This is a genomic window from Pseudomonas abieticivorans, assembly GCF_023509015.1.
In the GTDB taxonomy this organism is placed as follows: domain Bacteria; phylum Pseudomonadota; class Gammaproteobacteria; order Pseudomonadales; family Pseudomonadaceae; genus Aquipseudomonas; species Aquipseudomonas abieticivorans.
In genome coordinates this window covers 6,264,156-6,320,747 of the sequence record NZ_CP094975.1, presented here as the reverse complement: position 1 = coordinate 6,320,747, position 56,592 = coordinate 6,264,156, and the positions used below count along the sequence as shown (strand labels likewise).

General features: G+C 62.7%; 52 protein-coding genes (2 of these 52 running past the window's edge). 19 read left to right on the top strand and 33 right to left on the bottom strand.

From position 1 onward, the window contains the following. Positions 1-730, bottom strand: the 5' portion of a protein-coding gene (gene arnT / locus L9B60_RS28665; protein ID WP_283780543.1) for a lipid IV(A) 4-amino-4-deoxy-L-arabinosyltransferase. The gene continues 977 nt to the left of window position 1, outside the view; the window shows 730 of its 1,707 coding nt (coding positions 1-730); the start codon lies at positions 728-730; the stop codon falls past the left edge of the window. A 194-nt stretch (positions 731-924) separates the two neighbouring features. Next, positions 925-1,650 (bottom strand): lipopolysaccharide core heptose(II)-phosphate phosphatase PmrG, encoded by a 726-nt coding sequence (gene pmrG, locus L9B60_RS28660; protein ID WP_249674469.1) that lies wholly within the window; start codon positions 1,648-1,650, stop codon positions 925-927. 311 nt (positions 1,651-1,961) lie between these two features. Between pmrG and L9B60_RS28655 the strand changes: the two genes are divergently transcribed. Next, positions 1,962-2,183, top strand: coding sequence for a co-regulatory protein PtrA N-terminal domain-containing protein (locus L9B60_RS28655; protein WP_249674468.1), 222 nt, complete (start codon positions 1,962-1,964; stop codon positions 2,181-2,183). A 129-nt stretch (positions 2,184-2,312) separates the two neighbouring features. Then, on the top strand, positions 2,313-2,621 hold the full coding sequence (locus L9B60_RS28650) for a hypothetical protein (protein ID WP_249674466.1): 309 nt from the start codon (positions 2,313-2,315) through the stop codon (positions 2,619-2,621). Between the two features lie 15 nt (positions 2,622-2,636). On the opposite strand, the gene L9B60_RS28645 is transcribed toward L9B60_RS28650, so the two are convergent. Then, positions 2,637-3,794, bottom strand: a complete 1,158-nt coding sequence (locus L9B60_RS28645; RefSeq protein WP_249674464.1) for an alpha/beta hydrolase family protein — start codon at positions 3,792-3,794, stop codon at positions 2,637-2,639. Between the two features lie 225 nt (positions 3,795-4,019). On the opposite strand from L9B60_RS28645, the gene L9B60_RS28640 reads away from it, so the two are divergent. Then, positions 4,020-5,450 carry an NAD-dependent succinate-semialdehyde dehydrogenase gene (locus L9B60_RS28640; protein WP_249674462.1) on the top strand — a complete coding sequence of 477 codons (1,431 nt, stop codon included), beginning with the start codon at positions 4,020-4,022 and terminating at the stop codon, positions 5,448-5,450. A gap of 219 nt (positions 5,451-5,669) precedes the next feature. On the opposite strand, the gene L9B60_RS28635 is transcribed toward L9B60_RS28640, so the two are convergent. The 9 genes from L9B60_RS28635 to L9B60_RS28595 all read right to left on the bottom strand — a co-directional run bounded on the left by L9B60_RS28635 (position 5,670) and on the right by L9B60_RS28595 (position 15,778). Beyond that, a complete protein-coding gene (locus tag L9B60_RS28635; protein ID WP_249674460.1) occupies positions 5,670-7,187 on the bottom strand; it encodes an EAL domain-containing protein in 1,518 nt (505 codons plus the stop codon). Between the two features lie 261 nt (positions 7,188-7,448). Continuing rightward, a complete protein-coding gene (locus L9B60_RS28630) occupies positions 7,449-8,216 on the bottom strand; it encodes an SDR family oxidoreductase (RefSeq protein WP_249674459.1) in 768 nt (255 codons plus the stop codon). Positions 8,217-8,240: 24 nt separating this feature from the next. Then, positions 8,241-9,308 (bottom strand): phosphotransferase family protein, encoded by a 1,068-nt coding sequence (locus L9B60_RS28625; protein WP_249674457.1) that lies wholly within the window; start codon positions 9,306-9,308, stop codon positions 8,241-8,243. Positions 9,309-9,548: 240 nt separating this feature from the next. Then, positions 9,549-10,379: an iron uptake system protein EfeO gene (gene efeO, locus L9B60_RS28620; protein WP_249674455.1), complete on the bottom strand. Its 831-nt coding sequence runs from the start codon at positions 10,377-10,379 to the stop codon at positions 9,549-9,551. Between the two features lie 24 nt (positions 10,380-10,403). Further along, the gene (efeB, locus tag L9B60_RS28615) at positions 10,404-11,714 is read right to left on the bottom strand and encodes an iron uptake transporter deferrochelatase/peroxidase subunit (protein WP_249674453.1); all 1,311 of its coding nucleotides are present in this window, start codon (positions 11,712-11,714) and stop codon (positions 10,404-10,406) included. Between the two features lie 16 nt (positions 11,715-11,730). After that, positions 11,731-12,921 carry an iron uptake system protein EfeO gene (efeO, locus tag L9B60_RS28610; protein WP_249674451.1) on the bottom strand — a complete coding sequence of 397 codons (1,191 nt, stop codon included), beginning with the start codon at positions 12,919-12,921 and terminating at the stop codon, positions 11,731-11,733. Between the two features lie 15 nt (positions 12,922-12,936). Beyond that, entirely contained in the window at positions 12,937-13,779 is an 843-nt protein-coding gene (gene efeU, locus L9B60_RS28605) for an iron uptake transporter permease EfeU (RefSeq protein ID WP_249674450.1), read from the bottom strand. Positions 13,780-14,694: 915 nt separating this feature from the next. Next, positions 14,695-15,009, bottom strand: a complete 315-nt coding sequence (locus L9B60_RS28600) for an SCP2 sterol-binding domain-containing protein (RefSeq protein ID WP_003182883.1) — start codon at positions 15,007-15,009, stop codon at positions 14,695-14,697. A 55-nt stretch (positions 15,010-15,064) separates the two neighbouring features. Next, positions 15,065-15,778 carry a histidine phosphatase family protein gene (locus L9B60_RS28595; RefSeq protein ID WP_249674448.1) on the bottom strand — a complete coding sequence of 238 codons (714 nt, stop codon included), beginning with the start codon at positions 15,776-15,778 and terminating at the stop codon, positions 15,065-15,067. Between the two features lie 202 nt (positions 15,779-15,980). Here L9B60_RS28595 and sohB point away from each other — a divergent pair, with 202 nt between their 5' ends. Then, positions 15,981-17,003: a protease SohB gene (gene sohB, locus L9B60_RS28590; RefSeq protein ID WP_249674446.1), complete on the top strand. Its 1,023-nt coding sequence runs from the start codon at positions 15,981-15,983 to the stop codon at positions 17,001-17,003. A 28-nt stretch (positions 17,004-17,031) separates the two neighbouring features. Here sohB and L9B60_RS28585 read toward each other — a convergent pair whose 3' ends face one another. The 4 genes from L9B60_RS28585 to L9B60_RS28570 form a co-directional block, all read right to left on the bottom strand. Next, complete coding sequence (locus L9B60_RS28585) at positions 17,032-18,006, bottom strand: DMT family transporter (RefSeq protein ID WP_249674444.1); 975 nt, start codon at positions 18,004-18,006, stop codon at positions 17,032-17,034. A gap of 79 nt (positions 18,007-18,085) precedes the next feature. Continuing rightward, entirely contained in the window at positions 18,086-18,817 is a 732-nt protein-coding gene (locus L9B60_RS28580; protein WP_249674442.1) for a helix-turn-helix transcriptional regulator, read from the bottom strand. Next, positions 18,817-20,628 (bottom strand): ABC transporter ATP-binding protein, encoded by a 1,812-nt coding sequence (locus L9B60_RS28575; protein ID WP_249674441.1) that lies wholly within the window; start codon positions 20,626-20,628, stop codon positions 18,817-18,819. The genes L9B60_RS28580 and L9B60_RS28575 overlap by 1 nt, the downstream gene beginning before the upstream one ends. Positions 20,629-22,425: 1,797 nt before the next feature. Continuing rightward, positions 22,426-22,812 (bottom strand): phage infection protein, encoded by a 387-nt coding sequence (locus tag L9B60_RS28570; protein WP_249674439.1) that lies wholly within the window; start codon positions 22,810-22,812, stop codon positions 22,426-22,428. Between the two features lie 96 nt (positions 22,813-22,908). On the opposite strand from L9B60_RS28570, the gene L9B60_RS28565 reads away from it, so the two are divergent. Next, positions 22,909-23,142: a type 2 periplasmic-binding domain-containing protein gene (locus tag L9B60_RS28565; protein ID WP_249674437.1), complete on the top strand. Its 234-nt coding sequence runs from the start codon at positions 22,909-22,911 to the stop codon at positions 23,140-23,142. 227 nt (positions 23,143-23,369) lie between these two features. On the opposite strand, the gene antC is transcribed toward L9B60_RS28565, so the two are convergent. The 3 genes from antC to antA are packed head-to-tail and all read right to left on the bottom strand — an operon-like array spanning position 23,370 to position 26,320. Further along, complete coding sequence (gene antC, locus L9B60_RS28560) at positions 23,370-24,401, bottom strand: anthranilate 1,2-dioxygenase electron transfer component AntC (RefSeq protein ID WP_249674436.1); 1,032 nt, start codon at positions 24,399-24,401, stop codon at positions 23,370-23,372. Positions 24,402-24,419: 18 nt separating this feature from the next. After that, positions 24,420-24,911 (bottom strand): anthranilate 1,2-dioxygenase small subunit, encoded by a 492-nt coding sequence (gene antB, locus L9B60_RS28555; protein WP_249674434.1) that lies wholly within the window; start codon positions 24,909-24,911, stop codon positions 24,420-24,422. Then, entirely contained in the window at positions 24,908-26,320 is a 1,413-nt protein-coding gene (gene antA / locus L9B60_RS28550) for an anthranilate 1,2-dioxygenase large subunit (protein WP_249674432.1), read from the bottom strand. Before antA ends, antB begins: the two co-directional genes overlap by 4 nt. A gap of 173 nt (positions 26,321-26,493) precedes the next feature. On the opposite strand from antA, the gene L9B60_RS28545 reads away from it, so the two are divergent. After that, a complete protein-coding gene (locus tag L9B60_RS28545) occupies positions 26,494-27,486 on the top strand; it encodes an AraC family transcriptional regulator (RefSeq protein ID WP_249674430.1) in 993 nt (330 codons plus the stop codon). A gap of 82 nt (positions 27,487-27,568) precedes the next feature. Here the strand turns inward: L9B60_RS28545 and L9B60_RS28540 are convergent, their stop codons facing one another. Continuing rightward, positions 27,569-28,423: a serine hydrolase domain-containing protein gene (locus L9B60_RS28540; protein ID WP_249674429.1), complete on the bottom strand. Its 855-nt coding sequence runs from the start codon at positions 28,421-28,423 to the stop codon at positions 27,569-27,571. A gap of 220 nt (positions 28,424-28,643) precedes the next feature. Continuing rightward, the gene (locus tag L9B60_RS28535) at positions 28,644-29,876 is read right to left on the bottom strand and encodes an acyl-CoA dehydrogenase family protein (RefSeq protein WP_249674427.1); all 1,233 of its coding nucleotides are present in this window, start codon (positions 29,874-29,876) and stop codon (positions 28,644-28,646) included. A gap of 268 nt (positions 29,877-30,144) precedes the next feature. Between L9B60_RS28535 and sfnG the strand changes: the two genes are divergently transcribed. Genes sfnG through L9B60_RS28500 form a run of 7 tightly spaced genes read left to right on the top strand, consistent with a single transcriptional unit; the run spans position 30,145 to position 37,168 of the window. After that, a complete protein-coding gene (gene sfnG / locus L9B60_RS28530) occupies positions 30,145-31,242 on the top strand; it encodes a dimethylsulfone monooxygenase SfnG (RefSeq protein ID WP_249674425.1) in 1,098 nt (365 codons plus the stop codon). After that, positions 31,242-32,294, top strand: coding sequence for an acyl-CoA synthetase (locus L9B60_RS28525; RefSeq protein WP_249674424.1), 1,053 nt, complete (start codon positions 31,242-31,244; stop codon positions 32,292-32,294). The genes sfnG and L9B60_RS28525 overlap by 1 nt, the downstream gene beginning before the upstream one ends. Before the next feature lie 13 nt (positions 32,295-32,307). Further along, positions 32,308-33,090, top strand: a complete 783-nt coding sequence (locus L9B60_RS28520) for an ABC transporter ATP-binding protein (protein WP_249674423.1) — start codon at positions 32,308-32,310, stop codon at positions 33,088-33,090. Positions 33,091-33,093: 3 nt separating this feature from the next. Continuing rightward, positions 33,094-33,975 (top strand): branched-chain amino acid ABC transporter permease, encoded by an 882-nt coding sequence (locus L9B60_RS28515; RefSeq protein ID WP_249674421.1) that lies wholly within the window; start codon positions 33,094-33,096, stop codon positions 33,973-33,975. Between the two features lie 18 nt (positions 33,976-33,993). Next, on the top strand, positions 33,994-35,061 hold the full coding sequence (locus L9B60_RS28510; protein WP_249674419.1) for a branched-chain amino acid ABC transporter permease: 1,068 nt from the start codon (positions 33,994-33,996) through the stop codon (positions 35,059-35,061). Between the two features lie 28 nt (positions 35,062-35,089). Further along, entirely contained in the window at positions 35,090-36,421 is a 1,332-nt protein-coding gene (locus L9B60_RS28505) for an ABC transporter substrate-binding protein (protein WP_249674418.1), read from the top strand. Between the two features lie 3 nt (positions 36,422-36,424). Beyond that, positions 36,425-37,168 carry an ABC transporter ATP-binding protein gene (locus L9B60_RS28500; RefSeq protein WP_249674416.1) on the top strand — a complete coding sequence of 248 codons (744 nt, stop codon included), beginning with the start codon at positions 36,425-36,427 and terminating at the stop codon, positions 37,166-37,168. 108 nt (positions 37,169-37,276) lie between these two features. Here the strand turns inward: L9B60_RS28500 and L9B60_RS28495 are convergent, their stop codons facing one another. Continuing rightward, on the bottom strand, positions 37,277-38,641 hold the full coding sequence (locus L9B60_RS28495; RefSeq protein ID WP_249674414.1) for an MFS transporter: 1,365 nt from the start codon (positions 38,639-38,641) through the stop codon (positions 37,277-37,279). A gap of 215 nt (positions 38,642-38,856) precedes the next feature. On the opposite strand from L9B60_RS28495, the gene L9B60_RS28490 reads away from it, so the two are divergent. From L9B60_RS28490 to L9B60_RS28475, 4 genes are all read left to right on the top strand, one after another. After that, entirely contained in the window at positions 38,857-39,558 is a 702-nt protein-coding gene (locus tag L9B60_RS28490; protein ID WP_249674413.1) for a helix-turn-helix domain-containing protein, read from the top strand. A 104-nt stretch (positions 39,559-39,662) separates the two neighbouring features. Further along, positions 39,663-41,180 carry an indoleacetamide hydrolase gene (gene iaaH, locus L9B60_RS28485; protein ID WP_249674411.1) on the top strand — a complete coding sequence of 506 codons (1,518 nt, stop codon included), beginning with the start codon at positions 39,663-39,665 and terminating at the stop codon, positions 41,178-41,180. Between the two features lie 11 nt (positions 41,181-41,191). After that, positions 41,192-42,091 carry a transporter gene (locus tag L9B60_RS28480; protein WP_249674410.1) on the top strand — a complete coding sequence of 300 codons (900 nt, stop codon included), beginning with the start codon at positions 41,192-41,194 and terminating at the stop codon, positions 42,089-42,091. A gap of 13 nt (positions 42,092-42,104) precedes the next feature. Continuing rightward, positions 42,105-43,106, top strand: a complete 1,002-nt coding sequence (locus L9B60_RS28475) for a carbon-nitrogen hydrolase family protein (protein WP_249674409.1) — start codon at positions 42,105-42,107, stop codon at positions 43,104-43,106. A 63-nt stretch (positions 43,107-43,169) separates the two neighbouring features. On the opposite strand, the gene mdlD is transcribed toward L9B60_RS28475, so the two are convergent. From mdlD to L9B60_RS28450, 5 genes are all read right to left on the bottom strand, one after another. Next, positions 43,170-44,480 (bottom strand): NAD(P)-dependent benzaldehyde dehydrogenase MdlD, encoded by a 1,311-nt coding sequence (mdlD, locus tag L9B60_RS28470; RefSeq protein ID WP_249674407.1) that lies wholly within the window; start codon positions 44,478-44,480, stop codon positions 43,170-43,172. Between the two features lie 18 nt (positions 44,481-44,498). Further along, a complete protein-coding gene (locus L9B60_RS28465) occupies positions 44,499-45,578 on the bottom strand; it encodes an enolase C-terminal domain-like protein (RefSeq protein ID WP_249674406.1) in 1,080 nt (359 codons plus the stop codon). A gap of 3 nt (positions 45,579-45,581) precedes the next feature. After that, positions 45,582-46,775 (bottom strand): alpha-hydroxy-acid oxidizing protein, encoded by a 1,194-nt coding sequence (locus L9B60_RS28460; RefSeq protein WP_249674404.1) that lies wholly within the window; start codon positions 46,773-46,775, stop codon positions 45,582-45,584. Positions 46,776-46,786: 11 nt separating this feature from the next. Beyond that, positions 46,787-48,373, bottom strand: coding sequence for a benzoylformate decarboxylase (gene mdlC, locus L9B60_RS28455; RefSeq protein WP_249674403.1), 1,587 nt, complete (start codon positions 48,371-48,373; stop codon positions 46,787-46,789). Positions 48,374-48,478: 105 nt separating this feature from the next. Next, positions 48,479-49,369, bottom strand: coding sequence for a LysR family transcriptional regulator (locus L9B60_RS28450; protein ID WP_249674401.1), 891 nt, complete (start codon positions 49,367-49,369; stop codon positions 48,479-48,481). Between the two features lie 178 nt (positions 49,370-49,547). Between L9B60_RS28450 and L9B60_RS28445 the strand changes: the two genes are divergently transcribed. After that, positions 49,548-50,882: an MFS transporter gene (locus tag L9B60_RS28445; protein WP_249674400.1), complete on the top strand. Its 1,335-nt coding sequence runs from the start codon at positions 49,548-49,550 to the stop codon at positions 50,880-50,882. Between the two features lie 117 nt (positions 50,883-50,999). Then, on the top strand, positions 51,000-52,211 hold the full coding sequence (locus L9B60_RS28440; protein WP_249680199.1) for an OprD family porin: 1,212 nt from the start codon (positions 51,000-51,002) through the stop codon (positions 52,209-52,211). 364 nt (positions 52,212-52,575) lie between these two features. Here L9B60_RS28440 and L9B60_RS28435 read toward each other — a convergent pair whose 3' ends face one another. The 6 genes from L9B60_RS28435 to L9B60_RS28410 form a co-directional block, all read right to left on the bottom strand. Further along, positions 52,576-53,352: an amino acid ABC transporter ATP-binding protein gene (locus L9B60_RS28435; protein WP_249674398.1), complete on the bottom strand. Its 777-nt coding sequence runs from the start codon at positions 53,350-53,352 to the stop codon at positions 52,576-52,578. Further along, positions 53,345-53,995, bottom strand: coding sequence for an ectoine/hydroxyectoine ABC transporter permease subunit EhuD (gene ehuD, locus L9B60_RS28430; RefSeq protein WP_249674397.1), 651 nt, complete (start codon positions 53,993-53,995; stop codon positions 53,345-53,347). Before ehuD ends, L9B60_RS28435 begins: the two co-directional genes overlap by 8 nt. 3 nt (positions 53,996-53,998) lie before the next feature. After that, positions 53,999-54,655: an ectoine/hydroxyectoine ABC transporter permease subunit EhuC gene (gene ehuC, locus L9B60_RS28425; protein WP_249674396.1), complete on the bottom strand. Its 657-nt coding sequence runs from the start codon at positions 54,653-54,655 to the stop codon at positions 53,999-54,001. A 2-nt stretch (positions 54,656-54,657) separates the two neighbouring features. Then, the gene (ehuB, locus tag L9B60_RS28420; RefSeq protein ID WP_249674394.1) at positions 54,658-55,533 is read right to left on the bottom strand and encodes an ectoine/hydroxyectoine ABC transporter substrate-binding protein EhuB; all 876 of its coding nucleotides are present in this window, start codon (positions 55,531-55,533) and stop codon (positions 54,658-54,660) included. Between the two features lie 107 nt (positions 55,534-55,640). Then, positions 55,641-56,417 (bottom strand): phosphate/phosphite/phosphonate ABC transporter substrate-binding protein, encoded by a 777-nt coding sequence (locus L9B60_RS28415; protein WP_249674393.1) that lies wholly within the window; start codon positions 56,415-56,417, stop codon positions 55,641-55,643. 9 nt (positions 56,418-56,426) lie between these two features. Next, a protein-coding gene (locus L9B60_RS28410) for a fatty acid desaturase (RefSeq protein ID WP_249674392.1) crosses the window boundary here: on the bottom strand, positions 56,427-56,592 show its end. Its footprint extends 773 nt past the window's final position; only the last 166 of its 939 coding nucleotides appear in the window; the start codon falls outside the window, past its right edge; the stop codon is at positions 56,427-56,429.

The window sequence follows — 56,592 nt, the reverse complement described above, 5'->3', positions numbered from 1 at the left end:
AGGCCCAGGGCAGCGCCACCAGCACCGCCATGACGATGGCCAGCGGCCCGTAGCGAAGCAGTTCGCCAACGCGCCGCTGCCAGATCATCCAGGGCAAGGCAATCAGCACCGGCAGCAGGAACGCCAGGAAGCCCTTGGTCAGGAACCCCATGCCACAAGCAACCCCCAGCAGCGCCCAGGACAACAGGCGGGCGCGACGGGTGGCGCTGCCCAGGGCAAACCACAAGGCGATCAGGCTGAGGTTGACCCACAGGGTGAACTGCGGGTCCAGGTTGGCATACACCGCTTGCCCGGCGATCAGGCCAAAGCTCATGTACAGCGCGGCACAGGTGAAACTCTTGCGCTGATCGCGCCATAGGCGCTGCGCCATCAGGTAGGCCAGAGCCACGCTCAGGCCCAGGCTGAGCGCCGAGGCGATGCGCACGCCGAACAGGTTCTGGCCGAAAATGGCCTGGCCGATGGCGATCAGCCAATAGCCACCGGCTGGTTTTTCGAAATAGCGCAGGCCCATGAAATGTGGCGCAGCCCAGTTGCCGGTCAACAGCATTTCCTGGCTGACCTGGGCATAGCGGGTTTCATCGGGTATCCACAAGCCGTGGAAAAACGTGGGCAATAGGTAAAACATGAAGAAAGCCAGTAACAACGTCGGTAACGCCCAACTTGCAACGCTGCGTTGTATGCCTGCAGTCACGCCACGTGGGCGACGCAAAGTCTCAGATAGTGGGCTCATGGCAGTCCTTGACGCGGAGTATCGAAGGTTGAAGTTGGTAAAAAATGCGCGCAACAGTACTTCACACTTTGGAAGGCAAAGTGAAGTTTTAATACCAGATGTAACTTTGGCAGTGGCCGCTGGGGCAGCACACAAAGTCAATGATGAATAATTTCAGTGTGACAGAAGTTTCATGAATACTTGCTGAACGTCCCTCACATCTTCAGCGTGGCCTTGTCGGCGTGGGTGACCTTGAGGGTCGCCGCGCGCTTGGCCAAAACCCCTGCCCATTCTTCGGCGTTCAGCGTGCCCAGCACCTTGGCCTTGCCACCTGCGCCCACAACGATAAACAGCGCGCTGGTGTAGTCGGCGGCACGGGCGTGGGGGAAGTCCAGCTGGCTTTCCAGGTTGGAAATGCACCCGCTGTGGGTGACCAGCAGCAGGTTGCGCTGGGCCACCTTGTGTTGCTGTATATCGGCTAGCAGGCGGGTGTCGCAGTTGTACACCCAGTCTTGCACGGTGATCGGTTTGCCAAACATGTATTGGGCGGTTTGCACGGTGCGCACCAGGGGGCTGGTGATCAGGTCGGTATTACCAAGGCCCAGTGTGGCGAATGCTTGGCCCACCTGCTGGGAAACCTGCCGGCCAACCTCGGTGATGCCGTTCTTGTCGTCCAGGCACGGGTTGCTGGAACGGTCGCAGCGCTCGGCATGGCGCACCAGGACCGCCACCTCGCCAGCGGCCCAGGCGGCATACAGGCCAGAGCTTTGCATGTTGTCGGCTTTGCCCAGATCCACGGGGGAGCGTGGCCAGGCGACAAAGCCGGTGACCAGTACCGGTACCAGGATGGCCATGGAAAACAGTGCGACTTTTCTGAACATGCCGTAGGCGGGCGAGGGTCGCGCAGTGGCTGCGCCTGGTTCGTCTCGAGGGGTGCCCATGTTGAAATCCTTGTAATAGCGAGTGTGTCTCAAAGACTGCAAGGCAAGTGTCGAGACGTATGAACTTCATGGCGGGCAATGTAGGGCAGGGCTGGTGGGTGAGCGGTGAAAACGATGTGAAAAATTTGCAGGTTCATTGCGAGTGGCATCGTGCATTTTAGAACATGAATGGCAAAGCAAATGTGTGTGTCAAAAAGTTCATCAGTTGACGAAGTGCGGGTCAGATGGGCTGTAGCAAACTGAGCCCAGAGCACAACGCTCTGCCCGTTATACCAGCGGGAACTTATTTGAATGCGATGGAGTACTTATATATGAAAGCGCTTAATGCACTGTTGATGGCAACACTGATGACCGGCTCCGTGGCAGCGATGGCCAGTGATGGCGGCGACCGCGTGGTGTCGAACATGAACGCGGCGCGCACCCTGGCCATGACCGATTACAATCAGGAGCACGCCGATACCCAGGTCGCCAGCCACAAGGCTGCGGTCGAGGCGGCCCGTGAGGGGCTGGCGGTACAGAACGTGCATCAATAAATGCGCGAACATCGGGCTTTTGACGTGATGCTGCGCCATAAGCCCTTGTTTATGCTTTGAATACCACGCAAATAGAGTAATACTTGAGGTTACAGGGATACGGCCCAGTCAGAAACCAGGGAGGTTGAAATGCACGGGAATGGGTTGTTTGGCGATCTGCTGCACCTTGGCCTGTACATGGTGATGATCGTTGCCTGGACCTACCTGTGGCTTTTGTGCGTGTTCAGCCCGGTGGGCGCTTATTTCAAGCTGTTGCGCTTTCACCCGCTGATGATCCCTGGCGTGGGCATACCGGCCTTTGCCGTGTTGCTGACGGGCGACTTGATGGGCGTCTACGATTCCACGTTGCTATTCTGGGCCCAGATACTGCTGGGCGTGATCGTGCCGTGCGCGGCCATCGCGCAGTTGCACCGGCGCGTGTACCGCCGCCGGCGCTGATCGCGGTGTCGCGGGTTATTTATGCACCAAGCGATTATCCGTCCCCAACCACTGCGGTGCCTGTTGCGTCAGCCACTGCTGCGCTGGTGCCGAGTGCTTGACCGTGGCGTCGAGGAAGGCGGTGCTCACGGCCGCGACGCTGGCGGCCTGGCGGCGGTCGAACATTGGTTCGGTGGGTGCCTTGTCAGTTTTGTCGCGGTGGCGCTCGCCCCCCTCGCCACCGGGGCCACCGGGGCCGCCCCCTTGCGGGCCATCGCCCTTGGGTCGCTCAGGCTTGCTGCCCTTGCCGCCTTCAGCCTTGGCAATCGTGCCTGACAGGCCTTTGTGGTTCGCCTCATCCAGGGTCAACTGATAGCTGCCAGGCACGCTGAGGTTCTGGTACAGCGCCAGGCGTTGGCGCGCCGTGGCCACCCAGCTGAAGGTGTCTTCATCCTGTGGCCCGGTCACGCTCAGCAGCGGTGTGTCGATCTGCGCAAAGCGCGCAGGGTCGGCCCCGCCCGGTACATAGGGGCTCAGCAAAATTGCCGCTTGGGGCTTCCAGGTGACGGCGCGGGCTTTGTCCGGTGCGTGCTCGCCGGCCAGGGCTGCGGCGGTCTGGGCGCCCAGGTCGTAGCCGGCCACCACCAGGCGGTCCAGGTCCAGGGCGTTGTAACCGGCTTCCCCGGCCTTGCCGCGACGGCGTACTTCGGTCAACACCCGATCCACCTCGACCACGCGTTCGTTCAGCGCCGCCGGGTCAAACGCCTTGGCGGCGATCATGCGAAACGCCCCGGCCTGGGCGTCGGCCGAATCATAGATGGAATGATCGTCACGCAGGGCCTGTACCGTCAGCACCGCGTAGCCGGCGTCGGCCCAGCTTTGGCGCCACAGCACGCCGTCGTCCACGCCTTCACCCAGGCCTGGCAGGTAGAGGATCACGGGCAGGTTCTTCTGGCCGCTGGGTACCAGCAACGACACGTCGACCTGGTGCGTGCCCCAGGCCCAGCGGGTGCTGGAGCCGTCGAAGGTAAAGTGTTGGGTGGGCTGGTAGGCGGTCTTGAGGTAGTCCTGCACCGAGACGAAGGTCGGCGCGTCTTTGTCGGGGTCGCTGGAACAGGCGGCCAGGCTCGCCAAGGCAACCCCCAACAGCAGTGGGCGAAGCAAACGGGAAGGGAAAACAGGCATTAATGACATGGCAACGACAACCCTGCAGGCAAATGTTGAAGTATGCCCAAAGCCCCGGCGCCGTGGGGTACGGGGAGGTAAGGGTTGGGTAAATTTATGCTACAAACCCACGGTCGCCGGAAAAAAACGCCCAGGTTTATCGGCCAGCCCTTGTTTTCTGGCTCAAGGGCTCAATATCCAAAGGCATGACGTCAAACCGCGCCGACACGCGTTCGGCCGCAACAGGAGAAGCTTATGTACCCTGAAGTTCAGCTGTATATCGACGGTCAATGGCGCCCTAGCCAGGACGGCCGCAGTTTGCCGGTGATCGACCCGGCCACTGGCCAGACCCTGGGTAGCGTTGCCCACGCCGGTATTGCCGACCTGGACCAGGCGCTCGCCGCTGCTGACAAAGGCTTCAAGACCTGGCGCGCCGTCAGTGCCTTCGACCGCTACAAGGTCATGCGCAAGGCCGCCCAGTTGATGCGTGATCGCGTTGAAAACATCGCCACCCTGATGACTCAAGAACAAGGCAAGCCACTGGCCGAGTCGCGCGCAGAAACCCTGGCGGCGGCCGATATCATCGACTGGCTGGCCGAAGAAGGCCGGCGCAGCTACGGGCGCATCGTGCCATCGCGTGGCCAAGGCATCGAACAGCGCGTGATCGCCGAACCGGTGGGCCCGGTGGCGGCGTTCACACCGTGGAACTTCCCGATCAACCAGGTGGTGCGCAAGCTGTCCTCGGCACTGGCGGCCGGCTGCTCGATCATCATCAAGGCCCCGGAAGAAACCCCGGCATCGCCAGCCGAACTGGTGCGCGCATTCGCCGACGCCGGCGTGCCTGCCGGTGTGATTGGCCTGGTGTACGGCGACCCCGCGCAGGTGTCCAGCTACCTGATCCCGCATCCGTCGATCCGCAAGATCACCTTTACCGGCAGCACGCCGGTGGGCAAGCAACTGGCGGCCCTGGCCGGCCAGCACATGAAGCGTGCCACCATGGAGTTGGGCGGGCATGCCCCGGCCCTGGTGTTCGACGACGCGGACCTGGACAAGGCCGTGCAACTGCTGGTGGCTTCCAAGTTCCGCAATGCCGGGCAGGTGTGCGTGTCACCGACGCGTTTGCTGGTACAGCGCAGCGTGTTCGAACCGTTCCTGGAGCGTTTCGTCGCCCAGGCCAAGAAGATCAAGGTGGGCAATGGCCTGGAGGAGGGCACCACCATGGGCCCGCTGGCCAATGACCGCCGCGTGCCGGCGCTCGAGTCCCTGGTCAACGATGCACGCACCCACGGCGCCACGGTGCACATCGGAGGCAAGGGCCTTGCTGGCCCCGGCTACTTCTTCGAGCCCACGGTGATCAGCGGCTTGACCCGCGAGATGCGCCTGATGAACGAGGAACCGTTCGGCCCGGTGGCGTTGATCGTGCCGTTCGACACCCTGGACGAAGCCATCGAGGAGGCCAACCGACTGCCGTTCGGCTTGGCATCGTATGCCTTTACCGCCTCGTCGAAAACCGCCCAGGCACTGAGCGATCGGGTGGAAGCTGGGATGTTGTCGATCAACCACATGGGCATTGGTTTGCCAGAGATTCCGTTTGGCGGGATCAAGGATTCGGGCTACGGCTCCGAAGGCGGCACCGAGGCGATCGAGGCTTACCTGAACACCAAATTGGTGACCCACCTGGGCTAACCCCGTACGCGCGGGTTTCTATCCGCGAAAAGAGCGCTGCGTTTCTTTAGGAGTCACGCGGTGTTTCTTTCGCGGATAAACCGGGGCGCCGGATCGCCGCTCCTACACACGCACCCCACCCTGTAGGAGCGGATTTATCCGCGAAAAGAACGCCGCGTCTCTTCAGGAGTCATGCGGCGTTTTTTTTCGCGGATAAACCGGGGCGCCGGATCGCCGCTGCTACAGGCAATTAGCCAATTCTGCCAGGGGCATGGGCCGCGCAAACAGGTACCCCTGCAAAAAGTCGACCTGGTGCTGCGCCAGGTAGGTGCGCTGCTCTTCGTTTTCCACGCCCTCGGCCACCACTTGCAAGTCAAGCTTGGCCGACAGCTCGATGATGCTGTCCAGGATATGCAGTGACAGGGCGTCCTTACCGATCATAGCCACGAAGCTTTGATCGATCTTCAGAAAATCCACCTGGAACTGGCGCAGGTAACTCAGGCTGGAGTGCCCGGTGCCGAAGTCGTCGATGGCGATCATCACCCCCAACGCCCGCAGTTGTGCGAACAGCGCCAAGATGGCTGGGGTCGGTTCGACCAGGGTGCGCTCGGTCAGCTCCAGCACCAATTTGACTTGGCCGGGGGCAAACGCTGCCAAAAAGGCCTGGCAGTCGTTTAACAGGGTTGGCTGGCGGCAGTGCTCGGCGGTCAGGTTGAAACCCACGTGAAAGCCCTGGCCCATGCGGCTGGCCAGTGGCGCAAGTTCCAGGGCGGCCCGGCGCAGCAGCAACTGGGTCATGGGCACGATCAACCCGCTGTCTTCGGCAATGGGGATGAACAGGTCCGGGCGAACCAGGCCTGCTTGTGGGTGTTGCCAGCGCATCAATACCTCGACGCCGGCGTAAAGCCCGCTGTCGGCATGCACCAGCGGCTGGTAATAAGGCACGAACTCTTCGGCCGCCAGCGCCCGCTGCAGCTCGGCCAGAGGCGAACGTACGCGCGACATCAGCCAACGGCACACGGCGCCTGCCAGGATGCCCAAGAACACCAGCAGGCCAAACAATACCGGGTATTGTGCGGTCATCCAGCGCCAGGTAGCGCCGCTGTCGAAGCCGCTGACCAGGCTGATGGGGTAGCGGCTGGATTCAATGCGGGTAGGCACCACTGGGTAGGTCGGTGCGTCGCCGCCGTGCACCTTGCCGTCATCGGACAGCCACGCTGGGCCTACTTGCAGGCGCAGGTGGCTGTCGGGGCCGAGCATGCGCAGCGCGTTGCCCAGGTGGAAGCCGTCCAGGGCGGCCAGGGCGCCCTGGTTGCCGTCAGCCTGGCGATAGACCAGCAACGCTTGCCCCGGCGTCACCGGGTTGCCATCCATCAACCAGAGGCGGCCGTCGACATAGTCGGCAGGGTTGAGGGTTTCGCTGACGTGGCCGAACAGTGAACTGCAATAGATGTTGCGCGCGAACGCCAGGTTGGTGGAACGCACGAACGGCCGGCGGGTGACCTGGTCGCGCAGGGTCAGTTCCACCAGCGAGCACGGCTGGCCGGCCAGCGGCAGCAGTTCATCGGCGGCCTGGGCGACGTTGTCGAGCATCAGTTCGAACTGGGCCAGGGCGCGTTCGGCGGTTTGCCGGGCCTGGTGTTGCAGTGCCAGTTCGGCCTGCCAGTAGAGCAACAGCAGGCCCAGCACGATGGGCAATGCGCCTACCAGCCAAGGCAGCAGGTGACGGGAGCGAGCAGGGCGGGGAGTGAGCGGCATGGTGATTGGGCGTCCTTGGCGTACAGAGCCTAGGCTCTGTACGAAATGTATCCCAACTCGGCCATGCTGCGTTGAAAACAGGCTCGTGCGCGAGTCCGATCGGAATGCTCATTGACAACCAGTCAAGTCGAGCGCGATCCCGGTCCTTTCCTCGCCTGTTTTCGCCTTGCCTAGCCTTCGCTGGAACACATTTCGTACAGAGCCTAGCGAACATAGTAGCTGGCCTTGGCCCTCTGCCCAACCCTCATGCCGCTCATGCCATCAGGACAGGAACCCCCCATCCACATTCAAGGCCACGCCCGTGGTGTAGCTGGAAGCATCGCTGGCCAGGTACAGCACGGTACCCGCCATCTCGCTGGGCGCTGCCACGCGCTTGAGCGGGATTTGCGCCAGGGCGGTCTTGAGGATCGTGTCGTTCTTGACCAGCGCCGAGGCAAACTTGGTGTCGGTCAGGCCCGGTAGCAGCGCGTTGCAGCGGATGCCGAATTGCGCGCACTCCTTGGCAAACACCTTAGTCATGTTGATCACCGCCGCCTTGGTCACCGAGTAGATGCCCTGGAAGTGGCCCGGCGACACGCCATTGATCGATGCCACGTTGATGATGCTGCCGCCGCCGTGCTCGCGCATCAGCTTGCCGGCTTCCACCGACATGAAGAAGTAGCCGCGGATGTTCACGTCCACGGTCTTCTGGAAGGCGCCCAGGTCGGTGTCCAATACGTTGCAGAACTGCGGGTTGGTGGCGGCGTTGTTGACCAGGATGTCCAGGCGGCCGAACTGCTCGCGGATGCCGGCGAACACCTGGCTGATCTGCTCCATTTCACCGATGTGGCACGCAATGGCCGTGGCCTTGCCGCCGTCTGCGATGATCGCGTCGGCGACGTGCTGGCAGCCGTCGAGCTTGCGGCTGGACACAATCACGTGGGCGCCCTGTTGGGCCAACAACTTGGCGATGGCTTCACCGATACCGCGGCTGGCGCCGGAAACGAAGGCGATCTTGCCGTCGAGGTCGAACAACTGTGTCTTGGCCATGGTTTTTCCTTGTTGTGGTCGCGGTCAGAGAGGGGAGTGTTGGATCACGTTCAGGCTCATTTGCTCCAGCAGTTTGTTCATGTGGATGAACTGTGCGAAGCGTTTGTCCTGGGTTTGCCCGTGGTAGAAACGGTAGTAGATCTGCTGCACGATGCCCGCCAGGCGGAACAGGCCGTAGGTGTAGTAGAAATCGAAATTGTCGAGGGTGATGCCGGAGCGTTCGGCATAGTAGTCCACGAACTGCTGGCGCGTGAGCATGCCGGGCGCGTGGCTGGGCTGGCGGCGCATCAGTTGCATGGGGGCCGGGTCGTCGGCTTGCACCCAGTAGGCCAGGGTGTTGCCCAGGTCCATCAGCGGGTCGCCAATGGTGGTCAGTTCCCAGTCCAGCACGCCAATGATCTGCATCGGGTTGGCCGGGTCCAGGATCACGTTGTCGAAGCGATAGTCGTTGTGCACGATGCTGGAGGTGGGGTGGTCGGCTGGCATCTTGGCGTTGAGCCAGGCGATCACCTCGGTCCAGGCCGGCGCATCGGGGGTGCGGGCCTTTTCGTAGCGGTCGCTCCAGCCGCTGATCTGTCGTTGCACATAGCCTTCGGGGCGGCCCAGGTCCGCCAGGCCGCAGGCGCTGTAGTCGACCTGGTGCAAGTCGACGAACTTGTCGATGAAGCCTTTGCACAGCTGCTCGGTGCGCGCGGCATCCAGGCCCAGTTCAGGCGGCAGTTCGGAGCGCAGGATGATCCCGTTGACCCGCTCCATCACATAGAACTCGGCGCCGATCACAGAGGTGTCGGTGCAGTGCACGTAGGCTTTGGGGCAATACGGGAAGCCTTCCTTGAGCTGGTTCAGGATGCGGAACTCGCGGCCCATGTCGTGGGCAGACTTGGCCTTGTGGCCAAACGGCGGGCGACGCAACACCAATTCCTGGCCGGGGTATTCAAGCAGGTAGGTCAGGTTGGACGCGCCACCGGGAAACTGGCTGATTTTGGCGGTGCCGGTAAGCCCCGGAATATGGGCCTTGAGGTAGGGGTCGATCAGGCTGGCATCAAGCTCTTCGCCGCTGCGAATGCCGGTGGACTGGTCAGTAAGCGCCATGTTTATCCCTTTTGCTTATTCTGAAGGCGTCGGATCATTGAACAATCTAATGCGCAACAGGGGCGGGGACAAGCACGGGAGGGGGTTATTGGCGGGGGTGTTGAGGGTGGATCAGCAAGGCTGATTCCAGCGGGATCATTTTGTAGGCGCGGATTTATCCGCGAAGCGCTCACCGTGGTATGCCAGGCACACCGCGGTGATTTTTTCGCCGATCAATCCGCTCCCACAGGGTAGCAAGACTTAGTTCAAGCCCAGCTTGCCACGCAGGGTAGACAGGTCTTCTGCCAGGGTGTTGACCGGGCCGATCAGGGCTTTGCGGTCCGCCTCTTTCACTTTGTCGTAGGTTTCAAAGCCGCCATCCTTGGTTTTGTACTTGGCCAGGATCTTGTCCACGGCGGCAAAGTTCTTGTCGACCTTCTGGGCGAAGGCTTTGTCCTGAGCTTCGATTTGCGGGCGGAACAGGTCGACGATTTTCTTCGCGCCGTTGATGTTGCCCTGGAAGTCATACAGGTCGGTGTGGCTGTAACGGTCTTCTTCACCGGTCACTTTGGTGGCGGCGACTTCTTCGAGCAGGGCTGCGGCGCCGCCCACGACTTTTTCTGGCGGGAAGGTCAGGCCGGCCACGCGGGTTTGCAGGTCTTTGACGTCCTTGTTCAGGCCGTCTGCCAGGGCTTCGAGGCCCTTGGTGGTGTTTTCCGAATACAGGGTGTATTCGATGCGGTGGAAGCCGGTAAAGTCTTCAGCCTTCACGCCTTTCTCGTGGTCGTCGACGCGCGAGTCGATCGAGGCGTCCAGGTCGCTGAACAGCTCGGCGATCGGTTCGATCGATTCATAGTGCACGCGGGTCGGTGCGTAGAGCTTCTTGGCACCGGCCAGGTCGCCTTTCTTGATGGCATCGGTGAACGCCTGGGTTTGCTTACCCAGCGAGTCCAGTTGCTCGGTCACGTAGATCTTGTAGTCCGAAACCGGGCCGACCAGGTCAAGGGGGGCCGGTTGTGCAGCGGCGAACGCCGACAGCGGGGTGTTAAGCAGACCCAGGGTCAGCAGCAAAGCGAGTGGCGACTTTTTCATGAAACATTCCCCGACGATGTGTTGTTAGACGTTGGTTTTGGTGTGCGCAGCTTGCAACAGAGAGCGACCGATGAAGTCCTGGTCGCTCGTCACGCCTGGCAGAGTGAAGAAGTAGCCACCGCCCATGGGCTTGAGGTACTCCTCCAGCGGCTCGCCATTGAGGCGGGTCTGCACGGCAATGAATCCTTGTTCCAGGTTGGCCTGGTAGCAGATGAACAGCAGGCCCATGTCCAGTTGGCCGTTCTTGTTGACCCCATTGGAGTAATTGAACGGGCGGCGCAGGATCAGGTTGTTTTGCGCCTCGGCGGTACGTGGGTTGGCCAGGCGGATGTGCGAATCCAGGCGCGTTACCTTGCCTTGCGGGTCTTTGCCGTAGTCGGGCACGTCGGTTTCGGTCTTGCCGTCCAGCGGCGCGCCGCTGACTTTCTGGCGGCCGAAGATGCTGACCTGCTCTTGCAGTGGGGTGCGGTCCCAGCGCTCGACGAAGTTGCGGATGATGCGCACCGCCTGGTAGCTGCCGGTGGCGGTCCAGGCCGGCTCGCCGCTGCCCGGCTGTACCCAGACGATGCGGTCCATGGCGCTGGTATCGTTGGAGTCCGGGTTGGCCGAACCGTCACGAAAGCCCAGGAAGTTACGCGCGCTTTCGGCCGGTTGGTCCGCGCGTTTCGGCGCTTGTGCCGGTACGCTGCCTTCCTGTTTCCAGCGCACCAGCAACAGGTCAGGCATGTTCTTGACGATGTCGCGCAGGGCGTGGATGTTGGTGTCCGGGGTGTTGGAGCAGAACTGCAGGTTCAAGTCGCCGTGGCACAGCGCCGGCTCCAGCGCGTCGTTGGGGAAACCGACCATCTGGCTCAGGTGCTTGGGCTTGACGTGCGCCAGGCCAAAGCGCTCGTCGAACAGCGAGTTGCCGACCGACACGGTGATGGTCAGGTTGTCCGGGGTCACGATGGGGCCCAGGATGCCGGAATCGGTGGGCGGCAGTTTCGGGTCGACCTGCTGCACGGTACCGCCGGTCATCAAGAACTTGATGCGCTCGTCCAGGGTGCGGAACAAACGCTCCAGGTCCGCGTGGTCGGCCGCCAGCACGTCGAACGACACCAGCATGCCGGCAGCCGGACGCGGCGTAAGGATGCCGGCCTGGTGCTTGCCATGGTAGTCGTGGCGGTCCTGGGTCTTTTCGCTTTTCGGCGCTTCGGTCACTTGTGCAGCGCCGGTGGCCGAGGCCATGGCCGGGCAGCTCAGGGCGCCGCCAGCGATGGCGGCACCGGCGGCGCCCAGGCCCATCAGCACGCGGCGGCGTTGGGCGTCGACGGGGGTGTTGTTGGATTCGCTCATTTCACATTCATCTGCATTACAGGCCGGACAGGCCGAGGGCGGGATCGATTCCATCGAGTGCATCGGCCAGTGCCTTGGCCTTGTCGGCGATCTGCTTGCGCTGATCGGGGCCGACCTTGTCGTACGCGGTGTAGCGGTCGCCGCTGCGCAGCGCGTTCAACGTGCTGTCCAGGTCGCTGACCGCAGTATCCAGGCGGGTCAGCACGTCACTGGCGGTTTTGGCCAGCAAGGGGCGCAGCAACTCGATCACCTTGCGGGTGCCGTCCAGGTTGGCCGCGAAGCCGTTCAGGTCGGTGTGGCTGTAGCGCTCTTCTTCACCGTTGTGGCGGATCTCGGCCAGCGAACGGATGTTGCGCGCGACGATGCCCACCAGTTGCTCGGGCGGCAGGGTTTGGGCCAGCAGTTGTTGCTTGAGGCTGGCCACGTCGCTTTGCAGTTTTTGCGCGACGGGCGCCAGGCCTTCGACGCTGTTTTGTTTGAACAGGCCGAACTCAATGCGGTGGAAGCCGCCGAAGTCTGGATCCTGTTCGCGTTTTTCGAAGTAGTCGGCACGCGCCTCGACGGCGTTGTCCAGTTCCGAGAAACGCTGGGCGGCGCCAGCAATGTGCTGGAACGCGGCGCGGGCAGGGGCATACAGGGCGCGGGCCTGGTCCAGGTCGCCGGCGTCGATGGCCTTGGTCAGGTCATCCACGGCATTGATCAGGGCGCTGCCTTGCAGGCTCAGGTACACGCGGTACTCGGACAGCGGGCCGATGAAGTTGACCATCGAGGGGCGGGCCTTGGCCTTGGCGTCGGACTCGGCGGTCGGGGTCACCTTCAGCGTGCCGCGCGGGTTGCTCAACAGGCCGCAGGTGATGGCATAGTCGCCGGGGGCCAGGTCCGCGTTGATCACCTGGCTCAGGCCCGGAGCGATGTTCTCGCGCTCCTCGACCACCAGCACGCCGTCGAGGATTTCCCATTCCACGGCCCGCTCGGACTTGTTGACGATGCGAAAGCTGGCCTTGCCGGCCGGGATCGTCAGCGCGTTGGGCTCGCAGCTGTGCGGGTGGATATTGACGATGATCTCGTCGTTGTTGGCGTGGCGTTTGGACGATGCCACTTGCGAGGCATAGTAGAACAGCGCGCCGGCGGCGATCATCACCACCACCGAGCCTGCCACCGCAAAGCGCAAGGCTTTTGGGGGCAAGCCGTTAGCTTGATTGGACATAGGCGGAAGAGGGCCTTACGAATGGGTGACGGATGAGGATTTGGCCGGCGCGGGGGCCGCGCTCGGCAGGAAGAACAGCACCAGGGTTACCACCAGGTACAGCAGGTAGGCGCCCAGTACACTGACGGTCGGGGCATCCTGATAGCCAAACATGCCGGCCAGCACCGAGCCCAGCGGGCCGTCCATCGGCAGGATCGAGCTGATATCGAACACCACGCCTTGCAGCGAATTCCACAGGCCGGCCTCGTGCAGGGCCTGCACCGAATTGGCCAGGATGCCGGCGGCGACCACCAGGATGAACAGGCCGGTCCAGCGGAAAAACCGGCCCAGGTTCAGGCGCATGCTGCCGCTGTAGATGGCAAAGCCCACGCCAATGGCCAGGATCAGGCCCAGCAGGGCGCCCAGCGGTGCACCCGGACCTTCGCTCTGCTGGAACACGGCCAGCAGGAAGAACACCGTTTCCAGGCCTTCGCGGGCCACGGCGAAAAACACCATGGCGATCAGCGCGAACACCTGGTGGTTGGTGTTGGCCAGGGCATGATCAAGGGAGGCTTGCAGCGAATGCTTGATGGAGCGGGCCACCTTGCGCATCCAGAACACCATGGAGCTCAGGATGCCCACGGCCACCAGGCCGACGATGCCTTCGAACAGTTCCTGTTGTTTTTGCGGGAACTCGGCGCTCATCAGTTCCAGGCCGCCGCCTACCAGCAGGGCCAGGGCCGCGGCGAGGAAAACCCCGATCCACACGGCCGGCATCCACTGGCCACGGCCGGTCTGTTTGAGGTAGCTGGCAATGATGCCAACGATGAGCGCGGCTTCAATCCCTTCGCGCAGCATGATCAAGAATGGAACAAGCACTTCGCACCACGGACAAGTCAATAGAGATGCAAACTTGTAACATAATGAGACTCATTATTGAATACTTGGCCACTATGTAACGCAAAATTTCATGATTGGCGTGCCGCCGACACCTTGCCCCGGCCTATGCCACGGTGTCTGATCTGGCTTGGCTCTTGATCTTGATTGGCTCTTGATCTTGATCTTGATCTTGATTGGCTCTTGATCTTGATTGTATGCCCCATTAAGCGCCCGGGCCGACTGGAGGCGTCGATCAAGCGGCCGGAGGCGTAGCCGCCGGAGACGGAGCCGGAGGAGCTTCTATTCCGGGCCGTCGTCCGCTTGAGCGACGCCGGAGGGAGGGGACCCGTAGCGCAGCGTAGGGCCCAAGCAGGGGCAAGCCTTTTTTGCTTACTTTTTGTGGCGTTTGACAAAAAGTGAGCCGGCGTAAGGCCGGAAAGGTGAAGTGGCCGCGCCCTTGGTAATGGATATGTACATGATTTTTTAAGCATGCTCCGAGGACGGTGGGCATATCCATTGGTTAGGGTGATGCCGAATCACCTTTCCGCCCTTACGGCGTCTTACTTTTTGTCAAACGCCACAAAAAGTAAGCAAAAAAGGCTTGCCCCTGCTTGGGCCCTCCGCTGCGCTGCGGGTCCCCTCCTTCCGGCGTCGCTCAAGGGGCAGACGGCACCGGCTATAGAAGCTTGCCGGCTGCCGTCTCCCTCGGCTGCGCCTCGGGCCCTTCGGGCCGCCCCTTGATCGACGCCTCCAGTCGGCCCGGGCGCTTTACGGGGCATACAATCAAGATCAAAAGCAGATCAAGATCAAGATCAAGATCAAGATCAAAAGCAGATCACAGAACGGGATTTGGGTTTGCAACGCTCAAAAAAATACCCCGCCAAGGCAGGGTATTTTTTCAAACCTTAATACCCATCAGCTTGGGAACAGTTCGCTCAGCTTCATGGCCAGCATCATGTCGCCTTCGGCGCGCAGTTTGCCGCCCATGAAGGCTTGCATGCCGTCGGTTTCGCCGCTGACGATGCCTTCCAGGGTTTCGCCGTCCATCACCAGGGTCACTTGGGCGTCCGGGTTTTCGCCTTCCTGCAGTTCGCAGGTGCTGTCCTTGACGATCAGCGAGAAGTTCTTGGTGTCGTCGATGCGGAAACCAAACACCAGGTCCAGGCCTGCGGCTGCCGCTGGGTTGAACTTGGCTTTCATTGCTTGTACGGCATCAGCTACGGAGGTCATGGTTAGGTCCTTTCTTCGGGTTGTTCTGGCGACAGGGGGTCGCGTTAGGCCGGGCTCAACGGTAGGTGATGAGCGCCGGCGCCTTCATCAGTTGCAGGTGAGTGTGACTGTTGAAGGAAGCCAGGGCCACCTCGCGACCGCGAAATTTCAGCTGGTTGAGCGAGGTGTTGACGATCTGCCAGTTCAGCTCGAAAGCCTGGGCTGGGGTGACGCCGGTAATCAGGTGGAGCAGGGCGGCAATCGTGCCACCGGAGGTAAACACGGCGATGTTGTGCCGGCCGTCGGCCTGCGCCAGGATGCGTGAAAGGCCTGCCTGCACACGTTCAACGAAGCCCAGCCAACTTTCGACCAACTCCGGCGTGTCGTAGCCGCCGTGGTGCCAGCGGCCGATCAGCAGGGCGAACAGGCGCTGGAACTCTGCGCGGTTGTGCGCGGCGTTGCGCAGCACGGCCAGGGCCTCTGGCTCGTCGGGCAACAGGGCGGGCAGCAGGGCGCGGATCACCGCTTCAGCGTCGAACTCGTTGAACGCCGCATCCGTTTCGATGGCGGGCACGTCGATGCCTGCGGCATTCATTTGTGCCAAGGCATGTCGGGCAGTGTCCTGCTGGCGGCTGAGGTCGCCGGCCACGCAGCGGTCCAGTTGCAGGCCCAACTCGGCCAGGTGCCGGCCAAGGATCTGCGCCTGCTCGATACCCAGGGGCGACAGCACGTCGTAGTCATCGGCGCCAAAGCTGGCTTGGCCATGTCGAATCAGGTAGATACTGCCCACGTCCGCGTCATCCCGGTACGTTGAAGTTGCAGCGAGATTATGGCGCTGGCGGGGGCCTGTCAATGAAAAAACATACGCTTGTTTGAAAAGCCGCCCAGGCCTTCAAGTCTACGCGGCTGGCGGGTGCTGGGCCCGGTGGGTATGCTGTAGCTTGAACTGACCCCTGCGCTCGCCGGGGCGAAATTGAGTTAAGGAGTCATCGTTGGAGTTTCTCGCCGAGTACGCAAGTTTCCTGGCCAAGACCGTCACCCTGGTCCTCGCGATCATGATAGTGCTGACCGCCATCGCCTCCCTGCGCAGCAAAGGCCGGCGCAAGGGCTCGGGCCAGTTGCAGGTCAACAAATTGAATGATTTCTACAAGGCCCTGCGCGAGCGCCTGGAATCCTCGTTGCTGGATAAAGACCAGCTCAAGGCCCAGCGCAAGCAGGAAGCCAAGGCCGAGAAAAAGCAGAAGAAAAAGCCTGAGAGCAAGCAGCGCGTGTTCGTGCTGGATTTCGACGGCGATATCAAAGCATCGGCCACCGAAAGCCTGCGCCACGAGATCACCGCGCTGCTGACCCTGGCCACGGCCAAGGACGAGGTGGTGCTGCGCCTGGAAAGCGGCGGCGGCATGGTGCACAGCTATGGCTTGGCCAGCTCGCAACTGGCGCGTATCCGCCAGGCCGGCGTGCGCTTGACCATCTGCATCGACAAAGTGGCGGCCAGCGGCGGCTACATGATGGCCTGCATCGGCGAAAAGATTATCAGCGCGCCGTTCGCCATCCTGGGCTCCATCGGCGTGGTGGCGCAATTGCCCAACGTCAACCGCTTGCTTAAAAAACACGACATCGACTTTGAAGTGCTGACCGCCGGTGAGTACAAGCGCACCCTGACCGTGTTTGGCGAAAACACCGAGAAGGGCCGCGAGAAGTTCCAGGAAGACCTGGACATCACTCACCAGTTGTTCAAAAACTTCGTGGCCCGTTATCGCCCGCAACTGGCCATCGACCAGGTCGCCACCGGTGAAGTCTGGCTGGGCGTCGCCGCGCTGGAAAAACAACTGGTGGACGAACTCAAGACCAGCGACGAATACCTGGCCGAGCGCGCCCAGCACGCCGAGGTGTTCCACCTGCACTACGCCGAACGCAAAAGCCTGCAGGAGCGCGTTGGCATGGCCGCTAGCGGCTCTGTCGAGCACCTGGTGAGCAAGGCCTGGGGCAAATTGAGCCAGCAGCGGTTCTGGTAACGTTCGATCGGGAAGGCCGGGGTATCGGTCATGACGCTGGCGGTGGCGGCGCGGGTTGGGTGGCGCCTTCGCTGACCTTGGTGCGATGGCAACTCAGGCACCAAGCCACCCCTGTTACCAGCAGCACGATCGCCGCCCACTCCCAGGCGCTGGGCAGGCGCTGTTCCCAGGCAAAGCCGAACACCAGCGCCGCCAGGGTCTCGACCACCAGCACCTGGCCGCTCAGGGCCAAGGGCAAGAGGCGGCTGGCCTGGTTCCAACAGGCTCCGCCTACCACCGACGATAACAGCGCAACGCCTGCGGCCACCAACCCGTAGTGCGCCCATTCTGGCGTGCTATGGGCGGCCAGGTCGGTGCCCAGCAGCGGTATCGCCAGCACCAACGCCTGGGCACCGGTCACAAGGCCGGTCAGCAGCGACCAGTCGTGGGAAGAAACCTTGGCCATGAGGCTCAATTGGCGAGCATTGCGCACGGCATACCAGCTCCAACTCAACAGCGCGCCAACCGCACACAGCAGGCCTAGCCCAGGGCTGGCGGCGCCACCCAAATGCTCGCCGCCACGCAGGGCCTGTGCGCTGATCAAGGCCACGCCTGTGATGGCACAGCCTAACGAGGGCAGCAGCTTGGAAAAGGCGACGGCGTTGGCGTCATGGCGGCCCGCCAAGGTCACCAACACGGGGATCAGGCCGACGATCAAGGACGTGGTGGCAATGCCTACCTGTTGCACGGCGGTGCCCACCAGCGAGTAGTACACCACGTTGCCGATCAAACTCAGCCAGAACAGTGCAACCCAGTCGGCGCGAGTCAATGTGCCGCACACCTGGCGCCAGCGCGGTGCCAGCAGCGCCGCCGACAGTGCGCCGTAACACAGGAAGCGCAGCAGCGCGAACTGCACCCCGGACAGGCCCTGCGTCAGTGCCGGCCCCAGGAAAATCACCCCCCAGCACACGCCGGCAGCGCCGCCATAGCCCAAGCCTTTTAACAACGATCGATCGGCCAACATGCTTTTAATACCTGACTGCGCAAAGCCCCCAGTGTGGCGGTCGACGCCTTGAAGGTATTGGCTGCAAGCGTTGGATTTTTTACCCAGGCTGTTTTCGCGATTTGCGGAAGGCCGACGGTGTGGTGCCGCACACCCGGCCCATGGCGCGGGTGAGGGCGGCCTGGTCGCTGTAGCCAGCACGTTGGGCAATGTCGGCGATGGGCAGCGTGCTGTCGGCCAGCCAGCGTTGTGCCTGGCGGATGCGCAGGTCGGCGAGCCAGGCTTGGGGCGTGGTCTGGTAGAGCGTGCGAAAGCGTTGGTGCAGTTGGCTGGCACTGACGCCCGCCACCTGGGCCATGGCATCGTTGCTCCAGTTGCCCGCTGGCTGGGCGTGCAGCCGTGCAATCAGTCGCTCGATGCCGCATGGCACGGGCAGGGGGGTCGAGGCCAGGGCCGAGAGTAACAGCGGCACCAGGTGCGCGGCATTTTCGGCCAGTTGACGGTTGCCCGCCAACTCGGCGAACTCGATCAACCGCCGCGCAGCCGGGCTGATGGGCACATAGATTTGTTGCGCCAAGCGCTCCAGGGCGATGCTTTGGAACAGGCTGTGCGGGCAGTCCAGCACCAGGAAACGGCTGCCGCTCTGCGCCGCCTGGGCGTGGGGCGCGCCGGGGGCAACGATGGCGCAGGCGGCGCTGTCGATACGCCCACCCCGGCCCTGCACGTCAATGTCCATGTGCCCGCTGATGGGCAAGACCACCTGGCTGAAGTCGTGTTCATGCTGATCACTGTGGGTGCGATAGCTGCGAATTTCCAGGTTAAACACCGCCATCAACGGTACCCCCGCGCCTGAATGTCAAACAAGGTGGCGTAGCGACCGCCTGCGCGGATCAGCGCGCCATGGTCGCCTTCTTCCAGAATACGCCCCTGGTCGAGCACCACAATATGATCGGCGCTGCGCACGCTGGAAAATCGATGGGAGATCAATAGGGTCATGCGGCCCTTGGCGTACTCCCGGAAATGCTCGAACACCGCAGCCTCTGCCGCCGCGTCGAGGGCGGCGGTGGGTTCATCCAGAATCAGAATGTCGGCATCGCGACGCATGTAGGCCCGCGACAGCGCGACTTTCTGCCATTGCCCGCCAGACAGCTCCTGGCCGCCGGCAAACCAGCGGCCCAGTTGCGTGGCATAGCCGTTGGTCAAGCCCTCGATGAACTCGGCGGCGATGCCTTGCGCCGCGGCCTCCTGCCAGCGGGCCTGGTCTTTGAAGGCGCTGACGTCGCCCACCCCCAGGTTTTCGCCGACGGTCATCTGGTAGCGAATGTAGTCCTGGAAAATAACCCCGATGCGCTGGTGCAAGGCCTGCTCGTCCCACTCGCGAAGGTCGCTGCCGTCGAGCAGGATGCGGCCTTCGTCGGGTTGATAGAGGCGCGTCAGTAGTTTGATCAGGGTGGTTTTGCCCGAGCCGTTCTCGCCCACCAGCGCCAGGCTTTTGCCAGGGGGCAGGTGCAGGTTGATGTCGCTCAGGGTGGGTTTTGCCGAGCCAGGGTAGCGAAACCCCAGGTGTTCCACGCGCAGGCCGTCGCCTGGGTGGATGCCGTGCAGCAAGGTGCCGCTGGGGCGTACCACTTCCACCGCCAGGTACTCATACAGGTTGGTCAGGTACAGGCCATCCTCGTACAGCCCGGCGATGGCACTGAGGCTGGCACTGATTGCGCTTTGGCCCTGTTTGAACAGCACCAAATACATGGTCATCTGGCCCAGGGTGATCAGACCCTCGATGGTGTCCAGCACTACCCAGGCGTAGGCGGCGTAAAACGCCGCAGTGCCCAGCAGGCCCAGCACGAAGCCCCAGCCGTCGCGGCGCAGGGTCAGCTTGCGGTCTTCGGCATACAGACGGGTGAAGGTGTCGCGGTAGCGCTGCAGCAACAGCGGCGCCAGGCCGAACAGTTTGACTTCCTTGATGTGTGCTTCCTGGGACAACAGGGCCTCGACGTAACCTTGTTGGCGGGTTTCGGGGGCGCGGCGGCGGAACAGGCGGAAGGCATTGCCCGAAAAATGCGCCTCGGCAAAAAACACCGGCAGTGCGCCCAGCACCAGAATGGCCAGCGCCCAGGGCGAAAAGTGCACCAGCAGCACGGCAAAGCTGATCAGCGAGATCAGGTTCTGCGTCAGCCCCAGGCCTTTGGTCACCAGGCTTAGGGGCCGTGTCGACGCATCGCGGCGCACACGCACCAGTTTGTCGTAAAAGTCCGAATCTTCGAACTGCAGCAGCGACAGGGTCTGGGCTTTTTCCAAAATCAGCAGGTTGACCTTCTGCCCCAACTGCACCCGCAGCAGCGATTGCTGCACCGACAGCCCCCGCTGGGCTGCAGCCAACAGGGCCAATACACCGGCTTCGGCCAACACAAAACGCAGCACCGGCCACAACGGCGCCTGGCCGGTGTTGGCATGCAGTTGCATGGCTTGCACCACCGAATCGACGATGCGCTGGCCCAACCAGGCGGCAAGGGCGGGCAATACCCCGGCGGCCAGCGTGGCGACCACCAGCCCCAGGAATAAGGGGCGCGAGGTGCCCCACACCAGGCTGATCGCGCGGCGTGACTGGTCGAAAAAAAGGCTGAAGCGGTTGATTACAACCATTGAAGGGTCTGGCTCCGGGTTGGGGCGGGTGGCGGGGAGTTTCGTCGGGTTGGTGGGCGCGGTCAATCGGGGTCGTGTTCAATCACAGGAACCGATGCAAACACAAAAGGCTGGCAACGCCGATCCCACAGGCCATGGTACGTTGCAACCGATGTGGGAGCCGAGCTTGCTCGCGAAGCGCCGCGCGGGCGGCGCTCGATCTCAAGCGCGCTGTAACAACATCGGCTAGCGCCTGGCAGCCCCACACCGATTTCCAGCCGGGAGCTTTGAAGACAAACCTCCAGAGCCTGTTTTTAGACCGCATGGGGGCTCAGAGGTGCATGCCTTGGTTTCTTCGGCGCTCTTGAGACCGCGCGCCGCCCGCGCGGCGCTTCGCGAGCAAGCTCGCTCCCACATCGGTTGTAGCGCGCCATGGCTTGTGGGGGTGGTGTTGTCTGCCTTGTGTGGCTGGCTCAGGATTCTTGTTGGCCGGTTATGGCTTGGCCGCAAATCCGGGCACAAAAAAAAGGTTCTTCGCGGAATTCTGGGAAATAGGCACATCATATCCTGCCCGTGCCCGTGCCCGTGCTCTCTGGCCGCTGGCTCTGCTCTTGATCTGCTCTTGATCTGCTCTTGATCTGCTCTTGATCTGCTCTTGATCTGCTTGGCTTTTGATCTTGATTGTATGCCCCATTAAGCGCCCGGGCCGACTGGAGGAATTGATCAAGCGGCCGGAGGCGTAGCCGCCGGAGACGGAGCCGGAGGAGCTTCTATTCCGGGCCGTCGTCCGCTTGAGCGATGCCGGAGGGAGGGGACCCGTAGCGCAGCGTAGGGCCCAAGCAGGGGCAAGCCTTTTTTGCTTATTTTTTGGCTGGGCCGGCACACCGGGCGTTTGACAAAAAGTGAGCCGGCGTAAGGCCGGAAAGGTGAAGTGGCCGCGCCCTTGGTAATGGATATGTACATGATTTTTGAAGCATGCTCCGAGGACGGTGGGCATATCCATTGGTTAGGGTGATGCCGAATCACCTTTCCGCCCTTACGGCGTCTTACTTTTTGTCAAACGCCACAAAAAGTAAGCAAAAAAGGCTTGCCCCTGCTTGGGCCCTCCGCTGCGCTGCGGGTCCCCTCCTTCCGGCGTCGCTCAAGGGGCAGACGGCACCGGCTATAGAAGCTTGCCGGCTGCCGTCTCCCTCGGCTACGCCTCGGGCCCTTCGGGCCGCCCCTTGATCGACGCCTCCAGTCGGCCCGGGCGCTTAATGGGGCATACAATCAAGATCAAGAGCAGATCAAGTTCAAGATCAAGATCAAGATCAGGATCACGGCTGCTCTTGATCTGCTTGGCTTTTGATCTTGATTGTATGCCCCATTAAGCGCCCGGGCCGACTGGAGGTATTGATCAAGCGGCCGGAGGCGTAGCCGCCGGAGACGGAGCCGGAGACGCTTCTATTCCGGGCCGTCGTCCGCTTGAGCGATGCCGGAGGGAGGGGACCCGTAGCGCAGCGTAGGGCCCAAGCAGGGGCAAGCCTTTTTTGCTTATTTTTTGGCTGGGCCGGCACACCGGGCGTTTGACAAAAAGTAAGACGCCGTAAGGGCGGAACGGTGAAGTGATCGCGCCATTGATAATGGATATGTTCACGCATCTTTGAAGCTTGCTCTTAAAACGGTGAACATATCCATTGGTTAGGATGATGCCGAATCACCTTTCCGGCCTTACGCCGACTCACTTTTTGTCAAAACCGAACGCCACAAAAAGTAAGCAAAAAAAAGCCCGGCTGTGTGAGCCGGGCTTTTCCAGGTGATGTACCGCTAACGCTAACCTCATACGCGACCTTTGAGCACGTGGTCGGCGCCGTCTTGAGCTACACGAAACAGTGTGCGGTCAGAACCGTCTTGAGCGACGCGGTTCAGTGTGCGGTCCGAGCCGTCTTGAGCGACGCGGTTCAGGGTGCTGTCCGAGCCGTCTTGAGCGACGCGGTTCAGTGTGCGGTCCGAGCCATCTTGAGCGACGCGGTTCAGTGTGCGGTCCGAACCGTCTTGGGCGACGCGGTTCAGGGTGCGGTCAGAACCATCCTGTGCAACGCGGTTCAGGGTGTGTTCGGAGCCGTCTTGAGCGACGCGGTTCAGGGTGCGATCCGAACCGTCTTGGGCAAAAGCGTGAGCGGCAAGTACCGAGAAGGCGATGCTGAGGATGATTTGACGTTTCATGATTGTGCGCTCCGGGAATCGTTGTTTGGGGGTGTGTGGCTATTCTTACCCCCAGGGCGGTTTCGGAGAACTTCATTGACGTGATGGTGGTTATCGATGGGGATGATGGTCTCGCCAGCCCGCTGCTACGCCCGCATTCCTGGCTTGGTGGCGGCGGGGATCGGTATCAGCATCGTCCCCGAAACCCTCGGTCGGTTGAGCATGCCGGGTGTGCATTTCATCCCGTTGCCCCACGCGGAAATGGTCAGCGAGCTGTCGTTGATATCGCGCATTGACGAGTGCTCCAGCGCGGTCACGCATTTTGCCGAACAAGCGCGGGGCAGGGGGTGAGCCTGGCTGAAGTTGTCCACCAAATGCGTGAGTATCTCTGTGGATAACATTCCAGAGGCCAGTCTGGCGGGGCGTTTGAGGGCAGTGAGCAAGAAATGATCAGTCACACCATGGGCGATCTTTTAGGGTGCAGATCGCCCAGTGATTCAACCACGACCCTAGCGCAACAGTGCGCTCTGGCCATGTTCAGCACTGCCCGTGGTGTCCATGTGACTTGCCGGGATGACTCAGCGCCCCGCGTGGCTGTCGACGAATTTCTCGTAATACAGGTGCGCGCCCTGAATGCCTTGGTCACCGATCCAGCCCTTGATCGCCTCTACCATCGGCGGTGGGCCGCACACGTAGAGGTCGAACGGCTGGGCGGCTAGGGCAGGGCTATCGAAGTGTTCGGGGATATAGCCGCGCTTGCCCGGCCATGTCTCGCAGGGCTGGCTGACCACCGTGTGCAGTTCAAAGCCGGCGATCTGTTGGCGGTAGCCCTCCAGGCGCGTCAGTTCGCACAGGTCGGCTTCCTGAGTCACGCCGTAATACAGGCTGACTGGGTAACCGCAGCCGCCCGTCACGGCCATTTCATCCAGCATGCCCAGAAACGCCGACAGCCCGGTGCCACCGGCCGCCAGCACCAGTGGGCGGCTGACCTGGCGCAGGTAAAAACTGCCCAGCGGGGCCTCGAACTCCAGGGTTTGCCCCGGTGCGCAGCGCTCACGCATGAACTCACTCATGACCCCCTCCGGCAACAGCCGCACCAAAAACTGCAACTGGTTGGCTGCCGTCGAGCGGTTGGCAAATGAATAGGAACGCCAGGCCTCGGTACCCGGTACCCGCAGCCGAGCGTATTGCCCAGGCAAGTAGTCGAGCTGGCGAGGGTACTGGCTGGCGTCCACGTGCAACACCGCTGTGGTGTCGGACACCTGCTCCACGCCGCGGATCACGCTGGCGATGCGCTCGGGCCCGGCGGCGTGGCACAGGCTTGAGTCAAAGTCGAAGTAAAATGCTGCATCCGACTGCACGCGGGTCTGGCAGGTCAGCACTTTGCGCTGGGCCAGGTCCTGGGCCGACAAGGCTTCGTCATCGACGTAGTCCTGGGTGTATTGCCCGGACTCACAGCGGCCCTGGCACGTGGCGCACACGCCTTCGCGGCAGTCCAGGGGGATTTTGATACCGGCGCGCAAGGCGGCATCCAAGAGGATTTCATTGCCCTGCACGGGACAGAACAGCGTCTTGCCGTCGGCAAAACTGAAGGCGACCTTATACGTCATGGCCTGTTACCCACGGGGTCAGAGGTGATAGAAATCCAGCACCGAGTTGATGGTGTCGTTCAGCAGTACCACGTGCTTGCGGGCGATCTTCCAACTGTCCCCCTGGGGCCTGAGCGTGTAGGTGGCGTAGCCGAAAAACTGCTCGCTGACCTGCAGGCGGTGGTACAGCGTGTGCCAGTTGACCTTGGCTTGCAGGTCACCGTTGGGCAGCGACTGCAAGCGCAGGTTGCTGATCAGGTGCACGGTGCGCGGCATCGGGATGGTCGAGGCGGCCTTGCCGGTGCGCAGGCGGAACACGCGGTCTTCCAGGCCACCGCGGTTGGCGTAGTAGATCAGCGACATGCCTTTTTTCGGGTCGGTGGTGTAGACGTGTTCAGAGTCCCATTGCGGCAGGTGGAATTCGCTGTCTTCGCTGAACAGGTCCAGGTACGCATCCCAATCCTGGGCATCACACAACTCGGCCATGCGGTACATGAACTGTTCGACTTGATGGTGCAGTTGCGCCGTCATGGTTGTACCTCGTGCAGTTTCAGGGACTGTTGTTCGGCGGCCTTGCGGGCCAGGCCTTCCAGCAAAAAGCGCTGCCAGTTGCCATGCTGGTTCACGTACAGGCCCTCATGGGTGAACTCGGTGCCGGTCAGCACCGGCGAGATGCCGATTGCCTCGCTATTGGGCGTGGGCCCCTCGATCCATTTGCCCTGGCCACGGGAAATGTCGCTCCAGCGCTCCAGGCGTGCCTGGAAGCCGCGCTGGGCTTCACGAAATTCCACCAGGTCGTCTGGCGTGCCCAGGCCCGAGACGTTGAAAAAGTCTTCGAACTGGCGGATGCGGTTCTCGCGGTCGGTATCCGTTTCACCTTTCACGCCCAGGCAAAAGCTGTTGATCTCGGTCTTGTTCCAGGCCAGGGGGCGGATAATGCGCAATTGCGAGCTGATCTGGTCGAGGAAGAACATGCTGGGGTAGATGTTCAGGTTACGCAGGCGGTGCATCATCCACTCGGCCTTGCCCTGGCCGTGTTCGTTGACCAGGCGCGGCATGATGCTGGCGTAGCCAGGGCGCACCGCAGGGTTGGGCATGTCGCTGAACAACAGGCTGTGGCCGTTGTGAAACGAGAACCAGCCATCGTCGGTTTCAGCGTCGCCAGCCCCCAGCTTGCTGTAGTCGAGGGTGTCGCTGCTGGCCACGCCTTTTTCGGCGTTGACGTGCTGGCGGTGCTGCACGGTGGCCACGTAGTTGTAGTGCACGGTGCTGACGTGATAGCCGTCCAGGCCGTTCTCGTTCTGTAGTTTCCAGTTGCCGTCGTAGGTGTAGGCCGACTTGCCGGGCAGCACCTCCAGCTCGCCGGTGGGCGACTGCGCTACCATCATGTCGAAGAACACCTTGGCGTCGCCCAGGTAGTCTTGCAGGGTGTCGCTGCCGTGCACGTCCAGGCTGATAAACACAAAGCCCTTGTAGCTTTCGATGCGGGCCTTCTTCAAGCCACGGGTGGCCTTGTCGAAGCCTTCGGGGTACTCACCGGGGGCCTTGACCTTTACCAGGCGGCCATCGCTCTTGTAGCACCAGGCATGGAACGGGCAGGTGAAGGTCGACTGGTTGCCCTTGCCCACCCGGGTCAGGGTGGTGCCGCGGTGCTGGCAGGCGTTGATCAGGGCGTTCAAGCGGCCTTCGCCGTCGCGGGTGATGATCATCGGCTGGCGGCCGGCGCGCATCGTCATGAAGTCATGGTTGTGGGCGATTTCGCTCTCGTGGCAGGCGTAGATCCAGTTCTTTTCGAAGATCAACTCCATCTCAAGGTCAAACAAATCAGGTTCGGTGAACATGTCCCGGGCGATGCGATACACGCCTTCCACCGGGCGGAAGTCCAGGCAGCCTTCGACGAAGTGCTGCCATTGGGCGAGTGTTCTGGTTGTGCTCATCAAGGATTACCTTCTGGAGTGGTCGGACTCCACTCGATTAAATCCCTGGCCGCTTAGGGCATCTATCCGCTTTGCCGGGGATAAATAGCCGTTTTGCGATTTTTTGCAGTAATCGGATAGCGCCGGCGGCCATGGCTCGATTACCTTTGGCCTCTCGACACGCCTCGGAGGTTGCCATGACCCTGATCCGCAGCAACGCCCCGGGGCTTCAAGCGACCCATCGGGATATCGCCAGCGCGCGCGCCTGGATGGCCGACATCTGCGGCCCGCACAGCCTGCAGGCCAGTGCCACGCGCCAACTGGCGTTCGAGCACTCGGCCAATCGCCTGGGGTCGTTGGCCACGGTGGTGGGGCGCATCCAGTACGGCACGGACGTGGTGATCGGCGTGGATGCCAGTTGCGGCCTGAAGAGCTACAGCATCAGCCTGCCGCTGGACGGCGAGCAGCAGATCCAGAGCGGCAAGCAGTTGGCGCGCTCCGATGCCCGGGTGGGCCTGATCGTCTCGCCCTTCGAACACCAGCAACTGAGCATCGCCGCCAATTGCCGCAAGCTGCAGGTGGTGATCACCTGTGCCTCGATGAACCGCGTGCTGGAGCAACTGCTGCAGCGCCCGGTCGACGCCCCGATTGCCTTCAAGACGTGCATCGACGCCCAGCAGGGCGCCAGTGCCGGGTGGTGGCGGATGGTGCGCTACCTGGTCGAGGAAATGGACCAGGCCCAACCCTTGTTCAGCCAAGTGCCCTTGGCCCGCGACCTGGAGCGCACGCTGATCAAGGGCCTGATCCTGTCCCAGCCCAACAACTACTCCGAGGCGCTCAAGGCACTGGGAGAAACCCGTTGCCCGGCCTTCGTGCTCAAGGCGCGGCGGTTCATCGAGGCACAGGCTGAAAACGACCTGGTGCTGGCGGATATCCAGCAGGCCGCCGGGGTGACGCCGCAGCGCCTGCACGAGGGCTTCAAACAACACTTCGGCCTGTCGCCCATCGCCTACCTCAAGCGCTTTCGCCTGGAAGCGGTGCGCTGCAGCCTGCTGGAGGATCGCGGCAACTACAACATCGCAGCGACTGCATCGCGCTGGGGGTTTGCCCATCTGGGCCGATTTGCCGCGCAGTACCAGCGCGCCTTTGGCGAGCGCCCGTCGCAGACGCTGGCGCGTGCGCGGGGGTAGCTCCACCGATTCCACACGCCATGGCGCCTTGCTAGCGCGGTGTCAGCGGAGCTGACTCGCGATACGCCGCGCGATCCGATCGCTAGAGCGCCTGGAGCAAATGCGTAAGCACCTGGGCTTCGACGCCGCCCTCGCTGCCGTTCGGCAAAAACACCGCGCAACTGGCGCTGCCAGACCCCACCACACAGCGATAAACCGCGACCACACTGCCAGGCCCGACCCCGGTGTGCCCGCTCAGGGTCAGGCCACCCGCGACCGTCCCCTGCATCAGGCCCAGGCCATAGCCTGCCGTTTGCCACGGGCGGCCGGGCAGCGGGCCACCCAGTGGCCGTACGGTTTGCATGGCCTGTACCAAGGCCATGGGAATCAACTGCCCGCCCAGCAGCCGGTCCAACAACAGGGCCGCTTGCGCCGGTGGTCCCATCAGCAAGCCGTGATACACCCAACGTGGGTCGTAGACGCCGTCGATATCGGCGGCAGCCGTGGCGAGGTACACCTGCGAAATGCCCAAGGGTTCAAATACCCGTTCAACCAGCGCCTGCTCAAGCGTCAACCCGCAGAGCCTCTCGATCAGCCGAGCGAGGTACAGGTACCCGACGTTGGAGTAGCGCCAGCCGTCCCCCGGGCTGTAGCGCAGGCGCGTGGCCTCCAGGCGCTGCAGCATTTCTATGGCCGGCCAGGCCTGCTGATGGCTGGCCACCGCCGTGTGGTAGTCGGCCAGCTCGCCATAATCGGCCAGGCCCGCTTCGTGGCGTAGCAACTGGCGCAGGGTGAATGGGCCTTCCGGCAACGTATCGTCAAGCCCCAGCAGGCCATCGCGCACCAGGGTCAATGCCCCGGCGGCGAGCACGGTCTTGGTGAAACTCCACCAGGGTACAGGGTCGCCCGGGGCCTGCGATGGCATCAACTGGCCGTTGGATACAACTGAATAAATCATCGAGTAATGCGTCCTTGTAGGTGCCGCAGTACCAACGCCTGCGCTGGCGCAGCGATGCGGCCGACGTCGCGCAGGATACCTGTGTGCGCCTGTTTCGCCCAGGCGCAGCGCCACTGGCACCCGACCTGCGTCAGCCCATGGCGCCGGGCGGGGGGGGCGCGCGGCCCCCTGTAGGCGCGGATTTATCCGCGAAGCAAACGCCGCAGTGTTTCAGGCTAACCTAACCCTTCACCCCATTCCCGATCTGCCACACATACGGCGGTTCGGTACCATTGATGCTCCAGTCCCCCACAATGCGCGCCTTGTAGATCAGCGGGTTGTGCGAGGCCACGGTGCGGGCGTTGCGCCAGTGGCGGTCCAGGGCCTTGTGCACGCTGATACCGCTGGCGCCCAGGGCGTTGAACAGGTCGGTGGCGGCGCGCAGCACCAGTTCGCTGACGATGACCTGGGCCTTGGCGGTTTCGATTTCGGCGTCGATGTTGGCCTGTCGATCGGCCTGTTCGTCACCGCCAAAACGGGCCTCGTAGGCGCGCTGCAAAGGCAGGGCGCAGCGCAAGGTGGCAGCTTGGGCGGCGTAAACTTGAGCACTGATTTGCCCCACCACCTGCTGGATCTGCGCATCGGCGCTGACGCTGTCGGCATTGCCATGGCTATAGATGCGCGTGCGTTCGCGCACCTGCTGGCTGATGTCGCGCTCGATGGCCCGGCCAATGCCCGACAACGCAGCCAGCAGCACCAATTGATAAAACGCGGTCTGGTACTTGAAGCGGGTCTGGAACGCGATGATGTGCTCGGCCGGTACCGGCACGTTGTCGAACAGCGAGGTGCCACTGCCGGTGGTGCGCTGGCCAAAGCCGTCCCAGTCGTCGCTCTGCTGCACGCCGGGGTGTTTGGCGTCGACCAGGGCGATGATGTCGGCGCCAGTGTCGGACCGTTGCGCGTACACGTCGATCCAATCGGCGTAAATACTGCCGGTGCTGTAGTACTTGGCGCCGCTCAAACGAAAATCCGCACCGTGCGGGGTGGCCTTGGTGATCACCTCGCCGATCTTCACCGTGCCGATTTCAGTCCAGCCGTTGCCCACCCAGTCGCCCGCCACGAAGCGCGCGAACCAGCGGTCGCGCTCGGCGCTGGCGGGGGCGTTGAGGCGGTCTTCGACGAAGGCGAAATGCCCGCGCAGCGCCTGGGGAATATTGGAGTCGGCTTCGGCCAGTTCAATCAGCAGTTCAAACAACTGCGGCACCGACGCGCCAGCACCGCCGAATTCCACCGGCACGCGCACAGCGCCAAAGCCTGCGGCCTTAAGCCATTGGATCTGTTCAAAGGGGAGGGCGCGAGCCTTTTCGCGCTCCACGGTGCCGGCGGCGATCTCGCGGAATATCGGCCGGAAGCGGTTGGCCAGGGTGTCGTAGTCGGTGCCGAGCGACAGCGGGTTGGGCGTGGCTTGGGTCATGGTGTGGCTCCTTGGGCAGTGGGAAACAGCTGCCAGGGCTATTGCACGGCGCGTGCCGAAAACCATCTGATTGATTTATAAGGGATTGTTGTTTTTAACCGCAAACTAACTGTTCGCCAGGCAACAGTGAATGTGCAGACTGCTGTTCCAGCGCAAGCAGCTGAATTTAAAATAAATCATAACCATATGAAAAATAAAGATATTTAACCTTGGCACAGTTGCTGCTCTAGCACTTGCACACCCCATCCTGAGTTTGAGGAGCAAGCACATGAGCCAACACCCCGTGAAATTCGCCTACTGGGTACCCAATGTCAGCGGCGGCCTGGTGGTCAGCAAGGTTGAGCAGCGCACCAGCTGGGACATCGACTACAACCGCAAGTTGGCGCAGATCGCCGAGCAGTCGGGCTTTGAATACGCCCTCACGCAAATCCGTTTCACCGCCGGTTACGGCGCCGAGTACCAGCACGAGTCGGTCGCCTTCAGCCACGCACTGCTGGCCGCTACCGACAAACTCAAGGTCATTGCCGCCATTTTGCCTGGGCCATGGGGCCCGGCGGTGGCGGCCAAACAACTGGCAACCATCGACCAACTGACTGCAGGGCGCATCGCCGTCAACATCGTCAGCGGCTGGTTCAAGGGCGAGTTCACCGCCATCGGCGAGCCGTGGCTGGAGCACGACGAGCGCTATCGCCGTTCCGAAGAGTTCATCCGTGTGCTCAAGGGCGTGTGGACCACCGATAACTTCACCTTCAAGGGCGACTTCTACCGTTTCCACGACTACACCTTGCGGCCCAAGCCGATCCAGCAACCGCACCCGGAAATCTTCCAAGGTGGCAGCTCCCGCGCGGCCCGCGACATGGCGGCGAATGTCTCGGACTGGTATTTCACCAACGGCAATACCGTGGAAGGGATCAAGGCCCAAGTCGATGACATCCGCGCCAAGGCTGCCGCCAATGGCCGGACGGTCAAGATTGGCGTCAACGCTTTCATCATTGCCCGTGACACCGAGCAGGAGGCCCGCGCAGTGCTGGCCGAGATTGTCGACAAGGCCGACCCCGAAGCGGTAAACGCCTTCGGTGATGCGGCCAAGCAAGCCGGCAAGGCCAGCCCCGAAGGCGAAGGCAACTGGGCCAAGTCCACCTTCCAGGACCTGGTGCAATACAACGATGGCTTCAAGACCAACCTGATCGGCACGCCACGGCAGATCGCCGAGCGCATCATCGCGCTTAAAGCGGTGGGCGTGGACCTGGTGTTGTCGGCGTTCCTGCACTTTCAGGAAGAAGTGGCGTACTTCGGTGAGCACGTGCTGCCCTTGGTGCGCGAACTGGAAGCGGCAGCCAGCACCCGCACTGCAGAGCCTGCGTGATGAGCACCTTGCCCGAGGCACTGTTTCGCCAAGCCCAGCTGCGTGGCGACGCCGTGGCCCTGCGCGCCAAGCGCCTGGGGTTGTGGCGCGAGCAGCGCTGGGGCGAGGTGGCGCGCGAGGTCGGCCACTTGGCGGCGGGGTTGCAGGCCCAAGGCTTTGTCGCGGCACAAGGCTTGGTGATCATCAGCCAAGCCCGCAGCGAAGCCTTGTTGCTGACCTTGGCGGTGCTGTGGCTGGGGGGCCGGGTGACGCTGCTGGAGCCCGGCGCCAGTGTGCCCCAGCTGCCACGGCAAGTGTTTGTCGACAGCCTGGAGCAGCTCCCGGCGCTGCGCCGCGACGGTCTCGTGCCGACGCTTTTGGTGTATGCCGACGGCCGTGGCGCCGCCAAAGGGCAAGGGTGTGTGCCAATTGCCTATCAGGCATTGTTGGCAGACGGGCCTGCGCCTGCAATCAACGGCACCGCGCACGCCCAGGCCTTCGACTTCATCGACCAGCACCTGAGCCAGCAGGTGGTGCTCGACAGCGCCGCGCACTGGATTGCCAGCGAACAACTCGACCACCATCACCAAGCGCTGTGTGCACGGGTATTGGCTGCCAGCGGGCAAGTGCGTTACCTGCTGGGTGCTTGGCTGCTGGCAGGTTTTACCTTGAATTTTCCCGAAACCCTGGCCACCCGTGACCAGGATCGGCGCGAACTTGGGCCCACGCTGGTGGCCGGCACGCGTGAGTCCTGGGGCCGCCTGGCCGCCATGGCCCAGGAGCGTCTGCCGCTGCCGGGCAGTGTTGCCCATGGTCTGTACCGCTGGGCCGTGACCCCGACCCAGCAACCACTGCGTCGCTGGCTGGGGCACTGGCTGATCCGCCGCCCACTGTTGGATGTATTGGGCCTGGGCCGTTTGCAAGTACCGCTACTGGTGGGCGAGCCGTTGGCGGCAGACACCGCGCAATTTTTCACAGGGCTGGGTATTCACCCGCGCAGCGCGGAGCCTGCCAAGGCCGGCGTGGGGCAAGTGCCCACGCCGGCCGCCTATTCCATCCCCTCCATTGCTTGATGAGTACGCGCCCATGACTGTACCTGCCTTGCTGCAACTGGATGACATTTCGCTGTCGTTCAAAGGCGTGAACGCCATCACCGCGATCAGTTTCGCGGTAGCCCCGGGCGAAATCTGCGCGCTGATCGGCCCCAACGGCGCCGGTAAAAGCTCGTTGCTCAACGTGATCAATGGCGTGTACCAGCCGCAACACGGCTCGATCCGTTTCGACGGCCAGGTGCGCCGACGCATGCGCACCCATGAGGCAGCGGCGCGCGGCATTGCCCGCACCTTCCAGAACATCGCCTTGTTCAAGGGCATGAGCGTGCTCGACAACGTGCTCACCGGGCGCAACCTCAAGCGTCGCAGTAGTTGGCTGGAACAAGTGCTGCAACTGGGGCGCGGCCCGCGCGAAGACGATGCGCAAAGGGCCCACGCCGAGCGGGTGATCGACTTTTTGCGCATCAGCCCCTGGCGTCACGCACCGGTCAGCGGCTTGCCCTATGGCCTGCAAAAGCGTGTGGAACTGGCCCGGGCCTTGGCCGCCGAGCCTCGGCTGTTGTTGCTGGACGAACCCATGGCCGGGATGAACGCCTTGGAGAAGCAGGAAATGAGCGGTTTTATCCGCGACATCAACCGCGAGTTGGGCACCACCGTAGTGTTGATCGAACACGACATCGGCGTGGTGATGGGGCTGTCCGATCACGTGGTGGTGCTCGACTACGGGCGCAAGATCGGCGACGGCAGCCCCGAGCAGGTGCGCAACAACCCCGAGGTGATCGCGGCCTACCTGGGCACGCGGCGGGGGGAAGGCTGAGCCATGGAGTTCTTTTTCGAGGTGTTGATCGGTGGGTTGCTGGCAGGGGTGATGTACTCGCTGGTGGCGATCGGCTTCGTGCTGATCTACAAGGCCAGCGGTGTGTTCAATTTCGCCCAGGGCTCGATGGTGCTATTCGCCGCGCTGACGTTCGTCAGTTTGCAAGAGCGCGGGCTGCCGTTTTGGCTGGCGTTCGGGGTGACCCTGGCCAGCCTGATCGTGCTGGCGTTGCTGATCGAGAAAGCCGTGCTGCGGCCCTTGGTCAACCGCCCGCCGATCATCCTGTTCATGGCCACCCTGGGGCTGTCGTACATGATCGAAGGCCTGGCGCAGCTGCTGTGGGGCGCCCAGGTGCACGGGCTGGACTTGGGCATCACCGACCAGCCGCTGGAAATCCAAGGCATGTTGCTGTCGCCCTTCGATCTGTTCGCCGCCGGCACGGCCGCCGCACTGGTGCTGGCGCTGTCGCTGCTGTTCAGCAAGACCCGCATCGGCTTGTCGTTGCGCGCGGTGGCCGATGACCCGCTGGCCGCCCTGGCGGTGGGCATTCGCTTGCCGCGCATCTGGGTGGTGGTGTGGTCGGTGGCAGGCTTTGTCGGCTTGGTGGCCGGGCTGTTGTGGGGCGCGCGCCTGGGGGTGCAATTCTCGCTGTCGCTGATCGTGCTCAAGGCGTTGCCGGTGTTGATCATCGGCGGCTTCTCATCGATTGGCGGGGCCATCGTTGGCGGCTTGATCATCGGCGCCAGCGAGAAGCTCGCCGAGATTTACCTGGGGCCGATCATCGGCAGCGGCATCGAAAACTGGGTGCCGTATGTCATGGCGTTGCTGTTTCTGTTGGTTCGCCCGGCCGGCCTGTTTGGCGAGCGGGCGATCGAGCGGGTTTGATCATTACCGGGGTTCAAGATGCTTTATCGCGAAGCGGGACAATTCACCACCACCTACGCCGCCGAGCGCCGGGTGTTTCGCCTGCGCCAGGACCGCATCGGGTTGGCGGCGCTGTTGTTGCTGGCCTTTGTCGGCGTGCCGCTGCTGGGTAATGACTATTGGTTCAGCGCAATCCTGGTGCCGTTCCTGGTGTTGTCGTTGGCCGGCCTGGGCCTGAATCTGTTGACCGGTTACGCCGGGCAGTTGTCGCTGGGCTCGGCGGCGTTCATGGCGGTGGGCGCGTTCGGCGCCTACAACCTGCAACTGCGCGTGCCGGGGCTGCCATTGCTGGCAGGCTTTGGCTTGGCCGGGTTGGTCGCGGCAGCGGTGGCGGTGCTGTTCGGTTTGCCCAGCCTTCGTATCAAGGGCTTCTACCTGCTGGTGTCGACCCTGGCCGCCCAGTTCGTGGTGGAGTGGGTGCTCACCCGCTTCAGCTGGTTCACCAACGACAACGCCTCGGGGGTGATCAGCTCGCCGCCCCTGCGCATCGCCGGGGTGGATTTCAGCTCGCCGGCCGGCCGCTACCTGTTGACCCTGGGCGTGGTGGTGGCGCTGTTCTGGCTGGGCCTGCGCCTGGTGCGCAGCGAGTTGGGGCGCCAATGGATGGCGGTGCGTGACATGGACACCGCCGCCGCCGTGATCGGTATCCAACCGTTCAAGGCCAAGCTGCTGGCCTTTGCCGTGAGTGGTTTCTACCTGGGTGTTGCCGGGGCGCTGTGGGCCTTCGCTTACCTGGGTACGGTGGAACCTCACGGTTTTGACCTGAGCCGTTCGTTCCAGGTGCTGTTCATCATCATTATCGGCGGCCTGGGCAGCGTGCTCGGCAACTTCCTGGGGGCGGCCTTCATCGTGCTGTTCCCGGTGCTGCTGGCCAACCTGGTCGGCCTGCTGCCGGCGGGCCTGGTGGATTCCGGCCAGTTGGAGAACTTGCAGAAAATCATCTTTGGCGGCTTGATCATCGGGTTTCTGATCAAGGAGCCCGAAGGCCTTGCCAGGCTCTGGCGACGCTTGCGCGAGCGAGCCCGCGTCTGGCCCTTGCGGTACTGACCCCCTCTAACACATCAGGAATCACTCCATGCATTTGCGCACTTCCTTACGCCGCCTCGCGCTGGGCGTTGCACTGTTGTCAGCCGGCCTGAGTGCCGGCGCCCAGGCGGCCAACGAACAGTACTTCCCGCTGCAAAGCTACCGGGTAGGTCCTTACGCGGCAGGCGGCACGGGCTTTTTCGGCGGCTTTATCGACTACATGCAGTACGTCAACGCCAACGGCGGGGTCAATGGCGTCAAGCTGACCTGGAGCGAGTGCGAGACCGAGTACGTGGTCGAGAAGGGCGTAGAATGCTACGAGCGCCTCAAGGGTGGCCTCAACGGCGCCCCGGCGGCGGCCACCAACCCGTTGTCGGTGGGCATTGCCTACGCAACGCTTGAGCGCTCCACCGCCGACAAGCTGCCGCTGATCACCATCAACCACGGCCGCACCGATTCCACCGACGGCAGCGTGTTCCCCTACGTGTTCCCGCTGCAACTGAACCCCTATTCGGAAGTGTCGGCCATCGTCAATTACATCGGCCAGCGCGAGGGCGGCATCGACAAGCTCAAGGGCAAGAAGATCGCGGTGCTCTACCACGGGTCGCCCTATGGCAAGGAAACCAATGGGGTACTGGACACCCTGGCGAAAAAATATGACTTCGAACTGACCCTGCTGGAAGTGCCGCACCCCGGCAACGAACAGGGTTCGCAGTGGCTTAATATTCGCCGCTTGAAACCGGACTGGGTGATTTTGCGTGGCTGGGGCGTGATGAACCCGGTGGCGATCAAGTCTGCGCAAAAAGTCGGCTACCCGGTGGACCACATCATCGGCAATATCTGGAGCAACTCCGAAGAGGACGTGATCCCGGCAGGCGCCGCGGCCAAGGGCTACATCTCGATCACCACGCACCCCTCGGGCACCGATTTCCCGGTGTTGCAGGGCATCAAGAAAAGTGTGGTGGACGCCGGCAAGGGCAACCTGGCCGACCCCAAGCGCTTTGGCACGGTGTACTACAACCTGGGCGTGGTGAACGGCATCCTCAACGTCGAGGCCTTGCGCCTGGCCCAGGCCCATTACGGTAACAAGCCGCTCACCGGCGAGCAGGTGCGCTGGGGTTTCGAACACCTGAACCTGGACGATGCCCGCTTGCAAGCCTTGGGCGCCAAGGGCCTGGTGCAGCCGTTGAAGCTGTCCTGCGCTGATCACGAAGGCGGCGGTGCGGTGCGCTTCCAGCAATGGGACGGGCAGAAGTGGAACCTGATCAGCGACTGGGTGCAGGCTGATCGCGCCTTGTTGCGGCCGATCATCGAAGCCTCTGCCGCGCAGTACGCCAAGGAAAAAGGCATCACCCCGCGCGACTGCAGCAAGGAGCTATAAACCATGGGCGAACCCCTGCTGCAGGTCGAACAGGTCGAGGTGTTTTACGAACAGGCGATCCTGGCGTTGCGCGGGGTGTCGCTTAACGTCCAGCAAGGCCAGGTCGTGGCCTTGCTGGGCGCCAACGGCGCGGGCAAAAGCACTTTGCTCAAGGCCATTTCCAACCTGGTGCGCGCCGAGCGCGGCGAGGTGGTGAGCGGGCGCATCCTGTACCGCGGCGCGCCCATCACCCGCGTCGACCCCAGCCGGCTGGTGGCCGAGGGGCTTGCGCAGGTGCTGGAGGGGCGCCACTGCTTCGCCCAGCTCACGGTGCAAGAAAACCTGCTGACCGGGGCCTTCGTCACCCGGCCTACACGGGCTGTGCTGAAAACGCGCCTGGCGCGCATCTATGAGTATTTCCCAAGGCTTGCGCTGCTACGCGATCGCAAGGCCGGCTACACCTCGGGCGGTGAACAACAGATGCTCGCCATTGGCCGCGCGCTGATGGCCGAGCCTGCGTTGCTGTTGCTCGACGAGCCGTCCATGGGCCTGGCGCCGCAAGTGGTGGAGGAGATCTTCCAGACCCTGGCCCGGCTCAACTGCGAACAGGGGCTGAGTCTGTTGGTGGCCGAGCAGAACATCAGCGTGGCCCTGCACTACGCCAGTTTTGCCTACGTGCTGGAGAATGGCGCGGTGGTAGCGTCGGGGGCCGCGCAGGTGTTGGCGGGGCGCAAGGATATACAGCGGTTTTATCTGGGGGCCGCTTAGCGCGCGCCGCCCGCGCGGCGCATCGCAGGCAAGCGATGCTCCCACATCTGTCTCTTCGCTCAACGGGCTCACGCGCAGTGCGTAGAACTGCGCTTGGCGTGCCACGCCTTAGGCCACTAATGGGCAAGAGCGGCTTGCCCATCGGGTTGGCCGGCCAAGGGTCGGATAATCAACAGGCCAGCCATTAATCAACAGGCCAGCCATGGCAATCACCAAGGGCACGATCAGCGCCAGGTAAAAACCGCTGGGCCCGCCTGACTCCAGGAACAAGCCGCCACTGGCCGAACCGACGATGGCACCCGTTCGCCCAACCGCGATGGCCCAACCCGTTGCGGTTGCGCGCAGGGCGGTGGGGTAAGCCTGGGCGACCATGTAGTTGAGCACGATTTGCTGGCCGCCAATCCCAAGCCCCGCCAGCCCTGCCAGGGTGAAGACGATTGGCCAGTGGCTGCTGAAGTGGGCCAACCCGGCACTCAACGCAATGCCCAGCACAAACAGGCCCGCCAGCAAACTCCGCGTATTGACCTTGGCCATCAGCAGCGACAGGGGGATCGCGCACACCACGAACACGGTGTTGACCACCACCGTGCCCATCGGTACCTGCTCCATGGGCAACCCCGATGCCTTCAGCACCGTGGGCAGCCAGGACAGGAGCATGAACCAGGCGATCCAGTTGAACAGGTAAATGACCCAGACCCCCAGGGTATTGCGCGCAAGCCCCTGTGAAAACAGCGCACTGACCTGCGTCTTGGCAGCGCTTTCAGGGACGAAGTAATGGGCCCCGGGCATCGCGGCCGCCTGGGTGATTTTCTGCACCGAGTGTTCGATACGGCGCTGGTGTCCAGGGCCGGTCTGCTTGGCAAGAAAATGCAGGGATTCGGGCAGGGCGAACACCAGTACAACCAATAACAGCAAAGGGGCAACGCCACCCACGGCATAAATACCCTGCCAGCCAATGACCGGCACAAGCCTGGCGGCCAACATAGCGCCGATAATGGCGCCGGCAGGCAAGCCCAGCAATACCACGGTCATTATCGTGCCGCGGTGCCGGTTGGGCCCATATTCGGCGGCCAGGGACAGTACCAATGGCGTCGCGCCCCCCATGCCCAGCCCAGCGACAAAGCGCAACACCAGGATCTGATCCACATGGCTGGCTGCAGCGGTGGCTAACGTGGCGATGCCGAACAAGGCCACGGCGGCCATGATGATGGGCCGTCGTCCATATTTGTCGCCCAAAAGCCCCAATGCCATGGCGCCCATGACCATGCCGACGATGCCTGCCGTTAAAATCGGCGCCAGGGCACCCGGCGAAAGCCCGAATGCTTGAACAATCGATGGCCCGGTAAAGGCAATGGCCTGGGTATCGAAGCCGTCCAGGATGGCCACCAGGAAACACAAGCCGAACACCTGCCACTGAGAGCGGTTGATCGGCGCATTGTCGATGAGTTGGGGGATGGATACCCGATCCGTCATGGCGCGCCTCATGTTGTTTTTATTGTGCTCGGGGCAGGGTTTGCCGAGCCTGATAGGGTCAGGCTAAGCAGGCACTGTGCCGGCGTCTAATATCATTTGAGTGTGGCTCGATACCGGCAGGGTATACACGGGCCAGGCCATGGGCTTGCTTCTTGCCTGGGCTTGCTTCTTGCTAGAGAGGATCAATCGATCCGCACGGCGGGAGGAAAAGTAACATGGGGACTGAGCTCAGCAGCGGCGAGCTGGACTGCATTGCCGAGATCATCTGGCGCTTGTGCGAGTACCGCGGCAAGCCTGAAGCCAGGGCGGCGGTGTTGCAGTTGGTCGCTCGGTTGATTCGGGCAGACTACGCAGCCTCATTCATCTGGGATGAGCATCAGCAGCGTTCCACGCGCCGTTGTTCGGTGAATATCGATGAGGCTCACCTGAACGGTTACGATGAGTTTTTCCATCAGGTGGACCTGGTCACGCCGGCCATGCGCCCCTTGGCGCAGGCGACCAATGTCGACCGGGTCATCCAGCGCAGCCAACTGATGCACAGTCAGTTTTATTGCGACTTCTTGAAGCCTGCCGGTATGTATCACGGCATCAACGTGTACTTTTTCGATCAGGGCCGCGACGTCGGTGACCTGCGGATCTGGCGCGGCGCCGGCGACCAGCCGTTCGGTGATCGCGAAGAGCAGATACTCAAGGAACTCACGCCGTATTTCGTCAAGTCGCTGGCCCAGGTGCTGGCGGGCGACCCACGCCTGTCGCAGCGCGAAAGCGCCGTTGCCCGCCTGGTCGCAAACGGTGCGAGCGACAAGGAAGTTGCACGGCAACTGGGCATCGCCTACACCACCGTGCGCACGCACTTGAACAACGCCATGAACAAACTCGAATGCGCCAACCGCACACAATTGTCCCGACATTTCTGATTATTTGTGCCGCCTCCTCATTCTTGAGGAGGTTCAACTCCGTGCTCGATCGGTAGGGTGACGTCAACGGCACGTTCGCCGCTGAACTGAGACGAGACGGGTTTATGCACTACTCAAAATGGATCAAGGGTGCGCCGCTTGCGCTGGCTGCGAGTGCCTGCACCACCCCGGCGGCCACGCTGCCCAGTGACGTGTCGACGCTGACGGCCCATGAAGCTGCGGCGCTGATCTGCAGCGGTGCGATCAGCAGCCGCCAACTGGTCGAAGCGCTGCTGGCACGCATCGATACCCATCGCGCGCTCAATGCATTCATTTCGGTTGATGGCGCTGCGGCCTTGGCCAAGGCCCAAGCCTACGATGAACACCTGGCCGCGGGCGGCGCGTGCTTGCCGCTGGGTGGCGTGCCGATGGCCGTCAAAGACAATATCCAGGTCACAGGTTTTGCCAACACCGCGGGCACGCCGGCCTTGGCGCAGTTCTTCCCCCGCATCAACGCGCCGATAATCGATCGCCTGGAAGCGGCCGGCGCGATCATCGTTGGCAAAACCAACATGCATGAGCTGGCCTACGGGTCTTCAGGCTACAACACCGCCTTCCACGTACCGGGTGTGGTGGGGGTGCGCAATGCCTACGACCCCAACCGTATCGCCGGTGGGTCATCCTCAGGCAGCGGCAGTGCGGTGGGCGCGCGGCTGGTGCCGGTGGCCCTGGGCACGGATACCGGAGGTTCCATTCGCCAGCCGTGCGCGCTGAATGGCTGCGTGGGTTTGCGCCCCACCGTGGGCCGTTACAGCCAGGCCGGGATCGTGCCGATTTCACCCACCCGCGACACGGCCGGGCCCATGGCGCGCTCGGTCGAGGATGTGCGGCTGCTGGATCAGGTCATCACCGGCCAGGCCCCGCACGCACCCCTTGCAGCGGGCAATATCCGCCTGGGCGTGGTCGCGCAGTTCTGGGAGGGGCTGGCACCAGAGGTCGAGCAGCAAAGCCGCGCTGCCCTGGGCCGCTTGGAAAAGGCCGGGGTGACCCTGGTGCCCGTGGCGATGCCCGGCATTCATGAACTCGACGCCAAGGTGGGCATGCCCATCGCGCTGTATGAGGGGCGCGATGCCCTGCAGACTTACCTGCAAACCAATCACACCGGGGTGGAGCTCGGCGCATTGGTCGCGCAGATCTCCAGCCCCGATGTGAAAACGCTGTTCGAGCACTTCATCATGCCGCGCAAAATGCCCACCCCTGATGGCGGCATCGGTGAGCTTGCGCAGGCCTATCAATGGGCGATCGGCAAGGGCCGCCCGCAGATGATTCAGGCCTACCAGGCCGTCATGCAAACTCATCAGTTGCAGGCCTTGGTGTTTCCCACCGCGCCTGACGTGGCGATGCTCAGCAGCCCCGACGCCACCTCGTTCGAGGCTTTTGCGCGGATGATCCGTAATACCGACCCCGGCAGCAACGCAGGCTTGCCAGGCATCAGCCTGCCGATCGGCCTGGCCGGCCAACCAGGTTTGCCGGTGGGGCTGGAGATCGACGGGTTGCCCCATAGCGACGGTCAATTACTGGCCATCGCCCAGACACTGCAAGACATCCTCGGCCGCCAAGCCAACTCGCCAGCTGTCCAATAAGGGGCCTGCCCATGACGTTTTTCTCTATCGACCGAGACTGGTCGCGGCACTTGCGCGGCTGCGGTTTGGCCGCTTCATTGCTGTACGGCGGTGTGGCCAATGCATATGTCATCACCACCGAGCCCGGCGACAACGCGCCTTTGCCGGAAGGCACCGACCTTGGGGTGCTCTATTACCAGCACGCCCAGCGCAACAAGCTAATGGTGGATGGCCACAAGGCGGCAGCGGATGTGACCCTCGACAGCGACGTGGTACTGGCCCGTTACGTGAAGTGGACTTCACTGGCAGGCTTTCTGGTGACCCCGCAAATCATCGTGCCCTGGGGGCACCTGAAAATGGGCGGTGACAATCAGGCGTCGGAGAGCGCGTTTGGCGACCCGTTCATAGGCTCCAATGTCTGGCTTTACAACGATTTCGAGAAGGAGCGCTACTTCAGTGTCGGTGGGTACATCGGTATTCCGGTGGGGCACTACGACGGCGATCAAGGGGCGATGAACATCGGTGAAAACCGCTGGAAAGGCATCCTGGAGGTCAATTACGTGCATGCCCTGATCGCCCACAAGCTTTATGGGGAAATTACCCTGGAGCGGGACTGGTTCGGCGAAAACGACGATTACCAGGGCGGCACACTCAAGCAGTCGGCGGTGTTCGAGGTGCAGACGCACTTGCGCTACGTGGTCAATGCCAGCAACCAGGTCGGCTTGACCTACATCCACACCACGGGGGGTGAAAACCGCTACGACGACCTTGCGCAAAACGACAGCCTGAACACCAGCCGTTACCTGATGACCTGGTCACATTTTCTGACCCCCAAGACCCAACTGCAGACCCAGGCTGGGCAAGACCTTGAGGTGCGCAATGGCCTCAAGGAAAACCTGCGCTTGAACCTGCGCCTGGCGCACCTTTTCTAACCGGAGACTCACCATGCCCCTGCAAACCCGCTACAAGGTCGCTGCCGTCCAGGCTGCCCCGGCATTTCTGGACCTGCACAAAGGCATCGACAAGGCTATCGAACTGATCGCCCAAGCCACCGGCAATGGCGCCTCGTTGATTGCCTTCCCCGAGGTATGGCTGCCGGGTTACCCCTGGTGGATCTGGACCGACGCGCCGGCGACCGGCATGCGCTTCGTGCAGCGTTACTTTGAAAATGCCCTGCAACTGGGCAGCGATCCATTCCAGCGTTTGTGCCAGGCTGCTGCGAAACATCGCATCCATGTGGTCATGGGCTACGTGGAACGCAGTGGCGGCACGTTGTACCTGTCCCAGGCGATCATCGATGATCAGGGCCAGTTAGTGGGTAACCGTCGCAAGCTCAAGCCCACGCATGTGGAACGGTCAGTATTTGGCGAAGGTGACGGGCGTGACCTGATCGTGTTCGACACCGACCTTGGCAAGCTGGGTGCTTTGAACTGCGCCGAGCATCTTCAACCGTTGTCCAAATACGCGATGTACGCGCAACATGAACAAGTCCACGTGGCCGCCTGGCCCAGTTTCTCGGTATACCGAGGGGCCGCGTTCCAGCTCAGTGCCCAGGCCAACAACGCAGCGTCCCAGGTGTACGCGCTGGAAGGGCAGTGCTTTGTACTGGCCCCCTGCGCGATCGTCGACAAGGCCATGCTGGACGAGCTGGTCGATACGCCGCTCAAGGCCGAGTTGCTGGTGGAGGGGGGCGGTTTCGCGATGATCTACGGGCCCGATGGCGCGCCGTTGTGCGAGCCGATACCCGAGACGCAAGAGGGGCTGCTGTACGCTGATATCGACCTGGCCATGATCGGGCTGGCCAAGGCGGCGTTGGACCCGGTGGGGCACTACGCGCGCCCGGACGTGCTGCGGCTGCTGATCAATCGCTCGCCAGGTTCGCCCATGCAAGCGTGGGCGGGCGTAGAGCCTACGCCTGTATTGGCGGTACCTGCACAGGAAGAGTGATCGCTAAATAGGGGTAACACAAAGGCCGCCGTGTATTCACGGCGGCCTTTGTGTTGCAGTGGGTCAAGCGACGATGCGTACCGATTTTTTGTGGGTAAACGCCAGGAAGCTGTAGTGCCCGTGATACTCACCCATCCCCGAGGCGCCCACGCCGCCAAACGGCAAGTACGGCGAGAAGGCATGCAGCATCACGCCGTTGACCTGGGCGTCGCCCGACTGGATGTGCTGGATGATCGGTTTGGCGCTGTCGGTGTCTTGGGTAAACACGTACAGGGCCAGCGGTTTGGGGTGGTGGCGGTTGATCAGGTCGACGGCGTTGTCGATCGAGTCAAAGCTGAGCACCGGCAAAATCGGCCCGAACAGTTCCTCGGCCATCAGCGCATCATCCCATTGCACCTGGTCGACCACGGTGGCGCTGAACAGGCGTTGTTCGGCGTCGACCTGGCCGCCGACCACGACCGTACCCTGGCTCTGCTCCAACAAGGAGGCCAGCCGCTCGACCTGGCGGGAACTGACCAGCTTGCCGGTGGAGCCGACATCGGGCAGGGCCCGTTTGACCTGCAGGACCAGCTTGGCCAGCAGCGCGTCCTTGATGCTGGCATGGGCGTACAGGTAATCCGGGGCGATGCAGGTCTGGCCGCTGTTGATGAATTTGCCAAACATCACTTGCGCCACCACCTGGTCCAGGTCGGCGTCGGGCAGCACGATCAGTGGGCACTTGCCGCCCAGTTCCAGCACCACGGGGGTCAGGTGCGCGGCAGCGGCTTGCATCACCACCTTGCCGACGTTCGGGCTGCCGGTGAAAAAGATGAAATCGAAGGGCAGGCTCAGCAGGTGGGTGTTTTCGGCGCGCCCACCCTGGACCACGGCGATGTACTCGGGGGCGAAGGCTTGGGTGATGATCTGCTCGATCACCCGGGAGGTGTGCGGCGTGGTTTCCGAGGGCTTGATGATGCAGGTGTTGCCACCGATGATGGCGCCGATCAGTGGGGTAAGCGTGAGGTTTACCGGGTAGTTGAAGGGCCCGATGATGTAGCTCACGCCAAAGGGTTCCTGGGTGACGTAGCACTGCGAGGGCGCAATGAGGTCTGGTGTGGGCACGGGCACGGGCGCGGCCCATTCGTCCAGGTGCGTCAGGGCGAAGTCGATTTCGTGGACCACCTCGCCGATCTCGGCCAGGTCGACGTGTTCGCGAGGTTTGCCAAGGTCGGCGTCCAGCGCGCTGTAGAGCGCCTCGCGATGGTTGAGCAACGCGTGCTTGAGTCGCTCCAGGCTGTGTTTGCGAAAGCCGATGTCGAGGGTTTGGCGCGAGGCGAAAAACGCGCGCTGGCGGGCAAAAAGGGCATCGATGGGGCTAAGGGCAAGATCAGTCATGGTGGTCCTTGAGTTGGGTCAGATGCTGTATTTGGCGATCTGGTCTTCGCGCCAGATAATCCCGGCGCCAGGCAGGTCGGGGATTCGGGCATGGCCATTGTCAAAGGCCAGCGTGGGTTCGATCACGGCGCCCGCGATGTCCAGCCGCTCCAGCCAGTCTGCCGTGGGCGTGACCGCCAGCAGGTGGGCGCTGAACTCCTGGAACAGGTGGCTGGAAACCGGCAGCCCGAACTGCTGGGCCAAGGCGCTGGCGCGCTGCCAACCGGTGACGCCGCCGATTTTCATCAGGTCGGGCATGGCCAGGTCGCAGGCGCCTGCATTGAGCGCCTTGAACATCTCTTCGGGGCCGAACCAGTTTTCACCGATCTGGATGGGCACGCGCAAGGCGCTGCGGATCCGCGCGTGGCCGGCGTAGTCATGTTGCAGCGTCGGCTCCTCGATCCAGGTCACGCCTTCGTCTTGTAACGCCTGGCCGCGACGAATCGCTTCGGGCACGCCCAGGCTCTGGTTGTAGTCGACCATGATGTCGAAGTTCTCGCCCACCGCTGCGCGCATGCTGCGTACCACGCGCAGGTCCTCGGCCAGGGTGGCGTAGCCGATCTTGGTCTTGACTGCCTTGAAGCCGGCTTCGGCGGCGTGGCTGGCCCGTTCGGTGGCCAGGCGTTCACCGTCCAGGCTGTGGCTGTCGTAGCTGTTGATCGGGCGCAGTTCGCCGCCCAACAGCTTGACCAGCGGCAGGTTGTTGGCCTTGGCCAGGGCATCCCAGGCCGCCATGTCCAGGCCGGCGGCGGCCATGCGTACAAGGCCAGTGAAACCCAGCAGGCAAAAGCGCTTGCTCAGTGCCTGCTCGAGGGCCTGGGGTGCCAGGGGCTGGCCGACGACCCACGGGGCCAATTCGTCGATCATAAGCTTCAGTGGCTTGAGTGCCAGTGGCGTGTAGGCGAACAGATAGGCATGGCCGGTGACGCCGGCATCGGTGCTCAGGTCCAGCAATACCAGCGGGGCCGTGGCGACGGTGCCCACGGCGGTGTGGATGGGGTAGGTGAGCGGTACGTTGACGGCGCGCGAGCGCAGGCCGGTGATGGTGGGTGTGGTCATGGCTCAGTGGCTCGCAAGTTCAAGTGAAGAAGACGCCGGAGTGCTGGCGCGGGGGCGCGGATTGGAAGGGGGCAGGTGCAGGTAATCGGCGGACAGTTGCGCCACCGAGGGGCAGCCGATCTGGGCCAGCGTGCGGTCGATGTCGGCCTTGAGCAGGCGCAGCACATCGTCGACACCGGCCTCGCCACGGGCTGCCAGGCCGTACAGCGTGGCGCGCCCCAACAGCACGGCATCGGCCCCCAGGCACAGCGCCTTGACGATGTCGGCACCCCGCCTGAAACCACTGTCGACCAACACTGGGGCGTCGACGCTGGCGGCGGTTTGCGCCAGCACCTCTATCGGCGATATGGCGCCGTCCAACTGCCGGCCGCCGTGGTTGGATAGGATCACCCCATCCACGCCCAGGGCGATGCAGCGCGCGGCATCACCGTCATCCAGCAGGCCCTTGACCAGCAACACATGGGGCCACTTGTCGCGCAGCCAGCGCAGTGCCTGCCAATCAAAACTGGCGTCCATCTGTCGACTCATCAGCGCCGCCTGGACCTCGAGGCTGGGCGCTTCACTGCTGACGAAATTTGCCAACGCCGGCATGCCGTGGCGCAACAGGTCCAGGGACCAGCGCGGGTGCAGGCAGCCGTCCAACATCACCCGCGGGGTGTAGCTCATGGGCATTTTGAAAGCGTTGCGCAAGTCGCGCTCGCGGTAGCCATTGACGCCGACATCGGTGGTCAGTACCAAGGTGGTGTAGCCGGCGGCCAAGGCCCGCTCGACCATCTGCTCGGCGAGGGTGCGGTGCACCACGTAGAGCTGGAACCACAGCTCGCCGTCGCACTGCCTGGCGACGTCTTCGATGGACAGGTTGGAGGCCGTGGACAGCACGAAGGGAATGCCGGCACGGGCCGCTGCGCGGGCCAGGGCCAAGTCGCCCTGAGGCCACAGCGCACCGTTGAGCCCGGTCGGGCCGATCAGCAACGGCATGGCGTGGGCGCGGCCAAACAAGGTGCTGCTCACGTCACGCTGGCTGACGTCGACCAGGCGCTTGGGTTTCAAGCGCAGGCCGTCGAACACCTCGCGGTTGTGCGCCAGGCCTTTTTCATCCTCGGCACCGCCTTCCAGGTAATCAAACACCATGCTGGGCAGACGGCGGCGTGCCAGTTCGCGGTAGTCGGCCACGTTCAGCGGGGTAGAGTTCCACATCACCTGCCTCCTCAGCCCAAGGGCCCCAAGGTGCTGACCTCGATCAACACCGGTGCATTCAACGCCAGCGCCTGATGCAGTGCGCCTGCCAGTTGGTCGCGGTTCTCGGCCTTGATGGCGTGCATGCCGTAGCCTTTGGCCAAGGCGCAGAAGTCGATCCCCGGCACGTCCAGTCCCGGTACGTTTTCTACCTCCAGCACACCGGCAAACCAGCGCAAGGCACCGTAGGTACCGTTGTTCATGATGATGAAAATGGTCGGGATGTTGTACTGCACGGCGGTCCACAGCGTGCTGATGCTGTAGTTGGCCGAGCCGTCGCCAATCACTGCGATCACCCGGCGTTCAGGCTGGGCCAGTTGCACGCCAACGGCTGCCGGCATGGCGAAGCCCAGGCCGCCTGCAGCGGCGAAAAAATAGCTACCGGGGTGGCGCATGTTCAGCCGTTGCCACATCAGCGCCGTGGTGGAGGTTGACTCGTTGAGGTAGATCGCATCGTGCGGGGCGATTTCGTCAAGGGTGTCGAACACCACTTCGGGGCGCAGCTTGCTGCTGCCTTGCTCCGCCGGCTCAGGGGCTGGCAGGGCTTTGAGGGTCGGGCGTGTGGCCTCAGGCACCTGCTTGGCCAACAGGGCGGCGATCAGCCCTACATCACCCACGATGGCGTCACCCATCGGCGCGCGCGCCGCTTCCAACGGATCGCAGGTCACGGCGATCAGGCGGGTGCCTTCGGTCAGGTATTGGCCTGGGTCATATTGGTGGTAGCGGAACACTGGTGCACCCAGTACCAGCACCAGGTCATGGCCTTCGAGCAGCTTGCCGATGGCCGCGATGCCAGCGGGCAACAGGCCGCGGAAGTTGGGGTGGCGGGTGGGGAAGGGGCAGCGGGGCGCAGAAGGCGCGACCCACACCGGCGCCTTCAGCCGCTCTGCCAAAACGACGCAATGTTGGTTGGCATTCGCCGCATCCACGTCGGGGCCTAGTACCAACACCGGGTTGCGCGCGTTGGCCAACTGCGCCACCAGGTCGGCCAGCAGCGCCTCGCTGGGGCCACCGGCACTGAGCACTTGACGCTTGAGCAAGTGCCAGGATTGCGGGTCGGCCTGTTTTGACCAATCGTCGTAGGGTACCGACAGGTAGACCGGGCCACGCGGCGCCATCGTGGCCATGTGGATGGCGCGGCTCATGGCGTGGGGCACTTCCTGGGCGCTCGCCGGCTCATAGCTCCACTTTACCAGCGGGCGGGGCAGGTTGGCGGCGTCCACATTGGTCAACAGCGCTTCGACCCCCACCATGGCGCGGGTTTGCTGGCCGGCGGTAATCACCAACGGGGAGTGGGAGTTCCAGGCATTGCTCAAGGCGCCCATGGCATTGCCGGTGCCGGCGGCCGAGTGCAAGTTGACAAAACCGGGCGTGCCGCTCGCCTGGGCATAGCCGTCGGCGATGCCCACCACCACACCTTCGTGCAGCGCGAGGATGTAGGTAAAGTCGGCGGGAAAGTCTTTCAAAAACGGCAACTCGTTGGAGCCCGGGTTGCCAAAAACCGTGGTGATGCCCTGCTGTCGCAGCAGGTCGTAGGTGGTGGTGTGTACGGTGGTCATCGCTTGATCTCATGTGCAAACGTCGGCTTTCACCATAAAAGGCGACGCTACATAGATCAAATAGATGATATTTCTAATAAAAATAGATGCTGTCTATTTTAGTGCTCAAAGGTCTTTCAGCGTGGTTTTTAGTAGCCCGCAAAACCAGCGCTGGGCCAGGATGTCGCTGTCATGGTCGTTCCACTGCAGGCCCACTTCGATGCTGGGGATGGGGAACGGCAGTTCCAGCACGCGGGTGGCACTGCGCGAGGCAAACATGCGCGCCACTCGCTCTGGCAAGGTCACCAGCAGGTCGCTGCCCGAGACCACCTCGGGCAACACGCTGAAATGCGGCACGCGCAAGCGCACCCGGCGCTCCAGCCCGGCTTCACGCAACCGGTCCTCGACCGCGTGGTGGCCGGTGCCCGCCGACACCACCACGTGGTGCTCGCTCAGGTACTGCTCCATGGTCAAGGTGTCGCCGATGCGCGGGTGATGGGTGCTGACCAGGCACACATAGCGCTCCTCGAAAATCAGGTCGTAATTGGCCTCGATCGGCAGTTCGCTGCGGTTGCAGATGGCCGCGTCTATCTTGCCGGTTTTCAGCCAGTCACCCAGTTTGTCGATGTCCAGTTGCAGCACCTCCAGCTCGGAGTTCGGCGCCTCTTTTTGCAAGGCTTGCAGGATATACGGCAGGAAGAACACTTCGCCCAGGTCCGATAGCGCCAGGCGAAAACCGCGGCTGGACACGCGCGGCTCGAAGTGGCTGGTCTGGGCAATGGCGCGTTCGATTTCCGACAGCGAGTAACGAAACTTGGCGTAAAGCTGCGTGGCCAGGAAGGTCGGCTGCATGCCATCCCGGCTGCGTTTGAACAGCGGGTCATTGAGCAGCGTGCGCAGCCGCGACAGGGCATAACTGACGGAGGGCTGGGTCACGTGCAGGCGCTCGGCGGCGCCACTCACACTGCCGGTTTCAAAGATGGTGACGAACACACGGACCAAGTTCAGGTCGATCATGGAGTTTTATAGCCTGTATTTATATTTAGAGCAAAAATCTATCTATTTGATCTATTAAGAGTCTATCCATATCGTCGCCCTACGGGAACCCGGTGACGCCTCTATCGCCCACCCGCACCGATGACGGCAGCCAAAAATAGCCGTTCCTGGGCTTGGACAATAATAAGAGTAACCTCCTATGCGCTCGATCAATGCGACAGAAGTCGTCAATTCCGCACGGCTGAATCGGTTTCACTACCTGTTGGTGTTCTGGTGCTCGTTCATCATGATGTTCGATGGCTACGACCTGGTGATCTACGGCTCGGTATTGCCCCACGTGATGAGCCAGTGGTCGTTGACCCCAGGCGAAGCGGGGATGTTGGGTGCAAGCTCGATGGTGGGCATGATGTGCGGCGCCGTAACGCTGGGCACCCTGGCCGACCGCTTGGGCAGGCGTCGGATCATCCTGTTTTGCGTGGCCCTGTTCAGCGTCGCGGCGCTGGCCAACGCCTTTGCCACGGGGCCGACCAGCTTTGCCACCTGCCGCTTTCTGACCGGTGCAGGCCTGGGCGGCGTGGTGCCTAACCTGGTGACCTTGCTCAAGGAAATGTCCCCGGGCAGTTGCCGCAACCGCCTGATCAACCTGATGCTCAGTTTTTTCGCGGTGGGTGGTTTGTTGTCTGGCCTGGCGGGGATTTACCTGATTCCGGCGTTTGGCTGGCAATCGCCGTTCTACATCGCGGGGGTGTCGTTGCTGGCCCTGCCGTTGTTGTACAAGACCTTGCCCGAGTCGGTCGCCTACCTGCTGCACCGTGATCACCAAGGCGAAGTGGCTGGCGTGCTGCGACGCATCAACCCGCAGCATCTGCCGGCCGGCGAGGTGAAATACGTACGTGCGCCTGATGAGCTGGGCGCTGCCGGCCATACCTCGATGGGGGCCCTGTTCGGTGATGGCCGTGCCCTGAGTACGTTGATGCTGTGGCTGGGGTTTGGCATGTGCATGTTGATGGTGTACGGCCTGAACACCTGGTTGCCCAAGCTCATGACCCAGGGCGGCTACCCGTTGGGCTCCAGCATCGTGTTCCTGGTGGTGATGAACCTGGGGTCGATCATTGGCACCCTGATCAGCGGCGTGTGCGCCGACCGTTGGGGGTGCAAGGCCACGCTGGTGGTGTTTTTCGCCTTGGCTGGCGTGTCGATTTCGATGCTGGGCTTGCGGCCCGACGCCTCGTTGCTTTACGGGCTGCTGTTGGTGGCAGGCGGCACTACCGTGGGTTGCCTGTCGGTGGTACACACCCTGGCAGCCGACCTGTACCCGACCCATGTGCGCGCAACCGGGGTGAGCATGGCGGCGGCCATCGGGCGTTGCGGTGCCGTGGCCGGGCCCCTGCTGGGCGGTTTGCTGATGAGCCTGGGGCTGGCGTTCGAGCACAACTTCATGGTGTTCGCGCTGCCTGCCGTGGTGGCGGTGTTCGCCGTGCTGCTGGTGGCACGTCAACCGGCCAGGCAGATCCTGAGCGTTCCTTCCCTGTAAACGCGGCGGCGCTGATACCAAGGCTGCTTGCCGCTGCACGTGTCATCAAAACAACAATAAAATGATCATGAGGAACGACGCATGAGTTCGTCCGTACGCCTTGGCGCCTTGGGCGCTATGTTTTCCGTGTGCTTGAGCCCCTGTGTTCGCGCCGACTTTGTGCAAGACAGCGGGCTGACCCTGGGGCTGCGCAACTTCTACCTGGACCGCGACTTCAAGCAAAACGATGCACCCAAGTCAAAGGTCGGTAGCTGGAGCCAGGGCTTTGACCTGAAATTTCGCTCCGGCTACACCCAGGGCATGGTGCAGTTTGGCCTGGATGCGTCCAGCCAGTTTGCCTATCGCCTGGATGGCGGTGGGGGGCGTGGCCCAGACACCGTGCTGCCCTACGATCAGAGCAAAGGTGAGCCGGTGCATCAGTACGGCCGTGGCGGGGTGACGGGCAAGGTCAAGGTGTCCAAGACCGAGATCAAGATCGGTGAACACCGGCCAACCTTGCCGGTGGCCTACACCGATGACTCCCGGCAACTGATGACCACATTTGAGGGGGCAACCCTGGAGTCCCACGAATGGGACAAACTGACCTTTAATGCCGGCCGCTTCTGGAAGATCGCCACCCGCGAATCGACCAACCGCGAGGACATTTACCTGTTCGGCGACAGCCCCACGCAGCACAGCGACGGCCTGGACTTTGCCGGTGCGCGCTACGACTTCACGCCCACGCTCAATGCCACCTATTTCTACGGCCAACTGGAGGACATCTACCAACAGCATTACTTTGCGTTAAACCAGACCCTGGACCTGGGCGAGGGCTACAGCCTCAAGAATGACGTGCGGTATTACGCCAACAAGGAAACTGGCGAACAGTTGTCCGGCCGCCTGGATAACCGTTCACTGGGCCTGATGACGGCGCTGCGCAAAGGGGCGAGCACCTACACCCTGGCGTACCAGCGCATGTTCGGTGACGACGCGTTCCCGCTACTCAATGGCTATGCGCCGCAACCCTACCTGGTGAACTGGTCGGTGCTGGGGTTCTACAAGGCCCAGGAGCGCTCCTGGCAGGCGCGCTACGACTACGACTTCGCAGCGCTGGGCGTGCCGGGGCTCAAGGGCATGGTGCGCTACCTGCGCGGTACCGACATCGATCGCGGTGCAGGCCTGGCGGACAACACCGAGAGCGAGCGCAATTTCACCCTCAGCTACGTGGTGCAAAGCGGGTTGCTCGCAGGCCTGGGGTTGGAGGCGCGCTACATCACCACCCAAGCACGCTACGGCGCCGAGTTCGATGAAACGCGGTTGATTGCGACCTATACGTGGAAGCTGTTTTGAGTGCTGGGCGCTAAGGTCTTTTGATCTGGCCGGTACACGTATCACGCCAATTCGACCAGCGGCGTTCCAGCAGCGCCAGCACGATATTGGAACGCGAGCAGACAGTTGCTCCTACCGGCATACCCCACCCTGTAGGAGCAGATTGATCCGCGAAAAGGTCGCTGCGGTGTTACCGATGAACCGCATCGTATTCTTCGCGGATAAATCCGCTCCTAGCGGCCACAATGCAGGAGCGGGACAGCTTAGAACGCGAATGCCTAACCCCGCGCATTCAATTATTCGACGATTTTGCGTCAGGCATACGAGTGCGCCACGTTACGCGAAAACCTTGGGTTGCGACGCCCGGCCAATCGTTTCTTCCAGCCTAATGTTGCGCGACAAGATTGAGGAACCGCCTTGTGCGTTCGTTGCTGGGGTTGATCAGTACGTCATCCGCCGAACCGTCGGCAACGATGCGCCCGTGCTCCATGAACAGCACGCGGTCGGCCACGTCGCGGGCGAACTTCATCTCGTGGGTCACCAACAGCATGGTCATTTGCTGTTCATGGGCGATACTGCGGATCACCGCCAGCACCTCGCTCACCAACTCCGGGTCGAGCGCCGAGGTCACTTCATCGAACAGCATCACCTGGGGCCGCATGGCCAGCGCGCGGGCGATGGCCACGCGCTGTTGCTGGCCGCCGGACAGCGTTGCCGGGTAGGCCTGGGCCTTGTGGGCCATGCCCACCAAAGCCAGGTAGGCGTGGGCACGCTCCAGCGCCTCTTCACGGCTGAGTTTTAGCACTTGTAGCGGCGCTTCGATGACGTTCTGCAGCACGCTCAGGTGCGGGAACAGGTTGAACTGTTGGAACACCATGCCCACCCGATGCACCACCGGTGGGCGTTTGCGACCCGGCCATTGCCAGCCGCGCGGCGGCGCGGGCACGGGGTCGCCCGCCACTTCGATGCTGCCGCCCTGGTAAGTCTCAAGGCCCTTGATCAAGCGCAGGACGGTCGACTTGCCCGAGCCACTGGGGCCGATCAGGGCCACCTTCTGGCCCTGCGGGATGCTCAGGTCCAGGTGGTCGATGACTCGCGTGGCGCCGAAATCTTTCACCACCTGCCTCAGGCGGATCTGTGCGGGGGCGGTGTGCTCAGGCATGGCTGCGGCGTTCCAGGTAGTTGAACAACAGTGAAGTGGGCACGCTGATCAGCAAGAACAGGATGGCCATCAGCGTGTACGGCTCGTTGTAGCGGTAGGTCATGCCGGCCACCTGCTTGGCCGCCTGGAACAGTTCGGGAATGGTGATCACCGCCAGCAGGGGGGTCTCTTTGAACATGCCGATCAGGTAGTTGCCCAGCACCGGTACCATGGGTTTGCAGGCCTGGGGCAGGACGATTCGCCGCCAGATTTGGGCGCGGCTGAAGTCCAGGGCGCGGGCGGCCTCCCATTGGCCGGCAGGCACACCTTCGATGGCCCCGCGGTAGGCCTCGGCGATGTACGCGCTGTAGTACAGCCCCAGGCCGATCACGCCGGTGGCAAACGCCGGCAGGGTGATACCGGCCTGGGGCAGCACGAAAAACAGCGCGTACAGTTGCACCATCAAGGGCGTGTTACGGAAAAAGCTCAAGTAGCCCTTGCTTGCCCCGCGCAGCACAGGCCGTTGGCTGCGACCGGCCAGCGCCAGCACCAGGCCCAACACCACCGCCAGCACAAAACCCAGCACCACCACTTGCACGGTCACCCACAAACCTGCCAGCAGGTCGGGCAAGATCGACCAGGCAAACGCGCTATCGAAGTCCATGCCTTACTCCTTCGCTCGGCGCCAGGCCGTGCTGTGCTGCTCGTAGCGGCGCACCAGCGCGCTCAGCGGCCAGGCCATGAAGAAATAGCACAGCAACACGATGCTCCAGATCAGCGACTGGTTGCCTAGGGTGGTGATCAACTGGCTGCCGGAAAACGTCAGGTCGCTCAGCGTGATCAAGGACACCAGCGAGGTGGTCTTCATCAGCTCCACCAACTGGTTGCCCAAGGGGGGCAACATGAATGGCAAGGCCTGGGGCAGGATGATCCGCCGCAAGGCCGCCGGTCGGCCAAAGTCCAGCGCCCGCAGTGCATCGTGCTGGCCTTGGCTGACGTTCACCAGCGCTGCGCGAATGATCTCCGCGCCGTAGGCGGAAAAGGTCAGCCCCAGGCCGATCACGCCAGTGGCCATGGGCGGCAGGCGAATGCCGAACAGGGGCAGGATGAAAAACAGGTAAAACAGCAGCACCAGTGCCGACAGCCCACGCAGCACCTCGACATAGGTGGCGGCGAAGGCCCGTAGCAGGCGCCAGCGCGACAGGCGCATCAAGGCAATGGCGAATGCCAGCACCAGCACCAGCAGTTCGGCCATCACGGTGATTTCCAGCGTCACCAGCGCGCCGTGGCCCAGTTGACGGGCAATGAACAGCGCGTTTTCCATGGTTACAGGCTGCAACGCTGGGCGGCAGTGACGCGGGTGTCCGGCAGCTCGTTTTCGGTGTAGCCGTACTTCTGCAGGATCTTGAGCAACTGGCCAGAGGCGCGCAACTTGGCCAGTTGCTCATTGAAGGCTTGAGCAAAGGCTGGGTCATTGCGCGGCAGGCCGTAGGCATGATAGTTCCAGGTGGGGTTGCCCTGGGCATCGGGAATCTGTTCAAACGGCAGCGCCCGCTCGATGTCCGGGCTGTTGGCCTTGGCCACCAGGCCGATGATCTCGGCGTCGGGGAAGTACACCACGTCCACGCGATCGGCTTCCAGGGCCGCCAAGGCCTCGGTGTCCTTGTCGAACAGCACGACGTTGGCGGTGGTGATGCCACTGTCCTTGGCTTCTTGCACTTGGTTGGAGCCGGTTTGCGTCGCCAGGCGCGCCTTGCCATTGCTGGCGACGTCCTTGAGGCTGTGCAGTTTGAGCGGATTGCCGGCCTTGACGATGAAGGCACCACCGGAGCGGGTGACCGGGTTGGAGAAGCTGATCACCTTGCAGCGGTTCGGGTTGATGAACAGGCCGGCGCCGATCAGGTCGAAACGCTGCGCGGCAAGGCCGGGCACCAGCGAACCGAAGTCGGTGATCGGGGTGTCGAGGTGGGTGATGCCCAGGGGTTCGAGAATGGCCTGTAGCACCTCGATATTGGCGCCGGTGGCTTTGCCATCGGTACCGATATAGGCATAGGGTTGTTCGTTGGCGATACCGGCGGTCAGGCCCTCGCTGCGGCCTTTTTCCAGCAGCCCGGCAGCCGTGGCGACGCCGCTGGTCAGTGCAGTGAGCGACAGTGCGCAGCCCAGTAGGGCCGCCAGAGGCAAACGTTTGGTCGATGTCATGAGCGAAAGCCGGGAAAGGAGATCGCAGGACTTTAAAGGTATAACAGGATATTTTTAAATATCATTAAGTAATAATCATATGCGCTTGAACGCTGCGATAGCAGACCTCAATCCAGTTGAGTGAACCCCAGGTGTGCCGCCTGCCGTTGGTAACCCAGCAGTACTGCATAATCATGCAACTGCGCAGGCAACACGGCCTTGATGGCCAGCAGGTGCGCCACCTCGGGCAACTGCAACAGTGCGCTGTTCATCGCCTCGCGCAATTGCTCGACGGGCAGGCCGTGGGCACTGGTGATATAGGGCAGGGTGGGGCTCGACGCGGTGCGCCCCAGCACCCGCACGCCGTGGACAACCTCTGGCGCATAACGGGCCAGATAGGCAAAGGTGACGCTGTCGATGGCGGCCAGGTCAGCTTCGCCCGCCGCCACCCGGCGCAGGCTTTCACGATGGCTGCCGCTGATGCTCAGGTGCGAGAAAAATCGACCTTTTTGCGCCAGGGGCGCCAATGCATGGCGCAGCAGGTTCATACCGCTGTTGGAGTCTTCGCTGTTGATCACCCCGCGGCCACCGCGCAGTTCAGCCAACTGCTGCCAGGGGGCTTGCTGGTTGACGACCAACAGGCTGCAATGCTCGCCGGCCTTGGCGTCGGGCAGGTCAAAGCAAGGCCGGCCCACGACGCGCACCTGGTCCTTCAAACGGGTCATCAGCGGGTAGCCGCAAGTCTGGCTCAGCAGCAGGCGTGGGTTGAGCCACAACTGCTCCAGCGGTTCGTCATCGCGCACGCGGGTCGTGATGCCCAGCAGCCGCAAGGTCAGCGCCAGCCATTGTTCACTGGCCTGCTGAACCTGGGTGGGGGCGATGTACATCGGCAGTTCGGCGATCATGCGCGCTCCTCAATGCCAGGGGTGTCGCGGGCTGTCGATGGGCCGAAAACCGTGGCGGCTGAACAGCGCGCCATAGCCGCGCACCAAAAACTGGCCGCTGCGCCGCAACCAGTCTTCGCGCCGCTGCGCATACACCCGGGGCAAGTAATACCACGGCAGGCCGGGCAGGTCGTGG

Bases quoted from the DNA above. Each gene is read 5' to 3' on its own strand.
- pmrG (WP_249674469.1), bottom strand. From the start codon at position 1,650: ATGGGCACCCCTCGAGACGAACCAGGCGCAGCCACTGCGCGACCCTCG.
- L9B60_RS28655 (WP_249674468.1), top strand. From the start codon at position 1,962: ATGAAAGCGCTTAATGCACTGTTGATGGCAACACTGATGACCGGCTCC.
- L9B60_RS28650 (WP_249674466.1), top strand. From the start codon at position 2,313: ATGCACGGGAATGGGTTGTTTGGCGATCTGCTGCACCTTGGCCTGTAC.
- L9B60_RS28645 (WP_249674464.1), bottom strand. From the start codon at position 3,794: ATGTCATTAATGCCTGTTTTCCCTTCCCGTTTGCTTCGCCCACTGCTG.
- L9B60_RS28640 (WP_249674462.1), top strand. From the start codon at position 4,020: ATGTACCCTGAAGTTCAGCTGTATATCGACGGTCAATGGCGCCCTAGC.
- L9B60_RS28635 (WP_249674460.1), bottom strand. From the start codon at position 7,187: ATGCCGCTCACTCCCCGCCCTGCTCGCTCCCGTCACCTGCTGCCTTGG.
- L9B60_RS28630 (WP_249674459.1), bottom strand. From the start codon at position 8,216: ATGGCCAAGACACAGTTGTTCGACCTCGACGGCAAGATCGCCTTCGTT.
- L9B60_RS28625 (WP_249674457.1), bottom strand. From the start codon at position 9,308: ATGGCGCTTACTGACCAGTCCACCGGCATTCGCAGCGGCGAAGAGCTT.
- efeO (WP_249674455.1), bottom strand. From the start codon at position 10,379: ATGAAAAAGTCGCCACTCGCTTTGCTGCTGACCCTGGGTCTGCTTAAC.
- efeB (WP_249674453.1), bottom strand. From the start codon at position 11,714: ATGAGCGAATCCAACAACACCCCCGTCGACGCCCAACGCCGCCGCGTG.
- efeO (WP_249674451.1), bottom strand. From the start codon at position 12,921: ATGTCCAATCAAGCTAACGGCTTGCCCCCAAAAGCCTTGCGCTTTGCG.
- L9B60_RS28600 (WP_003182883.1), bottom strand. From the start codon at position 15,009: ATGACCTCCGTAGCTGATGCCGTACAAGCAATGAAAGCCAAGTTCAAC.
- L9B60_RS28585 (WP_249674444.1), bottom strand. From the start codon at position 18,006: ATGTTGGCCGATCGATCGTTGTTAAAAGGCTTGGGCTATGGCGGCGCT.
- L9B60_RS28580 (WP_249674442.1), bottom strand. From the start codon at position 18,817: ATGGCGGTGTTTAACCTGGAAATTCGCAGCTATCGCACCCACAGTGAT.
- L9B60_RS28575 (WP_249674441.1), bottom strand. From the start codon at position 20,628: ATGGTTGTAATCAACCGCTTCAGCCTTTTTTTCGACCAGTCACGCCGC.
- L9B60_RS28570 (WP_249674439.1), bottom strand. From the start codon at position 22,812: ATGAAACGTCAAATCATCCTCAGCATCGCCTTCTCGGTACTTGCCGCT.
- L9B60_RS28565 (WP_249674437.1), top strand. From the start codon at position 22,909: ATGGGGATGATGGTCTCGCCAGCCCGCTGCTACGCCCGCATTCCTGGC.
- antC (WP_249674436.1), bottom strand. From the start codon at position 24,401: ATGACGTATAAGGTCGCCTTCAGTTTTGCCGACGGCAAGACGCTGTTC.
- antB (WP_249674434.1), bottom strand. From the start codon at position 24,911: ATGACGGCGCAACTGCACCATCAAGTCGAACAGTTCATGTACCGCATG.
- L9B60_RS28545 (WP_249674430.1), top strand. From the start codon at position 26,494: ATGACCCTGATCCGCAGCAACGCCCCGGGGCTTCAAGCGACCCATCGG.
- L9B60_RS28540 (WP_249674429.1), bottom strand. From the start codon at position 28,423: ATGATTTATTCAGTTGTATCCAACGGCCAGTTGATGCCATCGCAGGCC.
- L9B60_RS28535 (WP_249674427.1), bottom strand. From the start codon at position 29,876: ATGACCCAAGCCACGCCCAACCCGCTGTCGCTCGGCACCGACTACGAC.
- sfnG (WP_249674425.1), top strand. From the start codon at position 30,145: ATGAGCCAACACCCCGTGAAATTCGCCTACTGGGTACCCAATGTCAGC.
- L9B60_RS28525 (WP_249674424.1), top strand. From the start codon at position 31,242: ATGAGCACCTTGCCCGAGGCACTGTTTCGCCAAGCCCAGCTGCGTGGC.
- L9B60_RS28520 (WP_249674423.1), top strand. From the start codon at position 32,308: ATGACTGTACCTGCCTTGCTGCAACTGGATGACATTTCGCTGTCGTTC.
- L9B60_RS28515 (WP_249674421.1), top strand. From the start codon at position 33,094: ATGGAGTTCTTTTTCGAGGTGTTGATCGGTGGGTTGCTGGCAGGGGTG.
- L9B60_RS28510 (WP_249674419.1), top strand. From the start codon at position 33,994: ATGCTTTATCGCGAAGCGGGACAATTCACCACCACCTACGCCGCCGAG.
- L9B60_RS28505 (WP_249674418.1), top strand. From the start codon at position 35,090: ATGCATTTGCGCACTTCCTTACGCCGCCTCGCGCTGGGCGTTGCACTG.
- L9B60_RS28500 (WP_249674416.1), top strand. From the start codon at position 36,425: ATGGGCGAACCCCTGCTGCAGGTCGAACAGGTCGAGGTGTTTTACGAA.
- L9B60_RS28495 (WP_249674414.1), bottom strand. From the start codon at position 38,641: ATGACGGATCGGGTATCCATCCCCCAACTCATCGACAATGCGCCGATC.
- L9B60_RS28490 (WP_249674413.1), top strand. From the start codon at position 38,857: ATGGGGACTGAGCTCAGCAGCGGCGAGCTGGACTGCATTGCCGAGATC.
- iaaH (WP_249674411.1), top strand. From the start codon at position 39,663: ATGCACTACTCAAAATGGATCAAGGGTGCGCCGCTTGCGCTGGCTGCG.
- L9B60_RS28480 (WP_249674410.1), top strand. From the start codon at position 41,192: ATGACGTTTTTCTCTATCGACCGAGACTGGTCGCGGCACTTGCGCGGC.
- L9B60_RS28475 (WP_249674409.1), top strand. From the start codon at position 42,105: ATGCCCCTGCAAACCCGCTACAAGGTCGCTGCCGTCCAGGCTGCCCCG.
- mdlD (WP_249674407.1), bottom strand. From the start codon at position 44,480: ATGACTGATCTTGCCCTTAGCCCCATCGATGCCCTTTTTGCCCGCCAG.
- L9B60_RS28465 (WP_249674406.1), bottom strand. From the start codon at position 45,578: ATGACCACACCCACCATCACCGGCCTGCGCTCGCGCGCCGTCAACGTA.
- L9B60_RS28460 (WP_249674404.1), bottom strand. From the start codon at position 46,775: ATGTGGAACTCTACCCCGCTGAACGTGGCCGACTACCGCGAACTGGCA.
- mdlC (WP_249674403.1), bottom strand. From the start codon at position 48,373: ATGACCACCGTACACACCACCACCTACGACCTGCTGCGACAGCAGGGC.
- L9B60_RS28450 (WP_249674401.1), bottom strand. From the start codon at position 49,369: ATGATCGACCTGAACTTGGTCCGTGTGTTCGTCACCATCTTTGAAACC.
- L9B60_RS28445 (WP_249674400.1), top strand. From the start codon at position 49,548: ATGCGCTCGATCAATGCGACAGAAGTCGTCAATTCCGCACGGCTGAAT.
- L9B60_RS28440 (WP_249680199.1), top strand. From the start codon at position 51,000: ATGTTTTCCGTGTGCTTGAGCCCCTGTGTTCGCGCCGACTTTGTGCAA.
- L9B60_RS28435 (WP_249674398.1), bottom strand. From the start codon at position 53,352: ATGCCTGAGCACACCGCCCCCGCACAGATCCGCCTGAGGCAGGTGGTG.
- ehuD (WP_249674397.1), bottom strand. From the start codon at position 53,995: ATGGACTTCGATAGCGCGTTTGCCTGGTCGATCTTGCCCGACCTGCTG.
- ehuC (WP_249674396.1), bottom strand. From the start codon at position 54,655: ATGGAAAACGCGCTGTTCATTGCCCGTCAACTGGGCCACGGCGCGCTG.
- ehuB (WP_249674394.1), bottom strand. From the start codon at position 55,533: ATGACATCGACCAAACGTTTGCCTCTGGCGGCCCTACTGGGCTGCGCA.
- L9B60_RS28415 (WP_249674393.1), bottom strand. From the start codon at position 56,417: ATGATCGCCGAACTGCCGATGTACATCGCCCCCACCCAGGTTCAGCAG.